Origin of the sequence: Caulobacter hibisci (assembly GCF_016135805.1) — a bacterium.
GTDB lineage: Bacteria > Pseudomonadota > Alphaproteobacteria > Caulobacterales > Caulobacteraceae > Caulobacter > Caulobacter hibisci.
In genome coordinates this window covers 54258-109663 of record NZ_JADWOX010000013.1, presented here as the reverse complement: position 1 = coordinate 109663, position 55406 = coordinate 54258, and the positions used below count along the sequence as shown (strand labels likewise).

The 55406-nt window shown below is 68.8% G+C and carries 54 protein-coding genes and 1 tRNA gene (2 of these 55 cut by a window edge); 22 read left to right on the top strand and 33 right to left on the bottom strand.

The annotated features are described in order from the left end of the window. Window positions 1–29, top strand: partial view of a response regulator transcription factor gene (locus tag I4Q42_RS17680; protein WP_198577411.1) — the 3' portion only. It extends 685 nt beyond the left edge of the window; only the last 29 of its 714 coding nucleotides appear in the window; the start codon falls outside the window, past its left edge; it ends in the stop codon at window positions 27–29. 270 nt (window positions 30–299) lie between these two features. Here I4Q42_RS17680 and I4Q42_RS26170 read toward each other — a convergent pair whose 3' ends face one another. Continuing rightward, a complete protein-coding gene (locus tag I4Q42_RS26170; RefSeq protein ID WP_232793250.1) occupies window positions 300–464 on the bottom strand; it encodes a hypothetical protein in 165 nt (54 codons plus the stop codon). Between the two features lie 28 nt (window positions 465–492). Here I4Q42_RS26170 and I4Q42_RS17675 point away from each other — a divergent pair, with 28 nt between their 5' ends. From I4Q42_RS17675 to I4Q42_RS17665, 3 genes are all read left to right on the top strand, one after another. Then, window positions 493–1617: a sensor histidine kinase gene (locus I4Q42_RS17675; RefSeq protein WP_332873105.1), complete on the top strand. Its 1125-nt coding sequence runs from the start codon at window positions 493–495 to the stop codon at window positions 1615–1617. A gap of 99 nt (window positions 1618–1716) precedes the next feature. Beyond that, on the top strand, window positions 1717–1917 hold the full coding sequence (locus I4Q42_RS17670; protein WP_198577410.1) for a hypothetical protein: 201 nt from the start codon (window positions 1717–1719) through the stop codon (window positions 1915–1917). Window positions 1918–1989: 72 nt separating this feature from the next. Continuing rightward, window positions 1990–3498, top strand: a complete 1509-nt coding sequence (locus tag I4Q42_RS17665) for a dipeptidyl-peptidase 3 family protein (RefSeq protein ID WP_198577409.1) — start codon at window positions 1990–1992, stop codon at window positions 3496–3498. A gap of 922 nt (window positions 3499–4420) precedes the next feature. On the opposite strand, the gene I4Q42_RS17660 is transcribed toward I4Q42_RS17665, so the two are convergent. From I4Q42_RS17660 to gpmA, 3 genes are all read right to left on the bottom strand, one after another. Beyond that, window positions 4421–5683: a pentapeptide repeat-containing protein gene (locus I4Q42_RS17660; RefSeq protein WP_198577408.1), complete on the bottom strand. Its 1263-nt coding sequence runs from the start codon at window positions 5681–5683 to the stop codon at window positions 4421–4423. Window positions 5684–5784: 101 nt separating this feature from the next. After that, window positions 5785–7044, bottom strand: coding sequence for a pentapeptide repeat-containing protein (locus tag I4Q42_RS17655; protein WP_198577407.1), 1260 nt, complete (start codon window positions 7042–7044; stop codon window positions 5785–5787). A 154-nt stretch (window positions 7045–7198) separates the two neighbouring features. Beyond that, window positions 7199–7912 (bottom strand): 2,3-diphosphoglycerate-dependent phosphoglycerate mutase, encoded by a 714-nt coding sequence (gpmA, locus tag I4Q42_RS17650; RefSeq protein ID WP_198577406.1) that lies wholly within the window; start codon window positions 7910–7912, stop codon window positions 7199–7201. 125 nt (window positions 7913–8037) lie between these two features. Here gpmA and I4Q42_RS17645 point away from each other — a divergent pair, with 125 nt between their 5' ends. Together I4Q42_RS17645 and I4Q42_RS17640 are read left to right on the top strand one after the other, a co-directional pair. Continuing rightward, entirely contained in the window at window positions 8038–8280 is a 243-nt protein-coding gene (locus I4Q42_RS17645; RefSeq protein WP_198577405.1) for a hypothetical protein, read from the top strand. A 123-nt stretch (window positions 8281–8403) separates the two neighbouring features. Next, window positions 8404–9900, top strand: coding sequence for a phosphomannomutase/phosphoglucomutase (locus tag I4Q42_RS17640; RefSeq protein WP_198577404.1), 1497 nt, complete (start codon window positions 8404–8406; stop codon window positions 9898–9900). Window positions 9901–9963: 63 nt separating this feature from the next. Here the strand turns inward: I4Q42_RS17640 and I4Q42_RS17635 are convergent, their stop codons facing one another. From I4Q42_RS17635 to I4Q42_RS17620, 4 genes are all read right to left on the bottom strand, one after another. After that, entirely contained in the window at window positions 9964–10347 is a 384-nt protein-coding gene (locus I4Q42_RS17635; protein WP_198577403.1) for a response regulator, read from the bottom strand. 103 nt (window positions 10348–10450) lie between these two features. Continuing rightward, complete coding sequence (gene upp / locus I4Q42_RS17630) at window positions 10451–11080, bottom strand: uracil phosphoribosyltransferase (protein WP_198577402.1); 630 nt, start codon at window positions 11078–11080, stop codon at window positions 10451–10453. Between the two features lie 380 nt (window positions 11081–11460). Further along, window positions 11461–12060: an NAD(P)H:quinone oxidoreductase gene (gene wrbA, locus I4Q42_RS17625; protein ID WP_198577401.1), complete on the bottom strand. Its 600-nt coding sequence runs from the start codon at window positions 12058–12060 to the stop codon at window positions 11461–11463. A 75-nt stretch (window positions 12061–12135) separates the two neighbouring features. Next, window positions 12136–12834, bottom strand: coding sequence for a pirin family protein (locus tag I4Q42_RS17620; RefSeq protein ID WP_198577400.1), 699 nt, complete (start codon window positions 12832–12834; stop codon window positions 12136–12138). Between the two features lie 125 nt (window positions 12835–12959). Between I4Q42_RS17620 and I4Q42_RS17615 the strand changes: the two genes are divergently transcribed. Both I4Q42_RS17615 and I4Q42_RS17610 read left to right on the top strand, forming a co-directional pair. Continuing rightward, window positions 12960–13868, top strand: a complete 909-nt coding sequence (locus I4Q42_RS17615; RefSeq protein ID WP_198577399.1) for a LysR family transcriptional regulator — start codon at window positions 12960–12962, stop codon at window positions 13866–13868. An 81-nt stretch (window positions 13869–13949) separates the two neighbouring features. Continuing rightward, window positions 13950–14034 (top strand) — tRNA-Leu (locus tag I4Q42_RS17610). A gap of 7 nt (window positions 14035–14041) precedes the next feature. On the opposite strand, the gene I4Q42_RS17605 is transcribed toward I4Q42_RS17610, so the two are convergent. Both I4Q42_RS17605 and I4Q42_RS26440 read right to left on the bottom strand, forming a co-directional pair. After that, window positions 14042–14404 carry a hypothetical protein gene (locus I4Q42_RS17605; protein WP_198577398.1) on the bottom strand — a complete coding sequence of 121 codons (363 nt, stop codon included), beginning with the start codon at window positions 14402–14404 and terminating at the stop codon, window positions 14042–14044. A 166-nt stretch (window positions 14405–14570) separates the two neighbouring features. Next, the gene (locus I4Q42_RS26440) at window positions 14571–14693 is read right to left on the bottom strand and encodes a hypothetical protein (protein WP_269816521.1); all 123 of its coding nucleotides are present in this window, start codon (window positions 14691–14693) and stop codon (window positions 14571–14573) included. Between the two features lie 210 nt (window positions 14694–14903). Here I4Q42_RS26440 and I4Q42_RS17600 point away from each other — a divergent pair, with 210 nt between their 5' ends. Continuing rightward, complete coding sequence (locus I4Q42_RS17600) at window positions 14904–15428, top strand: hypothetical protein (protein WP_198577397.1); 525 nt, start codon at window positions 14904–14906, stop codon at window positions 15426–15428. 16 nt (window positions 15429–15444) lie between these two features. Here I4Q42_RS17600 and I4Q42_RS17595 read toward each other — a convergent pair whose 3' ends face one another. The 3 genes from I4Q42_RS17595 to I4Q42_RS17585 form a co-directional block, all read right to left on the bottom strand. Further along, the gene (locus I4Q42_RS17595) at window positions 15445–17403 is read right to left on the bottom strand and encodes a putative bifunctional diguanylate cyclase/phosphodiesterase (RefSeq protein ID WP_198577396.1); all 1959 of its coding nucleotides are present in this window, start codon (window positions 17401–17403) and stop codon (window positions 15445–15447) included. Between the two features lie 120 nt (window positions 17404–17523). Beyond that, the gene (locus I4Q42_RS17590; protein ID WP_198577395.1) at window positions 17524–18924 is read right to left on the bottom strand and encodes a DUF6880 family protein; all 1401 of its coding nucleotides are present in this window, start codon (window positions 18922–18924) and stop codon (window positions 17524–17526) included. A 4-nt stretch (window positions 18925–18928) separates the two neighbouring features. After that, window positions 18929–19864 (bottom strand): DUF808 domain-containing protein, encoded by a 936-nt coding sequence (locus I4Q42_RS17585; protein ID WP_198577394.1) that lies wholly within the window; start codon window positions 19862–19864, stop codon window positions 18929–18931. 138 nt (window positions 19865–20002) lie between these two features. Here I4Q42_RS17585 and I4Q42_RS17580 point away from each other — a divergent pair, with 138 nt between their 5' ends. Then, the gene (locus I4Q42_RS17580) at window positions 20003–20950 is read left to right on the top strand and encodes a cation diffusion facilitator family transporter (protein WP_198577393.1); all 948 of its coding nucleotides are present in this window, start codon (window positions 20003–20005) and stop codon (window positions 20948–20950) included. A 400-nt stretch (window positions 20951–21350) separates the two neighbouring features. Continuing rightward, window positions 21351–23258 (top strand): DUF3857 domain-containing protein, encoded by a 1908-nt coding sequence (locus I4Q42_RS17575; protein ID WP_198577392.1) that lies wholly within the window; start codon window positions 21351–21353, stop codon window positions 23256–23258. 34 nt (window positions 23259–23292) lie between these two features. On the opposite strand, the gene I4Q42_RS17570 is transcribed toward I4Q42_RS17575, so the two are convergent. Both I4Q42_RS17570 and I4Q42_RS17565 read right to left on the bottom strand, forming a co-directional pair. Continuing rightward, on the bottom strand, window positions 23293–23520 hold the full coding sequence (locus tag I4Q42_RS17570) for a hypothetical protein (RefSeq protein WP_198577391.1): 228 nt from the start codon (window positions 23518–23520) through the stop codon (window positions 23293–23295). A 61-nt stretch (window positions 23521–23581) separates the two neighbouring features. Next, on the bottom strand, window positions 23582–23875 hold the full coding sequence (locus I4Q42_RS17565; RefSeq protein ID WP_198577390.1) for a hypothetical protein: 294 nt from the start codon (window positions 23873–23875) through the stop codon (window positions 23582–23584). 118 nt (window positions 23876–23993) lie between these two features. Between I4Q42_RS17565 and I4Q42_RS17560 the strand changes: the two genes are divergently transcribed. The 7 genes from I4Q42_RS17560 to I4Q42_RS17530 all read left to right on the top strand — a co-directional run bounded on the left by I4Q42_RS17560 (window position 23994) and on the right by I4Q42_RS17530 (window position 34186). Further along, entirely contained in the window at window positions 23994–25214 is a 1221-nt protein-coding gene (locus I4Q42_RS17560; protein WP_198577389.1) for a putative DNA modification/repair radical SAM protein, read from the top strand. Continuing rightward, on the top strand, window positions 25214–26647 hold the full coding sequence (locus I4Q42_RS17555) for a UdgX family uracil-DNA binding protein (protein WP_198577388.1): 1434 nt from the start codon (window positions 25214–25216) through the stop codon (window positions 26645–26647). The genes I4Q42_RS17560 and I4Q42_RS17555 overlap by 1 nt, the downstream gene beginning before the upstream one ends. Before the next feature lie 210 nt (window positions 26648–26857). Further along, window positions 26858–27451, top strand: coding sequence for an RNA polymerase sigma factor (locus I4Q42_RS17550; RefSeq protein ID WP_198577387.1), 594 nt, complete (start codon window positions 26858–26860; stop codon window positions 27449–27451). After that, window positions 27448–28407, top strand: a complete 960-nt coding sequence (locus tag I4Q42_RS17545) for a FecR family protein (protein WP_332873104.1) — start codon at window positions 27448–27450, stop codon at window positions 28405–28407. Before I4Q42_RS17550 ends, I4Q42_RS17545 begins: the two co-directional genes overlap by 4 nt. 298 nt (window positions 28408–28705) lie before the next feature. Further along, window positions 28706–31984: a TonB-dependent receptor gene (locus I4Q42_RS17540; protein ID WP_198577385.1), complete on the top strand. Its 3279-nt coding sequence runs from the start codon at window positions 28706–28708 to the stop codon at window positions 31982–31984. A 166-nt stretch (window positions 31985–32150) separates the two neighbouring features. Next, on the top strand, window positions 32151–33131 hold the full coding sequence (locus I4Q42_RS17535) for a sensor histidine kinase (protein WP_198577384.1): 981 nt from the start codon (window positions 32151–32153) through the stop codon (window positions 33129–33131). Window positions 33132–33145: 14 nt separating this feature from the next. After that, a complete protein-coding gene (locus tag I4Q42_RS17530) occupies window positions 33146–34186 on the top strand; it encodes a P1 family peptidase (RefSeq protein ID WP_198577383.1) in 1041 nt (346 codons plus the stop codon). Here I4Q42_RS17530 and I4Q42_RS17525 read toward each other — a convergent pair. The 11 genes from I4Q42_RS17525 to I4Q42_RS17475 all read right to left on the bottom strand — a co-directional run bounded on the left by I4Q42_RS17525 (window position 34132) and on the right by I4Q42_RS17475 (window position 44132). Continuing rightward, entirely contained in the window at window positions 34132–34665 is a 534-nt protein-coding gene (locus I4Q42_RS17525; protein WP_198577382.1) for a MarR family winged helix-turn-helix transcriptional regulator, read from the bottom strand. The genes I4Q42_RS17530 and I4Q42_RS17525 overlap by 55 nt on opposite strands. A 213-nt stretch (window positions 34666–34878) precedes the next feature. After that, complete coding sequence (locus I4Q42_RS17520; RefSeq protein ID WP_198577381.1) at window positions 34879–35766, bottom strand: hypothetical protein; 888 nt, start codon at window positions 35764–35766, stop codon at window positions 34879–34881. A gap of 81 nt (window positions 35767–35847) precedes the next feature. Then, window positions 35848–36087 (bottom strand): hypothetical protein, encoded by a 240-nt coding sequence (locus I4Q42_RS17515; RefSeq protein ID WP_198577453.1) that lies wholly within the window; start codon window positions 36085–36087, stop codon window positions 35848–35850. A 30-nt stretch (window positions 36088–36117) separates the two neighbouring features. Further along, complete coding sequence (locus tag I4Q42_RS17510; protein ID WP_198577380.1) at window positions 36118–36369, bottom strand: DUF3297 family protein; 252 nt, start codon at window positions 36367–36369, stop codon at window positions 36118–36120. A gap of 109 nt (window positions 36370–36478) precedes the next feature. Continuing rightward, window positions 36479–37393, bottom strand: a complete 915-nt coding sequence (locus I4Q42_RS17505) for an iron-containing redox enzyme family protein (protein ID WP_232793249.1) — start codon at window positions 37391–37393, stop codon at window positions 36479–36481. Between the two features lie 111 nt (window positions 37394–37504). Continuing rightward, on the bottom strand, window positions 37505–37777 hold the full coding sequence (locus tag I4Q42_RS17500) for a hypothetical protein (protein WP_198577378.1): 273 nt from the start codon (window positions 37775–37777) through the stop codon (window positions 37505–37507). A 110-nt stretch (window positions 37778–37887) separates the two neighbouring features. Then, window positions 37888–39279 (bottom strand): serine hydrolase domain-containing protein, encoded by a 1392-nt coding sequence (locus tag I4Q42_RS17495; protein ID WP_198577377.1) that lies wholly within the window; start codon window positions 39277–39279, stop codon window positions 37888–37890. Between the two features lie 73 nt (window positions 39280–39352). Next, complete coding sequence (gene parC / locus I4Q42_RS17490) at window positions 39353–41632, bottom strand: DNA topoisomerase IV subunit A (protein ID WP_198577376.1); 2280 nt, start codon at window positions 41630–41632, stop codon at window positions 39353–39355. Between the two features lie 77 nt (window positions 41633–41709). After that, entirely contained in the window at window positions 41710–41922 is a 213-nt protein-coding gene (locus I4Q42_RS17485) for a hypothetical protein (protein ID WP_198577375.1), read from the bottom strand. Window positions 41923–42009: 87 nt separating this feature from the next. Then, a complete protein-coding gene (locus I4Q42_RS26510; RefSeq protein WP_198577374.1) occupies window positions 42010–43464 on the bottom strand; it encodes an ATP-binding protein in 1455 nt (484 codons plus the stop codon). Continuing rightward, a complete protein-coding gene (locus I4Q42_RS17475; RefSeq protein WP_198577373.1) occupies window positions 43461–44132 on the bottom strand; it encodes a response regulator in 672 nt (223 codons plus the stop codon). The genes I4Q42_RS26510 and I4Q42_RS17475 overlap by 4 nt, the downstream gene beginning before the upstream one ends. Before the next feature lie 124 nt (window positions 44133–44256). On the opposite strand from I4Q42_RS17475, the gene I4Q42_RS17470 reads away from it, so the two are divergent. Both I4Q42_RS17470 and I4Q42_RS17465 read left to right on the top strand, forming a co-directional pair. Next, complete coding sequence (locus I4Q42_RS17470) at window positions 44257–47175, top strand: TonB-dependent receptor (protein WP_198577372.1); 2919 nt, start codon at window positions 44257–44259, stop codon at window positions 47173–47175. 131 nt (window positions 47176–47306) lie between these two features. Further along, on the top strand, window positions 47307–48080 hold the full coding sequence (locus I4Q42_RS17465; protein ID WP_198577371.1) for a siderophore-interacting protein: 774 nt from the start codon (window positions 47307–47309) through the stop codon (window positions 48078–48080). Window positions 48081–48083: 3 nt separating this feature from the next. Here the strand turns inward: I4Q42_RS17465 and recO are convergent, their stop codons facing one another. Next, entirely contained in the window at window positions 48084–48815 is a 732-nt protein-coding gene (gene recO / locus I4Q42_RS17460; RefSeq protein ID WP_198577370.1) for a DNA repair protein RecO, read from the bottom strand. Window positions 48816–48995: 180 nt separating this feature from the next. Between recO and I4Q42_RS17455 the strand changes: the two genes are divergently transcribed. After that, a complete protein-coding gene (locus tag I4Q42_RS17455) occupies window positions 48996–49952 on the top strand; it encodes a hypothetical protein (protein ID WP_198577369.1) in 957 nt (318 codons plus the stop codon). 18 nt (window positions 49953–49970) lie between these two features. On the opposite strand, the gene I4Q42_RS17450 is transcribed toward I4Q42_RS17455, so the two are convergent. From I4Q42_RS17450 to lepB, 4 genes are all read right to left on the bottom strand, one after another. Continuing rightward, window positions 49971–50825 carry an arylamine N-acetyltransferase family protein gene (locus tag I4Q42_RS17450; protein ID WP_198577368.1) on the bottom strand — a complete coding sequence of 285 codons (855 nt, stop codon included), beginning with the start codon at window positions 50823–50825 and terminating at the stop codon, window positions 49971–49973. Continuing rightward, window positions 50818–51768 (bottom strand): GTPase Era, encoded by a 951-nt coding sequence (gene era / locus I4Q42_RS17445; protein ID WP_198577367.1) that lies wholly within the window; start codon window positions 51766–51768, stop codon window positions 50818–50820. Before era ends, I4Q42_RS17450 begins: the two co-directional genes overlap by 8 nt. Window positions 51769–51917: 149 nt before the next feature. Then, the gene (gene rnc, locus I4Q42_RS17440; protein ID WP_198577452.1) at window positions 51918–52616 is read right to left on the bottom strand and encodes a ribonuclease III; all 699 of its coding nucleotides are present in this window, start codon (window positions 52614–52616) and stop codon (window positions 51918–51920) included. A 13-nt stretch (window positions 52617–52629) separates the two neighbouring features. Then, the gene (gene lepB / locus I4Q42_RS17435; protein ID WP_198577366.1) at window positions 52630–53484 is read right to left on the bottom strand and encodes a signal peptidase I; all 855 of its coding nucleotides are present in this window, start codon (window positions 53482–53484) and stop codon (window positions 52630–52632) included. Window positions 53485–53691: 207 nt separating this feature from the next. On the opposite strand from lepB, the gene I4Q42_RS17430 reads away from it, so the two are divergent. Next, window positions 53692–54999: a S41 family peptidase gene (locus tag I4Q42_RS17430; protein WP_198577365.1), complete on the top strand. Its 1308-nt coding sequence runs from the start codon at window positions 53692–53694 to the stop codon at window positions 54997–54999. Here I4Q42_RS17430 and I4Q42_RS17425 read toward each other — a convergent pair. Together I4Q42_RS17425 and acpS are read right to left on the bottom strand one after the other, a co-directional pair. After that, window positions 54996–55136 (bottom strand): hypothetical protein, encoded by a 141-nt coding sequence (locus tag I4Q42_RS17425; protein ID WP_198577364.1) that lies wholly within the window; start codon window positions 55134–55136, stop codon window positions 54996–54998. The genes I4Q42_RS17430 and I4Q42_RS17425 overlap by 4 nt on opposite strands. A gap of 166 nt (window positions 55137–55302) precedes the next feature. After that, window positions 55303–55406 carry the final stretch of a holo-ACP synthase gene (gene acpS / locus I4Q42_RS17420; protein ID WP_198577363.1) on the bottom strand. 298 nt of this gene lie beyond the right edge of the window, so the window shows 104 of its 402 coding nt (coding positions 299–402); its start codon lies off the right edge, out of view; the stop codon is at window positions 55303–55305.

The window sequence follows — 55406 nt, the reverse complement described above, 5'->3', positions numbered from 1 at the left end:
CCTGCCAGGGCCAGGACGCCGAGGCGTGATCGGGGCGCTCTCGGCCTTCAAGGAGGCGATCAAGCGACGCTGGCCCGCCCTGCGCCTGCGCTCGATCCTGCTGGCGGTGCTGCTGTTCGCCGCCGCCATGCCGGCGATCGGCGGGGTCTTCCTGCGCAGCTACGAGAACACCCTGGTGCGCCAGACCGAGGCGGAGCTGACCGCCCAGGGCGCGGCCTGGCGGCGACGGCGGCGGCCCTGTGGCCCGGCGCACCTCCGGTCTCGGCCCTGCCCGAACCCGATCCGGACGATCCAGACTACTACCGTCCCGAAAGGCACAGCATCGACCTGTCGGCCGCCGCGATCCTGCCCGAGCGCCCGACGCCGCCGGCTTCCAAGCTGCCGGCCGAGCCGGACGCCGCCGCGGCGGCCGCGCGGCTCGACCCGATCTTCGCCGACACCACCCGCAGCACCCTGGCTTCCATCGTCCTGACCGACGTCCACGGACGAGTGGTGCGGGGCCTGGGGACCGGCGGCGACCTTTCGGCCCTGCCAGAGGTGCGCACGGCCCTGGCAGGCGGCTCCCGGACCGTGCTGCGCCACATCGGCAAGTACCGCCAGCGCTCCTCGTGGGAGTGGGTCAGCCGCGCGTCCTCCGTCCGCCTGCACCATGCCCGGCCCGTCGTGGTCGAGGGCCGGACCGTCGGTGTGCTGCTGCTGTCGCGTTCGCCGCGCGGCCTGTTCAAGGGCCTCTACGAGGATCGCGGCAAGCTGCTGCTGGGCGCTGGGGTCATCATCGCCGTGCTGTTTGGCCTGGCGGGCCTGATCTCGCGCGGGGTCACCCGGCCGATCGAGCAGCTCAGCGCCGCCACCCGCGCCATGGCCCAGGGCCGCGGCGAGCCGCTGGGCACGCCGCGCACGGCCGCCATCGAGATCCAGGCGCTGTACGACGACTTCCGGGCCATGGCCGGGGCCATCGACAAGCGCTCGCGCTATCTGCGCGACTTCGCCGCCGCCCTCAGCCACGAGTTCAAGACGCCCCTGGCCGGGGTGCGTGGCGCCATCGAGCTGTTGCAGGACCACTATCCGACCATGAGCCAGGCGGAGCGCGAGCGCTTCCTGGCCAATATCGCCGCCGACAGCGCCCGGCTGTCGGCCCTGGTCGGGCGGCTGCTGGAGCTGGCCCGCGCCGACATGGCCACGCCCGAGGCCGGGGTCGCCGCCGCGCCCGCCGCCGCCGCCCGGACCGTGGCCGCCGCCCTCTCTGGTCCGGACCTCGCCGTCGTTCTCGACCTCCCGGCCGACCTGCCGCCGGTCGCCGCCCCGCTGGCGGTGATCGAGACGGTGCTGACCGTGCTGGTCGACAACAGCCGCCAGGCCGGCGCCAAGCGGGTGGTGATCGAGGCCCGCCACGAGCAGGGCGAGGTCGTGCTGGAAGTCTCCGACGACGGGCCGGGCGTGGCCGAGGCCGATGCCGCCCGCCTGTTCGAGCCCTTCTTCACGACCCGCCGAAGCCAGGGCGGAACCGGCCTTGGCCTGTCGATCGCGCGATCGCTGGCCCGAGCCCATGGCGGCGAAACCGCCTATGTGGCGAGGGGAACGGGGGCGCGGTTCGTGCTGTGGCTGCCGACGGCCTGAGCGCCGATATCGAGCGTCTGCACGAAATCTCCACGGCCGGTTCATCACCGCGCCTTGGGCCGCGTCCAGGCTGAGATCTCTTCCCGACAGGAGATCGCCATGCTGACCGCCGCCCCGCCCGCTTCTGACTGCCAGGTCGAGCTCGACATCGCCGCCGGCCGCTGCACCTGGACCGTCACCCGCCCCGACGGCATGCGGCTGACGGGCACGGCCAGCGACCCGGCCTTCGCCCAGACCCAGACCGCCCTGGCCGCGGTGATGCTGGACGCCTTCGCCTCGGTGAGACGGCGACGGTTTTAGCAGCCGGATCGCCTCGTCTTGGCCATTAGGCGGGTGTAAGCGTGGCCTTCGCTCGTTTCGCAAAGGCTCTTCATGCGCGCGCTTCTCCCCTTCGCCCTGATCCTCGGCGTCTCGGCCGCCGCCCTCTCCACCGCTCCAGCCCTGGCCGCGCCGGAGAGCTACGCGACCATCCACATGAAGACCGACACCGCCTTCCTCAGCCCCGAGGAGCGCAAGGTGGTGAACCTCTTGATCCAGGCCGCCGACCAGATGACGGCCATCTACGACAAGCAGGCGGTCGCCCAGGGCGGCGCCGACGGCCCCGGCCACGGCTTCTATCCGCCGGGCCTGACCAAGGACGCGTTCGAGGCCTATCTCGCCGCCCATCCCGACCAGAAGGCCGCCCTGATGGACGCCTATACGGTGGTCCGCCGCGACGGCGACAAGCTGGTCGCCGTGCCCTATTCGGTCGCCTACAAGCCCGAGCTGACCAAGGCCGCCGCCCTGCTGGACGAGGCCGCCAAGGTCACCACCAACGCCAGCCTCAAGCGTTTCCTGACCCTGCGGGCCCAGTCGTTCCGCTCGAACGACTACTTCCAGTCCGAGATGGCCTGGATGGACCTGGAGGGCACGCCGATCGAGGTGGCCATCGGTCCGTACGAGACCTACACCGACGAGATGATCGGCCAGAAGGCGGCGTTCGAGGCCTTCGTCACCCTGAAGAACCCGACCGAGAGCCAGGCCCTGGACAAGTACAAGGGCTATCTGCGCGACATGGAGGCCAATCTCCCGGTCGCCGACACCTACAAGAACTTCAAGCGCGGCGGGGCCTCGCCGATCGCCGTGGCCGAGCAGATCCGCGGCGGCGGCGACAATCTGCACGGCCCGCAGACCGTGGCCTTCAACCTGCCCAACGACGAGCGCGTGCGCGAGGCCAAGGGCGCCAAGAAGGTGATCCTGTCCAACGTGCTGGCCGCCAAGTACGAGGGCATACTGTCGCCGATCGCCAGCCGCGTGCTGGTCGCCGACCAGGCCGCCCTGGTCAGCCAGAAGTACATGACGCTGGAGACCCTGTTCCACGAGCTGTCACACAGCCTCGGCCCGGGCTCGATCGTCGTCGGCGGCCGCGCCACCACCGTCTCGGCCGAGCTGAAGGACATCGGCGGCACAGCCGAAGAGGCCAAGGCCGACGTCATGGGGGCCTGGAACATCCTCTTCATGATGCAGAAGAACGAGATCCCGGCCGCCGAACGCTCGCAGCTGTTCGCCACCTACACCGCCGGCATCTTCCGCGCCGCCCGCTGGGGCGACGAGGAGGCCCACGGCCGGGGCGCGGCCCTGCAGTACGGCTACCTCAAGGCCAAGGGCGCCTTCGTCTACGATCCGGCCGCCAAGCGCTACCGCATCGACGACGCCAGGATGGCCGCCGGCATCCGCGACCTGGTGGCCGACATCGTCAAGCTGCAGGGCGACGGCGACTATGCCGGCATGGTCGCCTTCTTCGACCGCTACGCCCACCTCGACGACGACGCCCGCGGCGTGATCGCCACGCTGAAGGACATCCCCGTCGATATCTCGCCGGTCTATCCGGACAAGGTGTGAGCCGGCCGCTCAACGACAAAGGAACCTCCCCCCGTGGGGGAGGTGATCGCGAAGCGATCGGTGGGGGGAGTTGGTGGGAGATTTGCCAACGCCTCGGAAGCTGAAAACGGCCCCCCACCGGCCTTCGGCCGCCTCCCCCACGGGGGGAGGTTCCTTGTCGCTGAACACGCGCTTTCGCGCTCACGCGGTGAACCGCTGAGGGGATGTGGAGAGGGCGCGGGGCGTCCGGGCTACGCCCGGATGTGTGAGTTTTGAATACCGTTTCGACGAAGCTCTGACGCCCCGCGCGATCGTTGAACCTCAGGCCGGGACGCGCGGGCCTCTTCCGCCCTGTGCCCCTTCCCCATGCAATGCGCCCCGTTTCTTGGCGGCCAGGCGTGCATGCGGCGCGGACCCTCGGACGGGCGGGAGCCTATTGGGCAAGCTCCCGATGGATGGGTTTACGTCCCCCATCCTCATTTAAGCTTTCAGGCCCTGCTCACGCAGCTCCGTCAGCCCCGCTCGATCGCATCGCCGTCGCACGCTTCGGGCCGGATCCTTGCGCCCTCTCCCTGCAACGGGACAGCTGTGATTATGCGAGCGGTCTGGACGCGTCTGATAAGTTCGGGTGAGAAAGTCTTAGGGCGTTGAATTCGTTCGAATCCGTTCGCGTAGCGACGGGGATCGACGCCTGCCAATCCCCGTCCGACCAACCCAAAGTTCGCCTTCCTGGGCCTTGTGCCCAGGATCCATCGTTCCGCTGCTCAGACCTTGGCAGAACGGTCGAGGTCTGAGCGGTCGCCGGCTCGCCACGAGGGCGAGGGAGGCGGAGTTTGTTGGCTTGAGGCGGTAGGGTCAGTGCCGGCACGCCGGTTGGCGGCGTAACCCCTCACCCTCCCAGGCTATCGCCTGGGCCCCTCCCTCTCCCTCTGGGAGAGGGGGCTTAGGCCGGTGCGAAATCCACGCCTTGCACCTGGGTCAGGTCGCAGTCGCGGAAGCTGGCCTTGGCCAGGCGGGCGCCGGTGAAGTCGGCGCCGCGCAGGTCGGCGCCGTCGAAGACGGCTTCGGAGAGGACGGCGGTCTGGACCATGGCGTAGCGCAGGCGGGCGGCCGCCAGGTTGGCCACGGTCTTGCGCTCGGGGCCCAGCGGCAGGGGCGACAGGAAGGCCTGGCGCAGGTCGGCCTTGGTCAGGTTGGCGCCGGTCAACTTGGCGCCGCGCAGGTCGGCCCCGCGCAGATTCGCTGCGCGCAGGTCGGCGTTCTGGAGGTTGGCGCCCTGCAGCTGGGCGCCCGACAGGTCCATGCCGACCAGGCACGCGCCCTTGGCAGTCATGGCGGTGAGGCGCAGGCCCTTCAGCCGATCGCCGAGCGGACGCAGGTCCTCGCCGTCGAGACGGGCCGCCTGCCCTTCCTTGCCGCCGGTCTGGCACCATTGCTGGTTGGCCAGGCAGCGGGCGTAGAGCTCGCGCGCCTTGTTCACCGCGTCGGGCGTCGAGGCGATCAGGGCGCCGCTCATGTGCGCGCCGGTGACCCGGGCGGTCGAGGTGTCGACCCCGGCCATCACCGAGCCCTGCAGGTTGGCGCCCTCGAGATTGGCGCCCTTGATGTCGGCGTTGTCGAGGATGGCCCCCGACAGGTTGGCTTCCTTCAGGTTGGCGCCCGACAGCTTGGCCCCGCGCAGGGAACAGTCGGAGAAGTCGGCCTTGAAGGCCGAGACGCCGGTGAACTGCGAGCCGTCCAGGGTGGCGCCCGAGAAGTTGACCTCGTCGACCTCGCCGCTGCGGGTCTCGTGCTTGAGGGTGTCCAGCCCCTTGCGGGGGTGCGGGATGGCGATCTGGCCTTCGCGGAAGTCGGCCTGGGTGAGGTCGGCCTGAGACAGGTTGGCGCCGCGCAAGCAGGCGCCGCGCAGGTCGGCGCGTTGCAGGCTGGCCTGGCGCAGGTCGGCCTTGCGCAGGTCGCAGCCGAACAGGCTGGCGCGGTCGAGCTTGGTGCGCACCATGCGGCAGCCGTCGAGGATCGAGGCCGACAGGTCGGCGTCGGTCAGGTTGCGGAACGACAGGTCCAGGCCCGACAGGTTCATGAACCGCAGCGAGGCGCGCTTGCCGCCCTGCTTGCCGGTGACGAACTTCTCGTGGGCCGTGACGAGCATGTCGAGCTCGGCCTGGCTGAGCTTGCGGCGTCCCGCCATGCTCTGTGCAGCGTTCATTGCGGGACCCCCTCCCGTCGGTGCTTTAGTCGCTTGTATTTCATCGGATAACAGCAATCGACGAGCGAACGGTTAAGGTCGCGTCGTTTCGTCACATTTGTTCAGATGACGTCGTCCAGCCCCCGCGCGCCCAGACGGATCGCGCCGGTGATGTCGACATCCTTGAGGTTGGCGTTGGTGAAGTTGGCGCGCGACAGGTCCGAACCGGCCAGGCAGGCGCCGCGCAGGTCGGCCCGGGCCAGGTCGGCATTGGTCAGCAGCACGCCGGTCAGGTCGGCCGGCAGCAGCCGGTCCTTGCCGATCAGCAGCGGGCCCAACTGGGCGTCGCGCAGGTCGGAACCGGAAAGCTTGGCCCCCTTCAGGCGGGCTCCGCGCAGGTCGGCCCGGCGCAGGTTGCAGGCCCGAAGGTCCGCCCCTTCCAGCTGGGCGCCCTGCATCTGCACGCCCTCCATGTCGAGGCCGTAGAACACCGCCCCCTTGGCCGAGAGGGCCGTCAGGTTGAAGCCGCGGATGCTTTTCAGATTGCGCAGGTCGGCCTTGTCGAAGGCCGAGGGCTTGCCCTCCGCCCCGCCGGTCTCGCACCAGCGGGCATGGTCGGAGATCATCTGCTCGTAAGGCATGTCGGACACGTCGACGCCCGAGGCCTTGTCGGTCAGGGCGCCTTCCATACTGGCCCCGGTGACGTTCCAGGACAGGGTCTTGACCCCGACCAGCACGGTGTTGCGCAGATCCGCGCCGGTCAGGTTGGCGCCCGACAGGTCGGCGCCGGCCATGTTGGCGCCGTTGAAATTGGCCTGCTTTAGGTTGGCGCGCACCAGCTTGGCGTCCTTCAGGATCGCGTCGCTGAAGTCGGCCTTGGTGGCTACGATGCCCGACAGCCGCGAGCGTTCGAGGTTGGCGCCCGACAGGTTGGCGCCGGCGGCATAGGCCTCGCGCTGCACGGGCTCGATGATGCGGTAGCCTTCCTTGCGGTCGGCGGCGGCGATCTGGCCCTCGCGCAGGTCGGCCTCGAACATGTCGGCGCCGGTCAGGTTGGCGCCGCGCAGGCTGGAGCCGCGCAGGTCCGAGCGACGCAGCGAGGCGTCGGTCAGGTCGGCACCCTGCATGTCGGCCCCGTAGAGATTGGCGTTGTCGAGCTTGCAACGGCGCAGGTCGGTCCCGACCAGCAGCGCGCCGGTGAAGTCGGCGTCGCACAGATTGCGGCCCGCCAGCACCAGTCCGGAAATGTCGCAGAAGGCGAACACCGCGCGCGCTCCGCCCAGCCGAGCCGACCACAGGCGGTCATGCTTGGCGCAGATCACGTCGACTTCTTGTTGCGTCAGGCGCCGGTGTTCCTGGCCCGCCGCTGCCGGGGTGTTCATGCAAGCTCGCGTTTCCGTACCCGAAGGTACGCCAACTTGATGCGCCCGGCAGCATTAACGTCGTGTTTCCAGGCACTTCCTGCGCGCAGGAAGCCTGGAAACAACCCAGAGCCCCCTTCGCCGGCGGACGAAGGGATCCCCGCAGGGTCTTGAATCAGCCGATCGTCGGCAGCTTTTCGGCGCGGGCCTCGTCGAGGTAACGGGCGCCCACGGGCTTGAGGTCGGCGTCGAGATCGATGGCCAGCGGGTTGCCGGTGGGGATCTCGACCTTGACGATCTGGTCGTCGGGCACGGCGAACAGGTGCTTGACGATGGCCCGCAGCGAATTGCCGTGGGCGGCCACCAGGATGTTCTCGCCGGCCTTCAGCTTGGGGGCGATGGCGTCTTCCCAATAGGGCAGCACGCGCACCAGGGTGGTGGCCAGGCTCTCGGTCGAGGGCAGGCTCGCGCCCTTGTAGCGACGATCGGACGCGAAGTCGTACTCGCCGCCCGGGGCCAGTTCCGGCGGCGGAACATCGTAGGAGCGCCGCCAGATGGTGACCTGCTCCTCGCCGTGCTTTTCGGCGGTCTCGGCCTTGTTCAGGCCGGTCAGGCCGCCGTAGTGGCGCTCGTTCAGGCGCCAGTCCTTGGTCACCGGCACGAAGCTTTGCGACGCCGCGTCCAGGGCCAGGTTGCAGGTGCGGATGGCGCGGGTCTGGACCGAGGTGAAGGCCTCGTCGATGTCGAGGCCGGCGGCCTTGATCAGTTCGCCGCCCTTGCGGGCCTGGGCCTCGCCCTCGGCGGTCAGGTCAACGTCGACCCAGCCGGTGAAGCGGTTCTCGAGGTTCCACTGGCTCTGGCCGTGGCGAAGCAGGACGAGGACGGGCATCGGAACTCCCTTGATTGTTCCAGGGCGGGCTAAGGCCGCGCGGGGCCCGCGTCAAGACAAGGTCAGGCGACGCCATGTCAAGCAACGCCCCTGTCCCGCCACGAACGACGTGCTATAGCCGGGCCATGCCCGATCGCATCTTCATGCCCATCTGCGCGTTCATCGCCCTGGCGATGATCGCCTTCTCCCTCGTCTGGCCGCAGGGTTTCGGCGAACGCTCGCCCGGCCCCTTCGGCTCGACGCCCATTCAACAGACCCCGGAAATGAAGACCTTGATCGAGAAGGAAAAGGCGTCCGCCCGCCTCAGCGAAGAGCGCCGCCAGCGCGAGGCCGCCGCCGCTGCCCTTAGCGGCGAAGGCGGGCAGTAAGCATATTTACCGGCCTTGAACTCGTTCAATCGTCACATTGATCGATCAACGTCATACGAAGAGGGTGGTGTGCAACCACTCCGACAGCTAAACGCACCTCACCGCTCATTGAAGCGAGCCCCTATGTTCTCAACTCCCCGTGCTGATCTGGTTCCTAATACGGCCGCTTACGAAAACGAACCGCTGGTCAAGGCGACGGGCTTCCGCGAATACGATGCACGCTGGCTGTTCGGCCCCGAGATCAACTTGCTGGGCATCCAGGCGCTTGGCCTGGGCCTGGGCACCTACATCCACGAGCTGGGCGAGTCGAAGATCGTGGTCGGCCACGACTTCCGCTCCTACTCGTCGTCGATCAAGAACGCCCTGATCCTGGGCCTGCTGAGCGCCGGCTGCGAAGTGCACGACATCGGCCTGGCCCTGTCGCCCACCGCCTATTTCGCCCAGTTCGACCTCGACATCCCGTGCGTGGCCATGGTCACCGCCAGCCACAACGAGAACGGCTGGACCGGCGTGAAGATGGGCGCCCAGAAGCCCCTGACCTTCGGTCCCGACGAGATGGGCAAGCTCAAGGACATCGTCCTGGGCGCCAAGTTCGTCGAGCGTGACGGCGGAAAGCTGATCCGCGTCGAAGGCCAGGCCGAGCGCTACATCGCCAATGTCGCCACCCGCGCCCAGATCACCCGTCCGCTGAAGGTGCTGGCCGCCTGCGGCAACGGCACCGCCGGCGCCTTCGCCGTCGAGGCCCTGCAGCGCATGGGCGTCAGCGACGTGATCGGCATGGACACCGACCTCGACTACACCTTCCCCAAGTACAATCCGAACCCGGAAGACCTGGAGATGCTGCACGAGATGGCCAAGGCCGTCCGTGAGCACGGCGCGGACCTGGCCTTCGGCTTCGACGGTGACGGCGACCGCTGCGGCGTGGTCGACGACGAGGGCGAGGAGATCTTCGCCGACAAGATCGGCCTGATGCTGGCTCGAGACCTGGCCCCGCTGCACCCGGGCGCGACCTTCGTCGTCGACGTCAAGTCGACCGGCCTCTACGCCACCGACCCGATCCTCAAGGAACACGGCTGCAAGGTCATCTACTGGAAGACCGGCCACAGCTACATCAAGCGCAAGAGCGCCGAGACGGGCGCCCTGGCCGGCTTCGAGAAGAGCGGCCACTTCTTCATGAATGCCCCGCTGGGCTACGGCTACGACTGCGGCCTGACCGCCGCGGCCGCCGTGCTGGCCATGCTCGATCGCAACCCGGACAAGAAGCTGAGCGACCTGCGCAAGGCCCTGCCGATCGCCTTCACCTCGCTGACCATGAGCCCGCACTGCGACGACGAGAAGAAGTACGGCGTCGTCGCCGAGGTGGTGAAGGAATACGAAGACCTGTTCGCCGCCGGCGGCTCGATCCTGGGTCGGAAGATCACCGAGGTGATCACCGTCAACGGCGTGCGCGTGCACCTGGAAGACGGCTCGTGGGTGCTGGTCCGCGCCTCGTCGAACAAGCCCGAAGTGGTGGTCGTGGTCGAGAGCACCCAGTCGGAAGACGATATGAAGGCCCTGTTCCGCGAGGAAGTGAAGCCGCGCCTGGGCGCCCGCGTGGGCAAGTACAACCAAGAGATCTGATCGGGCTCAGCCCCCTGACGAACGAAAGGCCGGGGAGCGATCCCCGGCCTTTTTGTTTTGGTGTCAGACCTTGGCCTGAAGGACCTCGCCGATCCTCTCCAACAAGGCCTTGCCCGTAAAGGGCTTCATCACGTAGCCGGCCGCGCCCAGCTGCAGGGCCTGGACGATGCGGTCGAGCCGCCCCTCCCCCGTCAGCATCAGAACCGGGATCTCGCTCCCGCCCGGGGCGGCCTGCAAGGCGCGCAGGGCGTCGAGGCCGGACAGGCCCGGCATGCGCACGTCGAGCAGGATCAGGGCCGGCGGCGCGGCGGCCACCGCGCCCAGCAGGTCCTCGACGGTGGGAAAGGTCCTCACGGCGTAGCCGCCCCGGCCGAGCTGGATCTCGACCAGCTCGCGCGTCAGGGCGTCGTCGTCGGCGACGTAGATCAGCGGCGGCGTGACCAGCATGGCGTTCCGAAAGGTTAACGCTGCTGCTTACTGCGCCGGTGGAGTCGCGCAAGTGCTCATGCGCACAAACGGCCCCCCTTTGGGGTCACCGCGCGCCGCCTGATCACTTGGTTCCGAAGGTGCGGTCGCCAGCGTCGCCCAGGCCCGGCACGATGTAGCCGTGGTCGTTGAGCGCCTCGTCGACCGCCGCCGTCCAGATCTGCACGTCCGGATGGGCCGCGCGGAGGGTCTCCACGCCCGGGACCGAGGCCAGCAGGCAGACGAACCGCAGGTCGCGCACGCCGCGCTTCTTCAGCAGGTCGATCGCCGCCACCGCCGTGTGGCCGGTGGCCAGCATCGGGTCGACGACGATGACCAGGCGGTCGGCGATGTCTTCGGGGGTCTTGAAGTAGTACTCGACCGCCTTGAGGGTCTCGGGATCGCGATAGAGGCCGATGTGGGCGACGCGGGCCGATGGCACGAGATCGAGCATGCCCTCGGCCATCCCCAGGCCGGCGCGCAGGATCGGGGCGAAGACCAGCTTCTTGCCGGCGATGACCTTGGCTTTCGTCGGCGCGACCGGCGTCTCGATCTCGACCTCGTCCATGGTCAGCTCGCGGGTGACCTCGTAGCAGATCAGGGTCGCGGTCTCGCGCATCAGGGCGCGGAAGGTCTTGGTCGAGGTTTCCTTGTCCCGCATCAGGGTCAGCTTGTGCTGCACCAGCGGGTGGTCGACGATCGTGACGCCTTGCATCGGGCGAGGTCCTTGGGACTGAAAAGAAGCTTCAGCCGCTCAAGTGCCGCCTTCCGGCTCGCCCCTCAAGGACTAATCAGCCGGCCAGGCCGACGATCGTCCGGAAGGCCCATACGGTGCAGCCGATGCAGACGAGCAGCGTCATGAAATCGGCCATGCCCGACCTCCGCTTCGCTGCTTTCGCCTTCTTCGCCACGCCCGCCTCGCTTGTCCCCTGCGTGCGAGCATACTCGCGCATCAACCTCAACGCGACGCTTAGAAACGGGGTTAAGCCGCCGTTTTCCAAAAGAAAAGCCGCGCCGCGCTTCTCTTGGGGGGAGAGAAGAAGCGCGACGCGGCGGGATCGGCCGGGTCTTGGGGGAGGAACCCGGCCGGGGTCGTTAGCCGTGCAGCTTGATGGCCGCGGCGGCGATCAGCTCGCCCTGGTGGCGGGCGCCGTCCAGGTCGATCTGGGTCGGCTGGCGGCTGCCGTCGCCGCCGGCGACCGTGGTGGCGCCGTAGGGCGCGCCGCCGACGATCTCGTCGTTGCTCATCTGGCCCTGGTGGCTATAGGGCAGGCCGATGATCGTCATGCCGAAGTGCAGCAGGTTGGTGATGATCGAGAACAGGGTGGTTTCCTGGCCGCCGTGCTGGGTGGCGGTCGAGACGAAGGCGCCGCCGACCTTGCCGTTCAGCGCGCCGCGGGCCCACAGGCCGCCGGCCTGGTCGAGGAACGCGGCCATCTGCGAGCTCAAGCGGCCGAAACGCGTGCCGGTGCCGACGATGATGGCGTCGTAATCGGCCAGTTCGGCGACGGTGGCGATCGGGGCTTCCTGGTCGAGCTTGAAGTGAGCGCCCTTGGCGATCTCTTCCGGCACGGTTTCGGGAACGCGCTTGATGTCGACGGTCGCGCCCGTGCTGCGAGCGCCTTCGGCGACGGCCTTGGCCATCGTCTCGATGTGGCCGTACGACGAGTAGTAAAGGACCAGAACCTTGGCCATGGGAGTCTCCTAGAGAAAGCTCAGTCTGAGGTTGGGGAGGAAAAGACGCGGCGACTGCCGCCGCGTCTTGAAGGTTTAGGCGGCGTCCACCAGCACGAGTTCGGCGTCTTCCAGAGCCTTGACCCGGATGGTGTTCTCGTTGGCGATCGCCGCGCCGTCGCGGGTGTCGAGCGCCACGCCGTTGACTTCGACCTTGCCGGTCGAGGGCACGAGGTAGGCATGACGGCCGTCGCCCAGCGTATATTCGGTCTCTTCACCGGCCTTCAGCGTCGCGCCCAGGACCCGGGCGTCGGTGCGGATCGGCAGGGCGTCGGCGTCGCCTTCGAAGCCGCTGGCCAGGGCCACGAACTTGCCGGAGCGGTCGCCCTTGGGGAACGGCTTGGCGCCCCAGGCGGGCGGTTCGCCGCCGCGGTCCGGAATGATCCAGATCTGGAAGATCTTGGTCACGCCCGGCTCGAGGTTATATTCCGAGTGGCGGATGCCGGTGCCGGCGCTCATCACCTGCACGTCGCCCGCTTCGGTGCGGCCCTTGTTGCCCAGGCTGTCCTGGTGGGTGATCGCCCCCTCGCGAACATAGGTGATGATCTCCATGTCGTTGTGCGGGTGCGGCGGGAAGCCCGTGCCGGCGGCGATGGTGTCGTCGTTCCAGACCCGCAGGGCGCCCCAGTTGACGCGCTTGGGATCATGGTAGCCGGCGAACGAGAAGTGGTGCTTGGCGTCGAGCCAACCGTGATTGGCGCCGCCCAGGCTGTCGAACTTGCGAACTTCGATCATGTCGATCTCCCGGTGTGTCTGGGTGGAGAAGCCGTGGCGGCGTCTCCGTTGACGAGGAAGATGGAGACAGATCGCTCGATCCGAAATAGAAATGGTCGAAAGAAACCATTTCCAAAAACGACATGATGAAACTTCCCGACTTCGAGGCCTGGGCCGTGTTCGCCAAGGTGGCCGAGACCGGCTCGTTCGCGCGGGCCGCCAAGGACCTGGGGCTGTCCAACGCCACGGTGTCCAAGGCCGTGTCTCGTCTGGAGCAGCGGCTGGGCGCGACGCTGTTCCACCGCACCTCGCGGCGGCTGTCGCTGACCGACAGCGGCCAGAGTTCGCTGGAGGCCGCCAGCCGTCTGCTGGCCGACGGCGAGACCCTGGAGCTGGAGGCCTCGGCCCAGTCCGCGGTCCCGCGCGGCCTGGTGCGCCTGGCCGCGCCGATGTCGTTCGGGATCGGCTACCTCGGCCCTGCCCTCTCCGACTTCTTCGCGCTGTATCCCGAGGTGTCGGTCGAGCTGTCGCTGTCGGACCAGCTGGTCGACATCGTCGAAGACGGCTTCGACCTGGCCCTGCGGATCTCGGCCCTGGAGGATTCCAGCCTGCTGGCCCGGCGGTTGTGCCCGGTGCGGGTGATGCTGGTCGGCTCGCCGGACTATTTCGACCGCCATGGCCGGCCCCAGCATCCGAAGGACCTGACCGGCCACCGCGCCCTGTTCTACACCGGCGGCCGCTCGCGCGACGCCTGGCGGTTCGAGCACGCCCAGCACGGCCAATACGCCATCAGCGTGCCCGCGCCGCTGCGGGCCAACAACGCCGACGTCTTCCGCGCCCTGTTGCTGGCCGGTCAGGCCGTGGCCATGCAGCCGGACTTCATGGTCTGGAACGACGTCGCCGAGGGCCGGCTGGAACAGGTGCTGGCCGACTGGACCCCGCCGCCGATCGCCATGCACCTCGTCACCCCGCCCAGCGCCATCCGGCCTGCACGGGTGCGGGTGCTGATGGAGTTCCTGGCCGAACGGCTGGCGAAGGCGCCTTGGCTGGCATGAGGTGAAACGCCTCTGGAACTTCCCCGCGACCGCTGCTAGGAAAGCCGTCCTTCGCTTCGGGCCATCGGCTCGGAGCCGAGCGCGGGCGTGGTGAAACTGGTAGACGCGCCGGACTCAAAATCCGGTTCCGAAAGGAGTGTCGGTTCGACCCCGACCGCCCGCACCATCCGACCTCAGGTCGAATCCTTCTTCAGCCAGATCCTGACCTGCCAGTCGGCGGCGTCGTCCTCGACGAAGTCGGTCGCCCAGGCCAGGATGTCGGGATGGGTGATCCAGAACCCGTAGGGCGGCGCGTGGCCGGTGTTGCCGAAGCTCAGGTCATGATCCCGGTCCTCGGGAACATCGGCGTTGGGCATGGCCCATTGCTCTTCCGGCGGCGGCTCCATGGCGTCGACGAAATGCAGCGCCGCCCGCACCAGGCCGCTCGCCGAGGGATCCGTCACCACCTCGCGCGTCGCCGGGTGGCGTCGCAGGAACTCGACGCCGGCGTCATTGGTCAGGACGATGGGCTTCAGGGCGGCAAGCGGGGTTGTCATGGCGGCAAACTAGTCGAGGCCGTCAGCGGGCGCCAAGCCTGCCCATGGGCGATATCGCGCGGCGCCGCGACCGCCACAAGCGCCAGCGGCGCGGGAATAGACCGGCGCGAGATCAGGCCGCCGGCGTCAGGCGGCTTTGTCTATCGATCCATGAAAGCTTGAAAGACTAGTCGAGATCTTCCTCGGCCGTGGCCGGGACTTCCCGCCAATTCCTGGCCAGAATCACGCCGCCCCACACCACCGCGCCGACCGCCAACGCAATCAGCGCCGGCCATTGGACCAGTTCCATTGTTTCTCTCCCCTTATTTTTAACGATGCAATCACAGCTTCGCGCACAGCGCTACTTGTTTGATCGTATGGGGAGAAATTCGAGGACCGGCGTTACGAGAGCCTATGACGGCCGCGCGGCAAATTGGGGCAGTTGAGTTCCCATGATCGACATGCTGACACAGGCTTCACGCCGTGCTCAAGTTTCATTGTTCTGCGTTCGAGAAACCAAATGCCGCCTACCCCGAAGATCAAGTTCTGCGGCTTCTATTCACGCTGCGCCTTCGCTCATGGACAGGCCGAGATCAGATTTCACCCGCTAGAATTCACGCAAGACCCGGACGCCAGACCGGTATGGTCGCTTGTCTTCGAAGACGTCGATTTCGATGCCTCCGCCCTTGAAGGGTTCTCGGACTCGGAGGAGGGAATCGAAGTCGAGATTTACGACCGCCACGCCATCTTCCATGACGCCTGGAGCGATACGCGACAGACGCTCAGCGCGAAGAGGCTGGCCGCGATTGAAGTCGCCTACGACGCCGCCGAACTGCACGAACGTATGCGACAACTCAAGGATGAGATCGCGCATCTGCACGACGACCTCCGCAACGCGCTAACCAAGGACATTCAAGGACGGGCCCTTTTGCGCGAACTGCTGCGCCGTGCGGAAATAAAGGCGGCGGCTTCAGACCATCTTCGCGAACGGCAGAGTGCAGCGATCGAGGTGCTAAAGCGCCTCACCACACATTTCGGCGACTAGATCGATCGGCTAGCCCCTACCCCGCCGACCGCAGTTCCACCGCGTCCGCCTCGCCCCGCTCGGCCGCCAGATAGCCGGCCACCGCCTCGCCCGGCATCGGCCGCGCGAACAGGAAGCCCTGCACCACCCGGCACCCCAGCGGGCGCAGCAGCACCAGCTGCTCGGGCTCCTCGACGCCTTCGACCACGCAGTCGAGGCCGAGATTGCGGCAGAGGTCGAGGATGGTCTTGACGATGGCCCGGCGCTTGTCGGCCGCCCCCAGGCCGCGCATGAAGCTGCCGTCGATCTTCAGCTTGTCGATCGGCAGGCGGTGCACGTAGCTGAGGCTGGAATAGCCGGCCCCGAAGTCGTCGAGCGCGATGCGCACGCCCAGGGCCTTCAGCGCCGCCAGCGAGCGGGCTGCCTGGTCGAAGTCGCGCATGACGGCGGTCTCGGTGACCTCCAGGTCGATGCGGCCCGGATCGACGCCGCTCAACTCGATGATCTCGATGATGCGGGCGATCTGCTCGGGCGAGGCGATGTCGCGGACCGACAGGTTGAACGACAGCCGCTGGTCTTCGGGCCAGGTTTTGGCGGCGTCCAGCGCCCAGGACAGCAGCACCGGCGACATGCGGGCGATCAGACCCGAGCGCTCGGCCACCGGCACGAAGTCGCCCGGCGAGACGACGCCCAGAGTCGGGCTGGTCCAGCGGGCCAGGGCCTCGAAACCGACGGTGCGCTCGCTGCGGATATCGACCAGGGGCTGGAAGGCCAGGCGGAACTCGGTGTCCATGTCGGCGTGGCGCAGGGCCTGCTCGATCAGGCCGGCGGTCTTGATCGCCGTCTCGTGGTCGGCCGAGAACACCACCGCCGCGCCGCGGATGTTCTGCTTGGCGTGATAGAGGGCGTAGTCGGCGCGCTCGTAGAGCAAGTTCGGCGCGGTCGCGGCCTGCGGATAGACGGCGAAGCCGACCGAGCCGGAGACCTGGGCCGTGACGCCCGGGAAGCAGTAGGGCTCGCGCAGGGCCGCGCAGAGGTCCGCGCCCAGGCGCTGGAGCGCTTCGGGGGCGAGGTCGGCCTCGATGATCAGGCCGTATTCGTCGCCGCCCAAGCGGGCCACGAACAGCGGCTGGCCATGGTTGCGGCCCAGGCGCTCGCCGGCCTCGACCAGCACGCGGTCGCCGACCGCGTGACCATAGGCGTCGTTGACCGGCTTGAAGCCGTCCAGATCGATCACCCCGACGGCGAAGCGGCGGCCCTCGGCGGCGGCCTGGTCGGTCACCCTTTGCAGGCGCGAGAAGAACTGGCGGCGGTTGGGCAGGCCGGTCAGGCCGTCCAGGTTGGCCATCCGCAGATAGTCGTCGCTGAGGCTCTGGATCTCGGCCTGGCGCTCCTCCAGCCCACGCTGCGATTCCACCAGGTTGGAGAAGTCGCGGTAGGAGATCAGCAGGATCACCAGCATGGCGATCGCCACCAGGGCCATGTTGAAACCGATCGCCGTCAGCACCGGATTGCCGCTGGCCAGCAAGAAGACGGCGATGGGCCCGACGACGATGGCGGTCAGCAGGAAGGCGGCGGCCCGCATGTGCATCAGGCAGAACACGCAGCCGATGGCCGTGATGGCCATGTAGAAGACCACGTGCGCCTTGGTGAAGGCGTCGCCATACGGAAACAGGCTGAACGCCCAGAGCGTGAAGCCCAGGCCCAGGACGCCGGCGAACACCAGGGTCTGGCGCAGCATCCGCTTGGCGCCGGCCTGGTCGATGGTCGTGCCGCGCGCCCGCCACCAGGTAACCAGCCGCACCAGGCTGATCACGCCCAGCAGGCCGGGGAAACCGAGGGTCAGCAGCGGTGGCGAGTTGTCCAGGTGTGTCGCCGACAGGGCGATCGTGTTGACCAGCACCAGCGCGTACATCATCGGCACCTGCCGCGAGAAGGCGCGCACCTGCGCCTTCAGCAGTTCGGGTGTCGGCGGGACGGGTCGGAACCAGGGCAATGGAGCATCGCGGCGGCTTGCGGGACAGCCGTCACTCCTGCGCCTTGGACGTTTAATGGCTGATTATGCTGGGGTTTGAACGCTCGCCGCCCAGGCGTGGCGCAATGTCGCAGGCTGGCGCTAAAGCCGCCGATAGCCCGCCACGCGCCTGGCCCAGGTCACGTGGTCGTCGATCGCCGCGTCGTCCGGCAGGCCGGGGACCAGCGACTCCGCCTCCAGCAGCCAGCGGGCGGCGTCGGCATAGCGGTCGGCGCGGCCGTAGCGCACCACGTCGTCGACCATGGCCCGCAGCAGCACGGTGGCGGCCAGCGGATAGCGGTGCTCCAGCAGCCGCGCGGCCGGCTCCAGCACCACCTCGCGGTCGCCGCGCAGCGCCGGGCCGCGCTCCATGACCAGCTTTGCCGCGCCGGCCGCCGAGGGCCAGGCGGTCAGGAAGGCCAGGGCCTTGTGCGGGTCGGGATAGGTCTGGGCGTAGTCGAGGGCCTGGTCCTCGGCCTCGACGTCCTCGAAGTCGGGCAGGCCCTTGAGGAAGGCCCGCAGCATCTCGACCGACAGGGTGGCCTTGAAGCTGGCCCAGCGCACGGCCTGGGCCTCCAGCGGCTCACCGGCCGCTTCCAGGGCGGCGATGCGGGCCTCGTCCCAGGCGAGCGCGCCGGGATCGGCCCGGTCGGCGGGACCCGGCGTGGACTGGTCCAGAGCCGCCAGGGCCTCGGCGGTGCGGCCGACGGCCAGGTAGCGGCGGGCGATCTGGGCGCCGATCGGCGGCAGCACCTGCTGGCTGGCGGTGAACAGGGCCGCGAAGCCCTCGACGTCGCCTTCCAGGTCGGCCAGCACCTGGGCGGCGGCGCGCAGGCGCGGATCGGGCCGACGCTGGACGGCCAGGCGCTCGCGCACTTGGCCGCGCAGCACGGCCACGGCGTCGCCGGCCAGGGCGGGCGCGGCCGCGCGCAGCAGATCGACCGACAGCTTGGTCGAGGCGTCGGTGACGAACGCCAGCAGGGCGTCGGCCAGCGAGCGGCTGTCCAGCGTCAGGGCCTTGGGCGACAGGCGGGCCACATCGGCCACGGCCTGGTCGAACACGGCCAGCAGTTCGCCCTTGGGATCCTTGATCCGGCCTTCCAGGTCTTCGGACACCCGCACCAGCCGCACCAGTACCGGCACGGCGAGGTTGGGATCGAGCTCGCCCAGACGCCCGGCCGCCGAGGCGCGGTGGGCGTCGAGGTCGCGGACGAACTCCTTGAACTTGCGCCAGTTGATGCGGGCGCGGCTGTCGGCGATGGCGTCGATGCGCTTGTCGATCTCGGCGGCCAGGTCGGCGGCCCCGACCTCGCCCAGCAGGGCCAGCTTCAGGCGGCGCTTGATGGCCGGATGGCCCTCGGCGACCTCCATCAGCAGTTCCGACAGCGCCTCCGGCCCCAGATAGGCCAGGTTGGCCGCATTAACCGACCGGCGCGGCGCGGCCTTCTTGACGGCCTTGGCCTTTACCTTGGCCTGGGGGGGCTGGGGCTCCGCCTCGGCCACGCGTCTAATGCGCCTTCTTGCGCGGAATGAAGTGCAGCACGGCGGCGATCGCCCCGCCGACCACCATGCCGACCACAGCCGAGCCCAGGGCCATGGCCAGCCAGCCGGTGACCGCGCCGACGCCCGGAACCTGGCCGGCCCAGTGCGAGAAGCCCTCGACCCAGGCCGGGATCGGCGTGAAGTGGAACTCGTGCAGGCCGTGGACGATGATGCCGCCGCCGACCCACAGCATGGCCGCGGTGCCGATATAGGCCAGGCTGTCCATCACCACCGGCATGCCCTTGACCAGGCCGCGACCAAAGCCGCGCGTCGCCGCGGTCTTGCCCTTGGCCATGTGCAGGCCGATGTCGTCCATCTTCACGATCAGACCGACCACGCCGTAAACCAGCACGGTGATGACCACCCCGACCACCGCCAGGGCGGCGGCCTGGATCGGCAAGGGACGGTCGGCGACGTCGGCCAGGGCGATGGCCATGATCTCGCCCGACAGGATCAGGTCGGTGCGGATGGCGCCGGCGATCTTCTGCTTTTCCAGTTCGGGGCCGCTGAGGGCCAGGTCCTCGGTCTCGACCGCCTCGTCGTGATGGACGAAGATCTCGATGATCTTCTCGGCCGCCTCGAAGGCCAGGTACGAGCCGCCCAGCATCAGGATCGGCGTCACCGCCCACGGCGCGAAGGCGCTGAGCAGCAGGGCGCCGGGCAGCAGGAACAGCAGCTTGTTGCGCAGCGAGCCGACGGCGATCTTGGCCACGATCGGCAGCTCGCGGTCGGGCGTGAAGCCCATGGCGTAGCCGGGGGTCACGGCGGTGTCGTCGACCACCACGCCGACGGCCTTGGTCCCCGCCTTGCCGGCGGCGGCCCCGATGTCGTCGACCGAGGCGGCGGCGATCTTGGCGATGCCGGCGACGTCATCCAGGAGCGCGACGAGACCCGAGGGCATGGAGAGACCTTGCGTGGATTCGGCCGCCCCGCGCGGCCGTGGAAGAGCGCCCTGCGTAAGGGCTCGCCGCGCGCGGGTAAAGGGTGAGGGCCGCGATCGCCGGAGGAACGCCCGTGGCCGAGCCCGCGTTGCGCCGCCATGGCCTCGACCGCGAACAGAAACAGCGCCCACATCGTCGTCTACGCGGCCCTGGCGGGCAACCTGGCCATCGCCGCCACCAAGTTCGTGGCCTTCGCCCTGACCGGCTCGTCGGCCATGCTGACCGAGGCCATCCACTCCAGCGTCGACACCGGCAACCAGGGCCTGCTGCTGCTGGGCTTGGCCCGCGCCCGCAAGAAGCCCAGCGTCACCCATCCGTTCGGCTACGGCATGGAGGTCTATTTCTGGTCGTTCGTGGTGGCGCTGATGATCTTCGCCCTGGGCGGGGCCTTCTCGATCTACGAGGGGATCCTGAAGATCCGCGCGCCCGAGGCCATCGACCGGCCGTGGATCAACTTCGTGGTCCTGGGCCTGGCGGCGCTGTTCGAGGGCGGCTCGTTCCTGGTGGCGCTGAAGGAATTCAAGACCCTGCGCGGCGACGCGCCGTTCTTCACCGCCATCCGCCGCAGCAAGGACCCGTCGATCTTCGCGGTGCTGCTGGAGGACGGCGCGGCCCTGGCGGGCCTGGCCATCGCCGCCCTGGGCGTGGCCGGCGCCATGCTGGGCCTGGCCTGGGCCGACGGCGCGGCCTCGGTCGCGATCGGCGTCCTGCTGGTGGTGGTCGCCGCCTTCCTGGCCAACGAGACCCGCAGCCTGCTGACCGGCGAGGCCGCCTCCCCCCGCATCGTCGCCGAGGTCCGCAAGGCTCTTGAGAGCGACCCGCGCATCGACAGCGTCGCCGAGGTGCTGAGCATGCACCTGGGGCCTCAAGAGATCTTGCTGGGCGTCACCCTCGACTTCCAGGACCACCTGACCGCCGCCGACATCGAAGCCGCCAGCGACCACTTCGCCGAGCTGATCCAGGGCGTGGACCGCCGGATCACCCGGGTGTTCGTGCGGTCCGGGCGGGCGCGGGAGGCCTATGCGCGGCTGTCGGAAGGCGGGTGAGTTCGTCTTTACGCTTACCGTCATTGCCGCCGTTGTGGTGGAAATCTCCAACGACATGAACACTTCCGACATCGGACAGGCAAAGTGACGTCCTGCTGAACGACAGGTGCGAAATGCCCGCGCCAAGCCTGACCTGAGAAGGTGCGCGAAGGTTAGGGAACGAACACTTGGCCCTTCTCCCTCACGGAAGATGAAGTCAGCGAAATCTATGGATGACAGGGCGAAAGCAAGCGCCTTGAAAGCTTGGCTTTTCTGCCGCATGAGTTCGGCAGGGGGTACTCATGGTTTTGAAAGTTTCGTTGCTGGTTTCGGCCTGCGTGTTCGCCGCCACGTCGGCCTTCGCACAGCCACAAGAGGTCCGGCGGGCCCTGCCCCTGCCTGGGCGGTCGCATCCTCGCCCATGCCCGTGCCGGAGAACGCCACCGGGTCGGTGTTCTTCCGTCGCCAGGACGCGGAAGTTCATCTGAGCGCTCAAGGCGAGGCGCAGTATATCGGCTATCGCATCAAGATTCTCCAATCCAGCGCCCTGCAGCTTGGCAATATCTCAATTGCCTGGGATCCGTCGGCCGGCACTCCGATTGTCCATGGCATCAAGGTCTTTCGAGACGAGCAAGTCACCGACGTTCTGAAGGGCGCCACCTTCGAAATCCTGCGCCGCGAGGACCAACTCGAACAGGCCAAGCTGGACGGAAGGCTGACGGCGGTCCTCCGCGTTCCTGACCTTCGGGTTGGCGACGAACTCGAGGTCGAACTGACGACGTTCCAGCACAGCCCGGCCCTAGGGACCAACGAATCCGGCCTGCTCCTGCTTGGACCCAGCCCGTCGCCCGGACGATATCGCCTCGGATTGAGCTGGGACGAAGGGCACAAGCCCGACTTGAAGATGACCGCGGACATGACCGCGGCCATGCAAAGCACCGAGCGGGCGATCCATTTCCAGTTCGATAATCCTCGGGTGCAGACCGCGCCGAATGATGCGCCGCTCCGCTACCAGTGGCAGCGCGCCGTAGAATACAGCGATTTCCACGACTGGCCGGCTCTCTCCCGCCATTTTGCGCCGCTGTATGCGAAAGCATCGACCCTCGAACCCGAATCCTCTCTCAAGCTCGAAGCCGCCCGTCTTCGCTCCGCCAATACGAGCCAGCTTGATCGCGCCAGTGCGGCGCTGAAATTGGTTCAGCAGAACGTGCGGTACGTCTATGTGGGCCTCAACGGCGGCAATCTGGTTCCCGCCTCCGCCGATGAAACTTGGCGGCGCCGCTATGGCGACTGCAAGGGGAAGACCACGCTCCTGCTGGCGCTTTTGCGCGAGCTGGGCATCGACGCCGAAGCTGTTCTCGTGAACTCCGCCGGGGTCGACGACGGCTTCGATCAGCGCCTGCCCATCCCCCAGTTGTTCGACCACGTGCTGGTGCGTGCGCGTATCGACGGCAAGGCCTACTGGCTGGACGGCACCCTGCCGCCGGTGGCTTCGCCCAGCTCGGAACCCGTCTTCCCGGTCAGATGGGTCCTGCCCGTGACCGCGCAGGGCGGCGACCTGGAGCGAATGGAATGGCGTCCGGCCGCGGCGCCCGATGAGATCAGTCTGTTCGAGATCGATGCACGCGCGGGTTTCGACAAGCCGGCGCGGATCGTCTCCACCGAAATCGTCCGCGGCGTGCCCGCCCTGGAACAGCAGGTGCAGTTTTCCGCGGTGAGCGAAGGACAGCTACTCGAGTTCTTCCGTCAGCGCGCCCTTGGCGGCACTTGGCAAACCATCGACGACGTCAAGTGGCGCTATGATCAAAAGGCGGGCGCCAGCATCCTGACGATCAGCGGCACGTCGGCCGTGGATTGGGAGGATGACGGCTCCGGCCAGAGGTCCCTGGCGCTTCCCGGAGGCGGGTTCAACCCTCCAGAGCGACGGGTTAGAATGGATCACAAGGACGTGCCGTTCTACACCAAGCCGGAATACGTCTGCCACGTCACCACGGTGCGACTGCCGAGCTCCACCCGGCCGGCCCAATGGTCTTCCGAGACGAGCTACGATACGCGCATCTTCGGTCGCAACTATCATCGGGCCTGGGAACTGCGTGAGGGCGCAATTCGCATGATCCGCGGATCACGCATCGAGCAGCCGGAGATCGATTCCGCCACCGCTCAACGCGACAACGACAGGATCCCCGCGTTCGACAACAGCATGGGCTGGATCTACTACCGCCCCTCGGCGAGCAAGAACGTTGTCGGTAGTGGAGCGAGGGTCCCAGCGCCCTACGACTTCGACTGGACCGCCAGCGACGTGCCCTGTGTGTCTCCTCCGAAGACCTGAGTCGCCGAGGCTGTACAATCATCATAGTTCACGGCTAGGAGAGCGGCGGTTCGTCGTTCTCCGGCGATCTTTTCACGGGTTCGGCTGCTTCGATGGCATGCTTGGCCGGTTGGTCGAGCATGCCGCCAAACCCGAGCAGGACCGAGGCGAGCATCAAGCCGCCCTTTGTCTTGGAGCCGAACCGTCTGGCGACCCAGGCGATCAATGGCGCCAGCACCAGCAGCGTGATGAAGGCGACGAGGTATTGGATCCAGACGGCCATGACTCTTAGGTAGGGCGTCGTTCGGCGACGTCAAATGGCGCCGCGGGCCGCTGCCCGCCCCCTACCCGCCCCGTCCCAATCTCCGACGATTGGCCCGCACCTTCGCCCGGTAGTGCTTCACCACCGCCGCCGTCGCGGCTTCCGGGGCCTGGGGCAGGCCGCCGGTCCAGAACTTCAGGCCGATGTCGGCGGCGGCGGCCATCTTCTCGGTGGTCATCCGCACAGCCTCGGTCTGGGCCTTGGCCCCGCCGCCGGCCAGGACCATGGTCCGCAGGCCGATGACGGCCGAGGCCTCCATCCCCAGCGCCCAGGCGTCGAGCATCGTCGAGGACCAGTCGTCTTTGCGGCGCGCCATGAAAGGCTCCTTTTGCTGAAAGGGGATCGCGTGGCGAAGGCGGTTGTTCCGTCTCCTCGCACAGGACGCGCGACATCACGCCGCTGGACGGAACATATGGAGAACGATACGGTAAGCGATGGCCGTTCTCGATCTTCGCCGCAAGCTTTCCATCCTCGCCGACGCCGCCAAGTACGACGCCTCCTGCGCCTCATCGGGGGGCGAGAAACGCGACTCCGTCGGCGGCAAGGGCGTCGGCTCCACCGAAGGCATGGGCATCTGCCACGCCTATGCGCCCGACGGGCGCTGCATCAGCCTGCTGAAGATCCTGCTGACCAACTTCTGCATCTACGATTGCGCCTACTGCATCAATCGGGTGTCGTCGAACACGCCCCGGGCGCGGTTCACGGTCAAGGAAGTCGTCGACCTGACCCTGAACTTCTACAAGCGCAACTATATCGAGGGGCTGTTCCTGTCGTCGGGCGTGATCCGCAACGGCGACTACACGATGGAAGAGATGGTCCGCATCGCCAAGTCGCTGCGGCTCGACCACGACTTTCGCGGCTACATCCACCTCAAGCTCATTCCCGAGGCCTCGCCGGAGCTGGCGGCGCAGGCGGGGCTCTATGCCGACCGGGTGTCGATCAATATAGAACTGCCGCAAGACGACAGCCTCAAGGCCCTGGCCCCCGAGAAGGACGTCGGCGACATCAAGCGGGCCATGGGCCGCATGCGCCTGGCTATCGAGGACAAGGCCGAGCCGGCCCGCAAGGCGCCGCGCCGAACCTTCGCCCGCAGCCAGTCGACCCAGCTGATCGTCGGCGCCGATGCGGCCAAGGACGGCGACATCCTGGCCCGCAGCGCCTCGCTTTACGGCGCCTATCGCCTCAGCCGCGTCTACTATTCGGCCTTCAGCCCGATCCCGGATTCCAGCCACCGCCTGCCGTCCAGCCGCCCGCCCCTGCTGCGCGAGCATCGTCTATACCAGGCCGACTGGCTGATGCGGTTCTACGGCTTCGAGCAGCCGGAGATCATCGGCGCGGGCGAGGACCTGGATCTTTCCGTCGATCCCAAGACCGGATGGGCTTTGCGCCATCGCGACAAGTTTCCCATCGACATCAACCTCGCCGACCGCGAAACCCTGCTGCGCGTTCCGGGCCTGGGCGCCAAGGCCGTCGACCGCATCCTGCTGGCCCGGCGGCAGACGCGGCTGACGCTGGACGACCTCAAGCGCGTCGGGGCCGTGGTCAAGCGGGCCAAGGCCTTCGTCGTCGCCGAGGGCTGGACGCCGGGCATGGCCACCGACGGCGAACACCTGAAGGCCCGCCTGGTCGAGCCGGCGCAGCTGAGCCTGTTCTGATGCGGGTGGTGCGGCTGGCGTCCGAGATCGACTTCGACGGCTGGCGGATCGCGGCGCGCCGGCTACGGGCCAAAGGCGTCACGCCCGAGACCGTGATCTGGAAGGTCGAGCGCGACCTGTTCGAAGCCCCGGCGCCCGCCACGCCTTCCGCCCCGGCCGGCGCCTTCACCGTGCCGCCGGCCTTCGTCGACCTGGCGCGGTCGGTGATCCTGCATCGCGCGCCCGACCGGCTGCCCCTGCTCTACCGCCTGCTGTGGCGGCTGGAGCGCGAGCCGAGGCTGATCGACAACCCGGCCGATCCCGACGTCGCCAAGGCCCGCGACATGCAGAAGGCGGTGTCCCGGGCGATCCACAAGATGCACGCCTTCGTCCGCTTCCGGCTTGTGGAGACCGATCCGGAGACCTACGCCGCCTGGTTCGAGCCGGCCCATCGCGTGACCGAAGCCGCCGCCCCGTTCTTCGCCCGCCGCTTCACCACCATGACCTGGACGATCCTGACACCCGACGCCTGCGTGGCGTGGGACGGCGAAACCTTGAAGGTGTCGGACGGCGCCGATCCGGCCGAGGCGCCGTCCGAAGACGCCCAGGAGGAGCTCTGGCGCACCTATTACGCCTCGATCTTCAACCCGGCGCGGCTGAACGAGAAGATGATGCGCCAGGAGATGCCCAAGCGCTATTGGCGCAACCTCCCCGAGGCGCGGCTCATTCCGCAGCTGATCGAAACCGCCCAGGCGCGCGCCGCCGCCATGGTCGCCGCCACGCCCTCCCCCGCTCCGGACCGCGTGCTGAAGGCCGCGATGCGCCAGGCCCGCGACGGGTCGTACAACAGCGACGTGCCGACCAGCCTCGAGGCCGTCGCCGCCGGGGTGCAGCTGTGCCGGCGCTGCGACCTGTGGCGCGACGCCACCCAGGGCGTGCCGGGCCAGGGCGCCGCCAACGCTCGGCTGATGTTCGTCGGCGAGCAGCCCGGCGACCAGGAGGACCTGGCTGGCCTGCCCTTCATCGGCCCCGCCGGCCAGGTGTTCGACGAGGCCCTCAGCGAGGCCGGCGTGCCGCGCGACCGAACTTACGTCACCAACGCCGTGAAGCACTTCAAGCACGAGCCGCGCGGCAAGCGGCGGATCCACAAGACGCCGGGCGGCGGCGAGGTGCAGGCCTGTCGCTGGTGGCTGGACCATGAGCGTCGGCTGGTGCGGCCCCGCGTCATCGTCGCGCTCGGGGCCACAGCGGCCAATGCGGTGATGGGCAAGGCCACGCCGATCGGCGTCAATCGCGGCAAGGCTCTGCAGCTGCCCGACCAGACGCGGGCGGTGCTGACTTACCACCCGTCCTTCCTGCTGCGCCTGCCCGATCCGGACGCTCGAGCACGGGCCCGCGCCGAGTTCATCGAAGATCTGCGCCTTGCGGGCGAGCTGGCCGGACTGCTCGACTGAAGGCGGCGCTGGCGCTCGCCTGACGGACAGGCCGCGCAAGAAATCTGCTGAATCTTTCGGCGTCGCCTTCCGCTACGCAAGTCCTTGCCCCGCCTCGCAATGTTACCAACGGAAACGTGGCGCATAAGCCCTCCCCGCCGCCGGGGCGCGTGTTCGCCTCTTGCCACGACGGCGTCGCCGGGGTTGGTTCCCGGCCGGGGAACGAGGGCGATGACACCAGAAGACGAACAGCGCCGAGCCTGGTTCCGACGGGAAATCCTGCCCCTGGAACCGCGGCTCCTGGCCTATGCCCGCAAGTTCTGCCGCGACGGCGAGAGCGATCCGGAAGACCTGGTCCACGACGCCTTCGCCCGGGTGATCGCCTGCAAGACCTGGCGCGAGATCGCCAATCCGGCCGCCTTCGCCTCCCGCACCGTGCGCAACATCGCCTTCGATACCTTGCGTCGTCGCAAGGTCCTGACCATCACCGCCGTCGCCGATTTCGAGCAGGTCGGCGGCATGGACGAGACCCCTGGTCCCGAGGCCACGCTGGTCGCCCGCGACGAGCTGCGCCAGCTGCGCGAGGCGATCACCGAGCTGCCGACGCAATGTCGGCGGGTGTTCACCCTCAGGAAAGTCTATAGCCTGTCGCCGGGCGAGATAGCGGTTCGCATGGGCCTGTCCGTCTCGACTGTCGAGAAGCACCTGATCAAGGGGCTTCGCTACTGTTCCGAAAGACTGGGCCGCCCGGGCGCGATCCAGTCCGTGCGTATCGACGAAGGGCGTTCATGGGTCGGGAAGCGGGATCGCGACGCGAAGCAGTGAGAGCGGCCGCCGCCCATTGGGTGGTGCGGCTGTCCGATCCTGCCTGCGCGCCCGGCGAACGGGCCGCCTTCGAGGCCTGGCGCGCCGAAAGCTTCGAAAACGAAGCCGCCTTCGAGCGCGAGCACGCCGCCTGGGAGCGGACCGACCGCCTGCGCGTCTTCAAGCCGGCCCTCTCGAAGCCCGACGCCGACCTGTTCGCGCCGGAAGAGCCCCGCCGCACCTTCGACCGCCGCTCGCCCTGGACGATGATGGCCGCTGCGGCCGCGATCATCGGCGTCATCGGCACGGGCGTGCTCAGCGCCACCGCCTCGACCGCCTATGCCACCGACATCGGCGAGCGCCGTGTCGTGGTGCTGGCCGACAACAGCCGCATCGAGCTCAACACCGACAGCAAGGTCGTGGTCCGTTACCGGAACGGCGTGCGCGAGGTGAAGCTGGTCAAGGGCGAGGCCCTGTTCGAGGCCGCCCCCGACGCCCGCCCCTTCGTGGTCAAGGCCCGCGACGCCCGCATCGAGACCGGCTCCGGCGAGCTGTCGGTCCGCCTGGGCGCCGAGAACGCCGCCGTCACCGTGCGGCGCGGCGCGGCCCAGATCGAGCCCGACGGCCAGGGTCCGGCCAAGGAAGTGCGGATCGCCGCCGGCACGGCCATGGTCTACGGCCCGCACGGCGGCCACGCCCAGCCGCTGTCGGACGCCGAGATCGACCGCGCCCTGGCCTGGCGCCAGGGGGCCATCGCCCTGAACGGCCAGTCGCTGAGCCAGGCCGTAGCCGAGTTCAACCGCTACAACCGCCAGAAGGTCCGCATCGCCGACCCGTCCATTGCCGACCTACGCCTGGCCGGTTACTTCCAGAGCACCGAACCCCAGGCCTTCGTCGCCGCCGTCACCAGCGCCTTCCCGGTGCGGGCCAGCGCGGGCGAGGACGGGGTGATCCGGCTGGCGCGGAAAGTCGGATAATCCCTCTCCCCTTGCGGGAGAGGGTGGCCTCGCGAAGCGAGGTCGGGTGAGGGGTCGCACGGAACGTCAGCTTCCCAAGCTGACTGTCGGGTGCGACGGCCTCGTTCTGAGAGACCCCTCATCCGACGGCTTCGCCGCCACCTTCTCCCGCAAGGGGAGAAGGACCAGGCTTCCCCGTAACATCTCCGCCACAAAATTTCACCGGGCAGTGGAGGTTTCCCCACCCTCCCCCGTCGAAGGCGGTAAGAACGTCGCGTCGAGGGGGCGCGGCGGACAAAGGGGTCTCACGAACTTGTCCATGCGTAAGAACCAGAGCCGGCGGACCGTCCGCGGCTTGCTGCTGGCCTCGGCCGCTGTCCTGACCATCGCCGGCCCGGTGGCCGCGCAAGGGTCGCGCCACACCTTCAACATCCCGTCGCAGGACGCCGTCTCGGCGCTGCAGACCTACGCCAAGCAGACCGGCAAGCAGGTGCTGTTCCCGTACGAGGCCGCCACCGGCCGCAAGACCCCGGCGGTGACCGGCGAGCTGTCGGACGCCGAGGCGCTGACGCGCCTGGCGCAGGCCGCCGGCCTGGTCGTCGCGTCGGACGACGGCAAGACCATCACCCTGCGCGCGGCCGAGGCTCCCCGCCCCCAGTCGGACGCCGCGGCGACTAGCGCGGCTCCCGAAGAAGTCGCCGAAGTCGAAGCCATCGTCGTTGTCGGCAGCCAGATCGAAGGCGCCAAGACCACCGAAGCCCTGCCCGTCACCGTCCTCAGCGAAAGCGACATCGTCGCCACCGGCGCCGTCTCGGGCGACGAGCTGTTCCGCTCGATCCCGCAGGCCGGCGACGTGCAGTTCCAGGAAGCCCGCACCACCGGCAACCTCAACGACGCCCGCGGCGACGTCTCGTCGATCAACCTGCGCAACCTGGGCACCGGCAACACGCTGATGCTGCTGAACGGTCGCCGCCTGGTCCTGCACCCGGGCACCCAGACCGAGAATTTCGTTCCGGTGCAGACGGCCAACACCAACGCCCTGCCCGTCTCGGGCGTCAAGCGGGTGGAAGTGCTGCGCGACGGCGCGGCGGCCATCTACGGCACCGACGCCGTGGCCGGCGTGGTCAACACCGTGCTCGACACCAAATTCCAGGGCCTGAAGATCGAAAGCCAGGTCGGCGGCTCGGAAGGCACCGGCTATCGCGAGGGCTCGGTCAACATCAAGGCCGGCACGCGCCTGGACGACGGCACGCGCCTGACCTTCTTCGGCAACTACACCGCCCACAGCCGGATGATGGCCACCGAGCGCGACTACGCCGCCAGCGAGGATCACCGCAGCCAGATCGAGGACGAGCTGTTCGCCGGCTCGACCAGCTTCGACAACCGCTCGACCTCCAGCCCCTGGGGTTCGTTCACCCTGATCCCGTCCTCGACGGTGGCCCGCCAGAACGGCACGGCCCTGACCTCGTCGGGCGTGTTCCACATCGAGCCGGCAGCCAACACCGCCGCCGGCTGCAGCAGCGCCACGCTCAGCGGCGACATCTGCATCAAGTCAGGCACCATCACCGGCACCAACGACCGCGTGCTGCGCTACGACGAGAACGCCCAGCGCACCCTGAAGGGCGGCCTGGAACGCACCAACCTGTTCTCGACCGCCGAGAAGGATCTCGACAACGGCCTGACCCTGTTTGGCGAGGCGGGCTACTACCACGCCCTGTTCACCGGCCAGCGCGAGCAGTCGGCGCCGCTGTCGTCAGCCCCGATCAGCATCGCCGCCAACGCCTATTGGAACCCCTTCGGCCCCACCCTGCTGGCCGACGGCAGCGCCAACCCCAACCGCCTGTCGGGCCTGACCGGCGTGTCGACCTCGGGCGTGGCGATGAACATCACCACCTATCGTCCGGTCGATGCGGGTCCGCGCACCTACACCGTCACCGACAACAACTTCCGCCTGCTCGGCGGCGTGAAGGGCAAGTGGAACGGCTGGAAGTGGGAATCGGCGCTGCTGTATTCCGAGGCCAACACCAAGGACACCACCCACAACGCCATCAGCAACTCGCTCTTCCAGGCGGCCATCAACCGCACGGACTCCAGCGCCTACAACCCGTTCAACGGCGGCTCGCTGACCAACTATTCGGGTGACGACGCCACGCCCAACAGCCAGCCGACGATCAACTCGTTCCTGATCAACGTCTATCGGATCAGCAAGACCTCGCTGACCCTGGCCGACTTCAAGGTCAACAAGGCCGACCTGTTCAGCCTGCCCGGCGGCGACGTCGGCGTGGCCCTGGGCGCCGAATGGCGTCGCGAGACCTTCAGCGACGACCGCGACAACCGCCTGGACGGCACGACGACCTACACCAACTCGGTGACCGGCGTGACCTACGGCAGCGACGTCATGGGCGCCTCGGCCGCGCCGGACGTTTCGGCCCACCGCCAGATCTCGTCGCTGTTCGGCGAACTGGCCGTGCCGATCATCTCGTCGGACATGAACATCCCGTTCGTCGAGGAAGTGACCCTGCAGCTCGCCGCCCGCGACGAGTACTATTCCGACTTCGGCAACGTGCTGAAGCCCAAGGGCGCCCTGCTGTGGAAGGTCGGCCAAGGCCTGTCGTTCCGCACCTCGGTGTCGCAGAGCTTCCGCGCGCCGAACCTGCCGCAGTTCTACAGCGAAGGCGCGACCGTCTCGAACAGCCGCACCGACTACGCCGCCTGCCGGATCAACAACGTCACCTGCTCCAGCGCCAGCACGCTGGAAGTGCGAATCGGCAACAAGGACCTGAAGCCGGAAGAAGCCGACAACGCCTCGATCGGCTTCGTCTACCAGCCGCGCTTCATCCCGCTCGAGTTCGGCAAGGTCACCCTGACCACCGACTTCTGGTCGATCCGGGAAAAGAACGTCATCGGCATCCTGGGCGGCTACAACCAGATCGCCTACGACTACCTGCTGCGCCTGCAAGGCAGCTCGAACCCCAACGTGGTGCGTGAAGCCGCGACCGGCACGAACACGGTCGGCACGATCTCGTACATCAACGACACCTACCTGAACCTGCAGCCGCGGGTGCTGCAGGGCGTCGACTTCAGCCTCGACTACGACCTGGACGACACCCCCTGGGGCGACTTCGGCGTCACGGTCAACGTGGCCAAGCTGACCAAGTACGATCAGGCCGCCAGCCCGATCGAGCAGATCCTGATGAAGGCCGTCGCCGACGGCACGCTGTCGGGCCTGTCGATCTCCAGCGCCGGCAGCCAGATCCGCATGGACGGCAACCCCGAGTTCCGCGGCAGCGTCAGCATGACCTGGCGCAAGGACGGCTGGGGCGCGGGCGCCTTCGTCAACTACGTCGGTTCGGTCTACGACACCGGCGTGACCCAGGTGAGCGGCCGCTACTACGAGGTCGACGACTGGACCACGGTCAGCCTCTATGGCCAGTACGCCTTCAAGGAGGGCCGCATGGACGGCACGACCTTCCGCCTCGGCGTGCGCAACATCGCCGACAAGGACCCGCCGCTGAACTCGTCGAACTTCGGCTACTACGGCTCGCTGGCCAATTCGACCGGCCGCTACTGGTACCTGAACGCGAGCAAGCGCTTCTAAACCTCGCCGCGACCACTATTGAGGCCCGCCCGTCCAACGGGCGGGCCTTTCCGTATTCGGAACAGGCGAGATGGATTTGCCGTGACCCGAAACTGTTTTTCGGAAATACTTCCGCCTAAGGCGGCGTAGGGTGAGGCGCCCATAGAATCGGGGCTCCTGGAAGATCATGTCGCGAGCAAGCGCGCCCACAACCGCCATAGGTTACGGGCAGGCCATCGCCGCCGCGTCAGCCGCCTTCGCCCTGCGCTTCGGTCTCGACGCCTGGTTTCCGCCGGGCTTCCCCTATCTGACCTTCTTTCCCGCCATCGTGTTGACCGCCTATTTCGCGGGACGCGGCCCCGGGATCCTATGCGCCGTTCTGTCAGGCCTTTTGGCTTGGTGCTTCTTCATCCCGCCGTTCGGCGGCTTCGCCTTCGATTTCGCGACCCTGGTGGCGGTGGGCTTCTTCGTCTTCGTGGCGGGGGTCGACATCTTCTTCATCGACGGCATGCGCCAGGCCATGCGCAAGCTGGCCGTCGAGCGCGAGAGCCTGGCCGAGCTGGCCCGCAGCCGCGACCTGCTCTATCGCGAGATGCACCACCGGGCGAGCAACAACATCCAGATGGTCGGCGCCCTCCTGCGGCTGCAGTCGGCCGGCGTCGCCGACGAGGACGCCCGCCACGCCCTGACCGAGGCCGGCGTGCGCATCGAGACCATCGCCAAGATCCAGCGCCAGTTGCACGACCAGACCGGCGAGCCGACGCCCTTCCGCGTCTTCGCCGAGGCCCTGCTCAACGACGCCGGCCAGGCGGCCGGGGCCCGCCACGCGGTCCGTGTCGAAGGCGGCGAGGCGCCGCTGCATCCCGAACAGGCCACGCCCGTCACCCTGGTCATGCTGGAATGCTTCAACAACGCCCTCGAGCACGCCTTTGAGCCCGGCTCGGACGGGCGCATCGTCGTGGCCCTCGCCCAGGAGGGCGACAACCACGTGCTGACCATCCGCGACAACGGCGCCGGCCCGCCGGACGGCTTCGAGCCGGCGACCTCCAAGAGCCTGGGCCTGCGTATCGTCCACGCCATGGCCCGCCAGCTGGGCGGCGCCTTCAGCATGGCCCGGATCGACGGCTGGACCGTCTGCCGCCTGACCTACGCGCCGACGGCGGCCTAAGGCGAGCGCCTCGCATGCCCCGTCCCGGCCCGCGCAACCTGATCACCGACGTCGCCGGCCTGAGCGTCGGTCACGCCCAGGACGAAGCCGTGCGCTCGGGGGTCACCGCCCTGCTCTGCCCGCAGGCCTGGACGGCCGGGGTCGACGTGCGCGGCGGCGGCCCGGGCACGCGCGAGATCGACGTGCTGAGGCCCGAGAACACCTTCAGCAAGGCCCATGCGATCTGCCTGTCGGGCGGCTCGGTGTTCGGGCTGGGCGCGGCGGACGGCGTGGTCGCGGCCCTGTCGGCGGCCGGGCATGGCATCCGCCGGGCGCCGAACCTGCCAGCCATCCCGATCGTGCCGGGGGCCGTGCTGCACGACCTGGGCAACGGCGGCGACAAGGACTGGGGCCTGGACCCGCCCTATCGCTGGCTCGGGATCGAGGCCGCGGCCGCCGCGGGCGAGGACTTCGCCCTGGGCTCGGTCGGTGCGGGCGTCGGGGCCATGGCGGGGCTGGCCAAGGGCGGGATCGGCAGCGCCTCGCTCGATCTGGGCGAAGGCCTGGTGGTCGGGGCGCTGGCGGCGGTCAACCCGGTCGGCTCGGTGCGGATGGCTGACGGCGAGACCTTCTGGGCCTGGCCCTGGGAGATCGACGGCGAGTTCGGCGGCAGGCGGCCGGTGCCCGATGCGCCCCTCGAAGCCGAGCCCATCCCCGACGATTCCAAGCTGGCGGCGATCGGGCGGCTGACGCCGGGCGCCAACACCACCCTGGCCGTGGTCGCCGTCACGGCCGACCTGACGACCGCCGAGTGCACGCGGCTGGCGATGATGGCCCAGGACGGGCTGGCCCGCGCGATCCGGCCGGTGCACACGCCCTTCGACGGCGACGTGGTCTTCGCCCTGGCCTCGGCGGCTCAGTCGCTGGGCGAGGGTCCGGCGCGGGCGGTGGCCCTGGCTCGATTGGGCTCGGCGGCCGCCGACACCCTGGCGCGGGCCATCGCCCGCGGGGTCTTCGCGGCTCAGTCTTCCAGCAGCGGGGCGCTGGGCGCGTCCGGCGGCGCGTCGGCGCCGTAGAGCTGCACGGCGGCGGCTTCCAGGCGGCCCATCAGGCGCTTGAGGGTCGCAACCTCGCCCGGGGCCAGGCCGGCCAGCAGGGCGGCCTCGTAGGCCAGGGCCAGCGGACGAATCTCGGCGAACAGCCGACGGCCGGCGGCGGTCAGTTCCAGGGTGTGCGAGCGGCGGTCGGTGCGGTTGGTGACCCGGGCCAGCAGGCGGCGCTCGACCAGGTCCTGGGCGGCGCGGCTGACGCGGACCTTGTCCATGGCGGTGCGGGCCACGGCCTGGTGCTGGGTCAGCGGCCCCTCGATCAGGATCGACATCAGGCGCCACTGCGGAATCGACAGGCCGAAGCGGTCTTCGTAGGCGCGGGCGATCAGGCGGCTGACGGCGCTGGAGGCCGTCGCCAGGCGATACGGCACATAGTCCGAGAGCGACAGCTGCTCACTGGCGGTGTCCGGCGAACCCGGCGTCAGGGATGAGACCGTCGCGGCCATGCCTTTTCCTTTCCTCCTGCTCCGGCTCGCGGCCCGCGAAGACGGAGCCGTCTCTACGCCGAATCACGCACTGGCAACCCATCGCCAGCGCCGGTCGATGTGGCGCCGCGATGGAAATGCTCTCAATCGTCCGTCCGCGACACGGGTCGAAACCGGACATTTCGCACTTGCCGTGAGCATACGCACCTAATCGCGCCCAACCAAGCGGCGCCGTCAATGACCGTGGGCGTCGCCGTGATCGTGACCGTGCGCCCCGCCGCCCTTGGCCGGCGGCTCGGTGCGGGTCAGCTGTTTCTGACACCGTTCCAGAAGCCGCAGATTGTCGGGACTGTTCCAGACGTCGGCGAACTCGACCACGATCAGCCGCAGGCGGCGCATGTGCTCGTTCCACTCCAGCGGCGGCTCGGGCTTTTCCTCTTCGTGGTCTTCGGCCTTGTCGTGCTTGTCGTCATGGGCGTCGGCCGCGCCGCAGGTGCAGCGGCTCGGCGCGGGGGCCAAAGCCGGCGCGCAGGCCGCGTTGACGATCACCGTCTGCTTGCTGTGGATCTTCACCTGCGGCGAGGCCAGGGCCAGGCCGCCAACGGTGACCGGCACGCAGCAGATCACGCACTGGCAGGGCCCGGGGGCGCGGCAGGAGGTCTCGGCCGGCTTGTGAGCATGGCCATGCCCGTGGTCGTCCTTCGAGGCCTCGTGGCTGCAGGTGCAGACCTTGGGCTTGGCCTTGGGTTTCGGCTCGGGCTTGACCTCGGGCTTGGGAAACTCGCCCACGCAGGCCTTCTCCAGCGCCCTCAGGGCCTTGCCGCTGGCGCCGAAGGCGATCAGCGCCCCGACCCGGGCGTCGACCTCGGCCGCCAGTTCCTCGGCCCGGCGCAGCAGCTCGCCGGTCGGCGCGCTGGTGGCGGCCACGCAGCGGGCCAGGATGGCCTTGTGGATGGTCTTGGGCACGTCGCGCCAGTCGTCGTCGCGCTTGCGCCGGCCCAGGAAGCGGCCGGCGCAGAAGGCCAGGGCCGCCACCGCCAAGGCGATCAGGACGATGCCCGCCAGCAGGGTCGGGTCGAAGATCGGCACCGACGCCTCGACCGGAAACTCGGATTGATACACCCAGCCCTCCCGCGATCAGCACTCGACGAGCAGCGTTATGGTTAACGCAAGCCGACGACGGTTGCACGGCGAAGGTTGGGTTCAGCGGCGGGAAATCACGCCTCGGGCCCGGGCGCCCTGGTCATAACGGCTCGCGCCGCCATAGACGGCGACTTCACAGAGGATGTCGCCGCCTTCCTGGGCGGCCCAGAGGTAGTTTCGCTCGACCTCGACGTCGCGACCGGCCGGCGAAACGCCCTCGAAGGTGTCTCCCCAGGGAATCACCTTCGACAGGTCGCGCCAGGTCAGGGTCATGGCGCGCGACAGCTCGTCGTCGGCCATGGCCTGCAGGTCGGGATCGCTCATCGCGTCCTACTCGGACGGCGCTTCATCGCGGAAGTACGGCACGACCTCGCCTTGCAGCTTGATGGTCATGGCGTTGCCCTTGCGATCGACGGTCTTGCCGGCGGTCACCCGCACCCAGCCTTCGCTGACGCAGTATTCGTCGACATTGTTCTTCTCGACGCCCTTGAAGCGCACGCCCACGCCCCGCTCCATGGCGGCGGCGTCGTAGAAGGGGCTGTCGGGGTTGGCGGACAGGCGGTCGGGGGGCGTATCGCTCATCGGATCGGCTTTCGAAGTCTTGGAGGCGAGCCCGCGCCCGCCGAAGCGGGCGTGATACCGGCGAACGGCCCGAAGTCCAAGCCCCTCGGGCGTTTACCCGGGCCCGCACCTATTCGGCGGCGTAGACCACCGGATGCACGTGGGCCCACAGATGGGCGCGATAGGTCTCGAAGCACTGCTCGCCGCAGATCAGCCGCATCACCGCGCCCTCGGCGATGAACCGGGCGCAGTTGGGGTCGTTCGCCACCAGCGGATGCAGGGCCTCGGCGTTCCAGGCCCTGGAGTGCTCGATGTCGAGCTGGGCGTGCAGGGCGAAATACTTGCGGGCCTCGGGCGAGACGCCGACCCGCTTGAGGCCCGCATCGACGCACGACACCCGGGTCGGCGCCGTCAGTTCGACCACTCCCAGCGCGCCGATCGACTGGTAGACGTAGCGCCGGGTGGTGGCGAAAGCGGTCATGACATTGGCCAGGCACAGCGACTGCCACAGGGTGGAGTCGATGGTCGGGGTCAGACCCAAAGTCTCAGTGGTGCGGGTCAGCATCGGGCCGTGCATGCCGCCGGCCTTGCCGCGGCCCATCTCGTCCCAGTAGTTGCGGGCCAGTTCGAGCTTGGCGCGGTCGAGCACCTTGACCTGGGTCATGGCGACGAGATCGTCGAAGCCCGCCTCGCCGGCCGCCTCCTGGGTCAGGAACCACTTGAGGTCCTCGAGGCTGGCCTGGCCTTCCAGCCAGTCGAACAGCGGATCCCATTGGCCGGGGCCGTGATCCTTGAGGCCCTCGAACCAGGCGATGAAGCTGTCGGGATCGGTGGGGACATCGGCGACAAGGGGCGCGACATGGGCGCGGAAGGCTTCGATCAAGGCGCCTTCGATGCGCTGCATCCGCAGGCTCTCGTCCAGGTCCTCGCGCCAATTCGGCGACGGCGTGGCGACCGCCAGGCGCTGGTGGTTCCAGTGGGCGAGACCGCGATGCAGGGCCTCGGCGTCGGGAAATCGGGGACTGAAGGCGCCAAGGCGCGCCAAGCGTTCTCCGCCAAACACGATACGAACTCCAGGACTGTGGGGGGGACATGTCGTCGAAGGTGGGGAAGCCGTCGCCGGCCTCCCCTGCTCCGGCGTCTAGTGTTCGGGCGGCTAGCGCTCGGCGCCGCCTTCGTCGGTGCGGCCGGGCTCGATGGCGCCGGTGTCGACGCCGCCGGCGAGGCCGTCGTTCAGCTGGTCGCCATCGGCCCGTTCGCCGTCACGGCGATCGGCCTGGCGGTTCTGCTGGTCCGGCTGGGCCTGCTGCGGGTTCTGTTGCTGCTGCTGGGGCGTGCGCTCGCCCTGCTGGTTCTGCTGCTCGACCTGCGGGCGCGAAGCGTCGTTGGGTTGCTGCTGCAGGCCTTGATTGTTGGGGGTCTCGCCCATGATCGTGTCTTCCCTGATGCTTGGCCGGCGCGGATGCGTCGGCGGGAGACAAACGACCTATAGGGCTACGCGTTCCTCGGTCGGAAAGCCGACAAATGACATAAAATCAACTACTTGCGAGCGGAACGCGTCGAAGTCTCGCGCATTGGCGCGGCGGTGTTGGCGGCCTGGCGAACCAGCGGCTTTTCGAGGGCGTGATAGACCCACTTGCGGGTCTCGGCGTCGAGGCCGGGGCCAACCCCGCCAAGGCGCTGGATCATGCCGATGAAGAACAGGTCGTTGGCCGGGTCGATCCAGAACCAGGTGCCGGCGCTGCCGCCCCAGCTGATAGTGCCGGGCCCGACCGGCGCGCCCGAAGCGGCCGGATCCACCGCCACGGCCACGTCGATGCCGTAGCCCATGCCCAGGGCGAACGGGAAAGCCTTCTGCTGGCCGGGCTTGAGCACGCCGGAGGTGCCGTCGGTGGTGACCTGGAAGCTCGGCGGCAGGTGGTTCAGCCGCATCAGCGCCACCGTCTCCGGCTCAAGGATGCGCACCCCGTCCAGGTCGCCGCCGTTGAGGATCATCTGGGCGAAACGGGCGAAGTCACCGGCGGTAGACAGCAGGCCCCCTCCCCCCGACGGCGCCGGCGGGGGCTTGGTGACGTCGCGCCAGCCGCCCTCGACGGCGGGGATCAACTTGCCGGCGGCATCGGCGTCGTAGATCGCGGCCAGCCGGGCGGTCTTGTCGGCCGGAACCCAGAAGGCGGTGTCGCGCATCTTCAGCGGCTTGAAGATCCGCTGCTGCATGAACACCGGCAGGGCCTGGCCCGACAACCGCTCGATGATCAGCCCCTGGATGTCGGCCGCGACGCTGTAGCGCCACAGCTTGCCGGGCTCGGAATACATCGGCAGGTCGGCGATCTTGCGGACCATCGAGAACAGCGAGTCCGACTGCAGCACCCCGGCCCGGTAATAGGCCTGGTCGGCGGCGCTGCCGGGATCGTCGGCGATGCCGTAGGCGAAGCCGGCCGTGTGGGTCATCAACTCGCGCATGGTCGGCGGGCGGCTGATCGGCGACAGGATCGGCCGGCCGCTGGCGTCGACGCCACTGGCGATCCGCAGGCTCTCGAACTCGGGCACGTACTTGGTGATCGGGTCGTCGAGCTTCCAGCGGCCCTCGTCATAGAGGATCAGCATGGCCACGCCGGTGACCGGCTTGGTTTCCGAGCGGATGCGGAAGATGGCGTCGGCCGGCATCGGCTGGACGTCTTCCAGGGCGCGCTTGCCGAAGGTCTGCTGGCTGACGACCTTGCCGTGGCGGGCCAGCAGGGTCACGCCGCCGGCGATCTGGCCCTGGTCGACCAGGCGCTGCATGGTCTCGTCGAGGCGCTTGAGCTTCTCGGACGAGAAGCCGACGGCCTCGGGCTTGGCGCGCGGCAAGGCGCTCGCCACCCCGGGATGGGCGGCGGTCAGGCCCAGGAACCCGGCCAGGGCCCCGACGGACTTGCGCCACAAGCTCATAAGTCGACGTATCTCACAGGTGGTTGGCGAGAGCATGGCGTCCGATCAGCGCGCCCGCCCTCGCCATATCACATCACTTGGGTCGGAACCGCTTGGAGGTCGGGAAGCCCTTGGGCGCCAGCTTGCCGGCGCCGGCCCGGCGGCCGACGAAGGTCTGCCAGTCGGCCCAGTCGCGCCGGCGCAGGGCCGAGTCGATCCAGAAGCCGCCCGTCTCGGCGTTGAACGACAGGCCGTCGCGCAGGCCGCCCTCGCGATAGGCCTGCAGCTTGACGCCCTTGCCGCGCGGCATTTCCGGCAGCTCCTCCAGCGGGAAGATCAGGATCTTGCCGTTGTCGCCCACGACCGCGAACTGGTCGCCGACGGCCTCCAGGCAGAAGGCCGCGCCCGAGGCGTCGACCGTCAGCACCTGCTTGCCCGCCTTGCGGTTGGCCAGGGCCTCCTCCTCCGGCAGCAGGAAGCCGTAGCCCTGCTTGGAGGCCAGGATGCGCTTGCGACCGGCCTTGAACGGGAAGACGTCGATGATCTTCACCTTGTCGTCGAGCTCGATCATCATCCGCACCGGCTCGCCATGGCCGCGCGCGGAAGGCAGGTTGGCGCAGCCCAGCGTGAAGAACCGGCCGTCCGAGGTGAACAGCAGCAGCTTGTCGGTGGTCTCGGCCGGGACCAGGAAGCCGAGCTTGTCGCCTTCCTTGAACTTCAGCTCCGACGGGTCCTCGATCCTGCCCTTGGCGGCGCGGATCCAGCCGCGCTCGGACAGGATGATGGTGATCGGTTCACGGACGATCATCGCCTCGATGGCGGCGTCGGCGTCGACCACCGGGGCCACGTCGAACACCGAGCGGCCGGTCACGCCGGTCGGGCGCGGCTTGTCCAGCGGATGCTTGATCTTCAGCAGGGTGGCGCGCACCTGGCGCAGGCCCGTGCCGACCAGGTCCCACTGCTTCTTGTCGCTGGCCAGCATGGCCAGGATGCCGTCGCGCTCTTCCACCAGTTCGGCGTGCTCGCGGCGGATCTCCATCTCTTCCAGCTTGGCCAGCTGGCGCAGGCGGGTGTTGAGGATGGCGTCGGCCTGGACGTCCGAGAGCCCGAAGGTCTCGATCAGCTTTTCCTTCGGCTTTTCCTCGTAGCGGACGATGCGGATCACCTCGTCGAGATTGAGGTAGGCGATCAGCAGGCCGTCGAGGATGTGAAGGCGGGCTTCGATCTTGGCCAGGCGGTGGCGAGCCCGGCGGGTCAGCACCTCGCGACGGTGGGCCAGGAAGGCCATCAGCGCCTGCTTGATGCCCATGACGCCCGGCGTGCCGCGCGCGTCCAGCACGTTGATATTGACCGAGAACCGGCTTTCCAGCGCCGAGAGCTTGAACAGGCTCTCCATCAGCACTTCGGGCTCGACGTTTTTGGACTTCGGCTCGAGGACGAGACGGATGTCCTCGGCGCTCTCGTCGCGGACGTCGCCCAGCAGGGCCGCCTTCTTGCTCTCGATCAGGTCGGCGAGCTGCTCGACCAGATCGGACTTCTTCACCTGATACGGAATCTCGGTGACGACGATCTGGTAGGTGCCGCGGCCGGTCTCTTCCTTCTCCCACTTGGCGCGGGTGCGGACGCCGCCGCGGCCGGTCTCGTAGGTTTCCAGAAGGCTGGCGGCCGGCTCGACGATGACGCCGCCGGTCGGGAAGTCCGGACCCGGCACGCGTTCGAGGATGTCGGCGGTCGTGGCTTCGGGATTGCTCAGCAGCAGCAGGCAGGCGTCGATCAGCTCGGCCGGATTGTGCGGCGGGATCGAGGTGGCCATGCCGACGGCGATGCCGGCCGAGCCGTTGGCCAGCAGGTTGGGGAAGCCCGACGGCAGAACCACCGGCTCCTCGTCCTGGCCGTCATAGGTGGGCCGGAAATCGACCGCGTCCTCGTCGATGCCGTCGAGCAGCAGCGTCGCGGCCGCCGTCATCTTGCATTCGGTGTAACGCATGGCCGCGGCGTTATCGCCGTCGATATTGCCGAAGTTGCCCTGCCCCTCGACCAGCGGGATGCGCTGGGAGAAGTCCTGGGCCAGGCGCACCAGGGCGTCGTAGATCGACTGGTCGCCGTGCGGGTGGAAGTTACCCATCACCTCGCCGACCACCTTGGCGCACTTGCGCGCGGCGGACTCGGGGTTCAAGCGCATGTTGCTCATGGCGTAGAGCACGCGCCGGTGCACCGGCTTCATGCCGTCGCGCACGTCGGGCAGAGCCCGCGAGCCGATGGTCGACAGAGCATAGGCCAAGTAGCGCTTGGACAGCGCCTCGGTCAGCGGCTCTTCGAGGATGCGGTCGCCGTCGCCGGGACCGCCGGGGGGAGGAGTGACGGGCTTGTTCATCAATCAGATTCGTTTCGGCCCGGCAGCCTAGCAGATGTCGGCCGCTCGATTCGAGGCGCGTGGGGGCTTTTTGCGGTCTATCCCGCCGCCGGCGCCCCAAGAACGGCTCCGGCCCGCTCGATCAGGTCGATCACCGCCTCGTCACGCCACACCTCGACGGCCTGGGCGCTGGCGTGGTCGCGCAGCAGCGACAGGGCGTGGCGGCGATAGGCGTCGTCACCCAGATCCTGGATATCGACGGCCGTGGCGACCTGGTTCGCGGCCAGACAGACGAAGGTGTAGGTTTTCATCGATAGCTTGCCCTCACCGTGACCGTAGCAGATCGGCAAGGCTTGTTCGTCGCCTGGCCGACGCATCACGGCTTTGGGAAGTCGGCGTCAGGCCTCGACCGGATCGCCGCTGCGGGCGGGTAGGACCAGGGTGGCGCGCAGGCCGCCGATCGGGGCTCGCCCCAGGGTCAGGGCGCCGTCGTGCAGCTCGGCCAGCTCCAGGGCGATCGGCAGGCCAAAGCCATGCCCCTGCCCGCGCTCGTCCAGGCGGCTGCCCGGCACCAGGGCGGCGGCGGCGGCCTCGTCGGTCAGGCCCGGGCCGTCGTCGTCGATCAGCAGCACGGCCCGCGCGCCTTCGCGCCGGGCCGTGACCCGCACGGTGCGCTCGGCGAACTTCCAGGCGTTGTCGAGCAGATTGCCGGTCATCTCGTCGAAGTCCTGCGGGTCGCAGGCCACGAAGAGGTCGTCGGGAACGTCGAGCTCGGCCCGCACGCCAGCGGCGGCATGGATGCGCGACAGGGCCGCGACCAGGTCGTCCAGCCGCGACTTGACCGGCAGGGCCGGACGGCCGGGCGCCCCGGGCGAGGCCGCCCGGGCCCGGCCCAGGTGGTGGCCGATCGCGCCGTCGATCTGGGCGATCAGGCTGGCCAGGCTGCCGTCGGGATCGCGTCCCGGCTCGGCCAGCCGCACGGCCAGCGTCGCCAGCGGCGTCTTCAGGCCATGGGCCAGGTTGGAGACGTGGCTGCGGGCCTTGGCCAGGGCGGCCTCGTTGTGGTCGAGCAAGGCGTTCAGCTCGGCGACGACCGGCTCCAGCTCCTTGGGCTGCTGGCCCTCGATGCGGCGCTGGTCGCCAGCCCGGACGGCCGCCAGCGACGCGCCGAGCTTGCGCAGAGGCCGCAGGCCCAGCTCCAGCTGGCCGACCATCGCCGCCAGCAGGCCCACGCCCAGCACCGACAGCGACAGCAGCAGCGGCCGCAGCCCCTCGTCGCGCATGCGGTCGCGGATATAGCGCGGCGCGCCGGCGGTGATCACCACCGGACCGCGGCTGGAGTTCACCGTCAGGGTGCGGAAATAGAAGCTCTCGTTCCAGCCGCTGCGCGAGCGCCAGCGGCGCGACTCCTTCAGCGGACCGGTCGGCGGCTTGTCGGGATGAGCCTCGCGCGGGCGCTCGCCCTGGGGGCGGTCGCGATCGGGGCGCGGGCCGTCCTTGGGGCCTTCGCTCTTGGGCCAGGGCGACGGCCCGCCGCTCTGGCGCGGATCCACCGAGGCCACGGTCTGGGAGCGGACCACGCCGGCCGGTCCCTTGACCACCCAGGCCCAGCCGGCCCCGCGCCGCACGAACGGCCCGACCGATTGCAGGCGTTCCTGATCCAGCGAACCGTCCGGCTTCACCGCCCGGGCCAGGACCGAGATCTGCGATTCCAGGCTGGCGTCGACGCTGCGGCGGACGAACTGGTCCAGGGTCGGCTGGATGGTCAGGGCCGCCAGCACCACCGCCACGACGGTGAACAGCACGCCGCTGATCAGCAGCCGGGCGCGGATGGAGGTCAGGGCCGCGATCACGACGCCGCGCCCCCGGCCGTCAGGCGATAGCCGCGTCCGCGCACGGTCTCGATCATCTCGTGTCCGATCTTGCGCCGAAGCCGCCCGACGATGACCTCCAGCGAGTTGGAGTCGCCGCCGGCGTCGCCCTCATAGGCCTGCTCGAGAATGTCCATCCGCTCGACCACCACCTCCTTGCGCAGGATCAGGCACGACAGCACCCGCCACTCGAAGCTGGTCAGCTTCAGCGGCATGCCGTCGAACTCGAACCCGCCCAGCTGGGCGTCGAAGGTCAGCCGGCCGCAGACGATCTTGGGTCCATGATGGCCAGCCGAGCGGCGCACCAGGGCGCGCAGGCGCATGACCAGCTCCTCCACCCGGAACGGCTTGGTCAGGTAGTCGTCGGCGCCGGCCTTGAAGCCCTCGACCTTCTCGGTCCAGCCGTAGCGGGCGGTGAGGATCAGCACCGGCAGCGGCCGGTTCTGTTCGCGCCAGCCGCGCAGCACCGACAGGCCGTCCTGCTTGGGCAGGCCCAGGTCGAGCACGGCGGCGGCGTAGGTTTCGGTCGCGCCCAGGTGCGCGCCGGTCTCGCCGTCGGCGGCGATATCGACCGCGAACTGCTCGTCGCGCAGGGCCTGGGCGATGCTTTCGGCCAACGGCGCGTCGTCTTCGACCAACAGGATGCGCATCCCCCATCCTTAGCCGATGAACCCAAACCGAACCTGAACCAGTTCGTTCAGGCTGTGTCGGGGTTCGATGCGTTAGAGAGGCTCTGATCGAGGGATTCGGCTTACCATCGTGGGGATTTAGGAAATGACGAGGAAGATGGCCCTGCTGGGCCTTCTGGGCTGCATCACGCCGTCGATGCTGTACGCGCAGGAAGCCGCCAAGCCCGCCACCCAGACGCGTCAGACGACCACGGCGACCACGACCGCCCGCGCCGCTCAGGAGACCGAGGACGTCGAGGTCGAAGGCATCGTCGTCACCGGCCAGCGCCAGTACGGCGCGGTGCTGGGCGACATCCAGCCGGAAGAGACCTTCAGCGCCGCCGACGTCCGCTCCCTCGGCGTCAGCTCGGTGACCGAACTGCTGTCGGAACTGTCGGCCCAGACCACCAGCGCCAGCGGCGGCTCGCCCGTCGTGCTGCTGAACGGCCGCCGCATCTCCGGCATGGGCGAGATCCGCGACATCCCCACCGAGGCCATCCAGCGCGTCGAGATCCTGCCCGAGGAAGTGGCCCTGAAGTACGGCTATTCGGCCGACCAGAAGGTGGTCAACGTCGTGCTGCGCCAGCGCTTCCGCGCCCGCACCGGCGAGATCACCCTGGCGGCGCCCACCGAGGGCGGCCAGACCACCGAGCAGATCGACTCCAGCACCCTGCGCCTCAACCGCCAGGGCCGCCTGAACAGCGCCTTCAAGTACGTCCACAGCGACAAGCTGCTGGAAAGCGACCGCGACATCGATCCGTCCGCCACCGACACGCTCTATGGCGGCGACGTCTCCGACTACCGCACCCTGAAGCCGCGCACCGACAGCCTGTCCTACAACACCGTCTACAACCGCGTGCTCGACAACGGCGTCTCGGCGACGGTCAACGGCAGCCTGTCCTACGACCAGAGCCAGTCGCTGCAGGGCCTGTCCAAGGCCCGGCTGACCATCCCGGCGGCCAGCCCGTTCTCGACCTCGACCACGGGCGAGGCCACCACGCTCAACCGCTACCTGACCGACCTGGGCGCCATGGAGCAGTGGAGCCGTTCGTGGAACGCCCATGGCGGCTTCACGCTGGACGGCTCGATGAAGTCGTGGCGCTGGAACCTGACGGGCAACTACGACCACGACGAAAGCCGCACCTCGTCGGATCGCGACGCCAGCGTCCGCGACTTGCAGGATCGGCTGACCGCCCTCGATCCGACCTTCGATCCCTATGACGACTTCCTGCCGACGGGCAGCTTCCAGCGCAACACGGCCCACTCGATCAACGACACCGTCAACACCCAGCTGGTGATGAACGGCGCCCTGGCCCGCCTGCCGGCCGGCGACCTCTCGACCACGGTGAAGCTGGGGGCGGAAGGCGCCTGGGTCGATTCCTGGTCGCGCCGCAGCGGTACCCTGACCAATGCCGACCTGTCGCGCGGCACGGCCAACGCCCAGGTCAGCTTCGACCTGCCGATCACCAGCCGCCGCAACAACTACATGGCCAAGGTCGGCGACCTGTCGGCCAACCTGAACCTGGCGGTCAACCAGCTGTCGGACTTCGGGACCCTGACCACGGTCGGCGGCGGCCTGAACTGGTCGCCGATCAAGCCGGTCAGCTTCATCGTCTCGGGCACCCGCCAGGAGAACGCGCCCAGCATGTCGCAGCTGGGCGGGGCCCAGGTCACGACCACCGGCGTGCAGGTGTTCGACTATGTCCGGGGCGAGAGCGTCGAGATCACCCGCATCAGCGGCGGCAATCCCGACCTGAAGTCCGAAGAGCGCAACATCCTCAAGTTCGGCGTCACGGTGAAGCCGCCGCAGATCGAGGGCCTGTCGGTCAACGCCAACTACACCCGCACGCGGATCGACAATCCGATCTCGTCGTTCCCCAGCGCCACGGCCGCGATCGAGGCCGCCTTCGAGGACCGCTTCACCCGCGCCGCGCCGACGGACGAGGACGGCGACGGCGTGGTCGAGCCTGTCGGCCGCCTGATCAGCATCGACGCCCGGCCGATCAACTACGCCAAGCGCGAGAGCGAGCAGATCCGCTGGGGCTTCAACTTCTCGCGCCAGATCGGCAAGACCCCGCCGCGTCCCACCCCGACGCCCGAAGAGATGCAGCGCTGGCGCGAACGCCAGGGCCAGGACGGCCAGGGCGAACGCCGGCAGGGCCAGGGTCAGGGTCAGGGTCAGGGCCAGGGTCAGGGCCAGGGTCAGGGCCAGGGTCAGGGCCAGGCGCAGGGCCAGACCGCTCAAGGTCAGGGCCAGACCCAGACTGCGGACGGCGCCGCGCAGCCTCCCGGCATGGACCTGCTGCAAGGCCTCCAGCGCCAGGGCGGCGAACAGCGTAGCGGTAGCGGCGACAACGCCCAGCCGCCGTCGGACCCGACGCGGACCGGCGGCGACCAGGCCACGGGCGGCAATCAGAGCGGCGGCCAGGGCGGCTTCGGCGGAGGACCGGGCGGCGGCTTCGGCGGTCCCGGCGGTCCCGGCGGCGGTTTCGGCGGGCCGGGTGGTCCGGGCGGCCCCGGCGGCGGCCTGGGCGCGGCGCGTCTGCAGATGGCGCTGTTCCACACCGTGCGCCTGCGCGAGCGGGTCTATATCTACGACGGCGCGACGCCGCTCGACCTGCTGGACGGCGACGCCCTGGGCAGCAGCGGCGGCACGCCCCGCAACGAGGTCGAGGCCCAGCTCGGCTTCACCAAGATGGGCCTGGGCGCGCGCCTGACCGCCAACTGGAAGGAAGCCACCGAAGTCGACGGCGGCACGACCGGCAGCTCGACCGGCACGCTGCGGTTCTCCGATCTGACGACGGTGAACCTGCGCCTGTTCGCCAATCTGGGCGCGCGGCGCGAGCTGGTCGCCAAGTATCCCGTGCTGCGCGGCACGCGGGTGACCTTCGGGGTCAACAACCTGTTCGACGAGAAGCAGACCGTGCGCGACGCCACGGGCGAAATCCCGAGCACCTACCAGCAGGACTATCTGGACCCCACGGGCCGCAATATCCGGCTCAGCGTCCGCAAGGTGTTCTTCTGAGTTTGAAAGCGGCGGGGTCCTTGGGATCCCGCCGTTTTTATTTCGCCGCCGGACATGCTCGGGTCGACAGAGGGGTCTAGGGTCGGCGGGTCCGGGCCGACACCAGATCCTTCGCAAGGGATATCCCGCCGATGACCACCCTCTCCCCCGAAGCCGCCGAAGCGACCGACCGCTGGGCCCTGCGCCGCGTGCGCCACGAGATCCGCCGCCGCGTGCTGACGGTCGCCGCCGTCGAGCGGCTGTCGCCGGGCATGCTGCGCCTCGCCTTCGCCTCGCCCGATCTGCACGACTTCGTCAGCGCCGGCTTCGACGACCACATCAAGCTGTTTTTCCCTGTCGAGGGCGGCGAGCCGGTGATGCGCGACTACACGCCTCGCAGTTTCGACACCGCCGCGGCGACCCTGGTCATCGACTTCGCCGTCCACGAGGCCGGGCCGGCCACGGCCTGGGCCTTGTCGGCCAAGGTCGGCGACACGCTGAACATCGGCGGCCCGCGCGGTTCGGTGCTTCTGCCCGAAGCGCTGCCCTGGCTGGTGCTGATCGGCGACGAGACCGCCCTGCCCGCCATCGGCCGCCGGCTGGAAGAAGCCGGCGCCGACGAGACGATCACGACCCTGGGCCTGGTCGACGCCGCCGACGACGCCCTGGCCGTCGAGACCAAGGCCGCCTGGACGCCGCACTGGCTGGTCCGCGACGGCGGCGACGACGCCGAGACGCTGATCGCGGCGCTCGACGCCGTGCTGCCGGCCGACAAGGAAGGCTTCGTCTGGCTCGCCGCCGAGGCCCGGGTGGCCAAGGCCCTGCGGGCGCACCTGGTCGAGGTGCGGGGCCTGTCGCCCAAGCAGATCAAGGCCGCCGGCTACTGGGTGCGCGGCGCCGAGGGCGTCCACGAGCGGATCGAGTAGAGCCTACAGCCGCTCCGCCTCGCCCAGCCGGTCCAGCAGCCACATCCGAGCCGGCGGCAGGGGGCGATTCAACGGGCCGAACACGAACTGCTCCAGGAAGTGACCGGTGATGTCGAGGCCCGCCTTGACGTCGCCGTCGTCCAGCCCGCCCTGCGCCGACAGCAGGAACCGCGGCAGGGGCATCAGCTTGTCATGATAGGGCGCGCCGGCCTTGCGGCTGACCGCCCGCCCCGTGCGCGGGCTGACATAGACCAGATCATCGACATCGCCGGTGGCGGCGCATTTCGACAGGTCCAGGCCAAAGCCCAGGTCCTGCAACAGGCCCGCCTCGTAGCGCACATAGACGGCCGGCCAGATGTCGGGAATCTCCAGCACCCGGATCAGGGTCTCCAGGGCCAGGAAGGCGCCCGGATGGGGCTCGCGCTCGGGCAAGGCGCCGGCAGCGACGGACGCCGCCGATTGCAGCCCAGCCAGGGCAAGGCGGTCGTCGAACAGCGACGAAGGCCCCTCGCCCATCGGCTCCAGCTGGGCAGAGCCCATCTGGTCGGGACCGCGGGCGCGATAGCGGACGATCACCCGCGCGCCCGCCTGCAGGAACGGCTTCATCCGCCGCGAGGCCGCCCCGGCCACGTGGGCGACGAACTTGCCGCGGTCCTGGGTCAGCAACTCGACGATCGCCCCGGTCTCGCCATGGGCGCGGGCCGACAACACGAAGGCGTCGTCCTCCCACTCCATCAGGCGGCTCCCAGGCGGTGCGGGCGGGTCGGAACGGCGCGGCGATCGAGGATCATTCCCGTCCATACGACGCCCCGCGCGCGACGGCAAAACCCGCGACGCGTCACGAGCGAGCCGAACCCCATTGCACCCTTCATGGTGGAAACGCTAAGCAAGGTCCGTAACGCCGGGGGGCCGTCCATGAGTGAAGAGTCGCTGATCGCGTCGCACGTCTACAGCCGCAAGCTGGACAAGCCCAAGAACGTCTGGCCGGCGCTGATCGTCACCACCCTGATCGGCGTGGCGATCATCACCGCCTACAGCCTGGGCCAGATGGACAGCACGAACCGGGCCTTCGATCCGTCCGAGCTGCTCAATTCCCGCTTCCTGTTTTCGCTGGTGCCGTGCGGCGTGCTGGCCCTGACCCTGTGGGCCATCCTCTATTTCGGCTATGTGCGCTGGCGCGACGCCTCGATGGGCCCGATGTGCTTCAACGTCCTGGGCATCGGCATCTTCGGCGCCTCGGTGCTGGCGCCGCTGTCGGTGCAAGGGATCTGGTACGTCGAGCGGCAGATCGCCCTGCACGAGGCCCGCCAGGCCTGGGCGACCGTGCCTGCCCTGAAGACCGAACTGACGGCGATCGCTGCCCGCGACCGGGCCGGCGACGCCGCCGACCTCGCCGTCCTGAAACCCCAGTTCGAGGCGACCGACGACGTGCTGGAGATCTCGCCGATCACCATCGCCTCGCAGGCCGATGTCCAGAAGGCCAGCGCCCTGCTGGTCAAGACCCTGGCGGCGATGGACGAGGCCGAGGCCCGCAACGCCGAGCGCACGGCCCAGACCAGGGCCGCGATCGATGGCGCGATACAGCGGGCGGCTCCGCCGGCCCTGGTGCGCGAACACATCTACGCCCGCCTCGCCGCCGACGAGCAGCGCGCCGCGGCCTATGAGTCGACCCTGTCGGCGCTGGGCGTCTTCACCGGGGCGCGGGGCTTGTGGAAGTCGGACGGCGAAAACCTGATGTTCGCCCGCCAGTCCGACGTCGACGCCATCGAGGCCCACCTGCGCGAGGCCAAGATCCGCCGCTACGACCTCTTCCACCAGCCGGCCGAACGCCTGCCCGCCCAGAGCTGGGCCAAGCCGCAGCCCGGGGTCTGAGCCGGGGGTCCGAGACCCTTAGGCCGGCGTTCCCCAGCCCACGACCTTCTCCAGCACCGGGCGCCAGTCGGGCTGCACCGCCAGGCCGATGACGTCGCGCAGGGTCGCTTCCAGTTCGTCGACCGAAAGATCGCGCTGCTCGACCAGGGCGCCGGTGGCGTCGCGGTGGGTCAGGCGATTGTTCTTCAGGGCATAGCGGGCGATCGGCGTCGTGCGCCCCACCGTCATGCTCCAGGTGAAGTGCGAGCTGGGGTGGGTGTAGGTGAAGAAGTTGGCCGGCTCGTAGTCGACGTCGTCCCACGGCCCCAGCGCCACCTGGTAGAGCGGCGCCCAGTTGCCCGACAGGTCGGCCAGCACCAGGCGCTCGCCGCCCATTTCCGGCGCGGCCGGTTCGATGCGGAACCCGCCGTTGGGCGTGGCCTGCACCTCGTCGGAGAACAGGTCCAGCGGCGCGGTCAGCACGCAGCCGCCGAAACCGGCGTCGGCCAGCCAGTCGCGGCCGTCGATGGTGACCTTCAGGATCATGTGCGAGCGGGCGCGGGTCGGCGCTTCCGGCGGCTTCATCCACCAGACGCGGGCCATCAGCGACTGGACCGTAAAGCCCAGCGCCTTGAGCACCCGCTTCAGCAGGCCGTTCTGCTCGAAGCAGTAGCCGCCGCGGCCGGCGGTGATCAGCTTGGCGTCGATGTCGGCCGGGACGAGGCTGATCCCCCGCCCCAGCAGCACGTCGAGGTTCTCGAACGGGATGGCGTCCGGATGTTTCTGGCAGATCGCCCGCAGGGTCTCGAGGCTCGGCTCGCGCGGGCCGGCATAGCCGATCCGCGCGAAATAGGCGTCGAGGTCCACCGTCGGAGCGACCTGTGCGTCAAACATCGAAGTCGAGGCCCATGGCGCTGAACAGGCCGCGTTCCTCGGCCCAGTTTTCCTTGACCTTCACGTGCAGGAACAGGTGGATCTTGCGATCCAGGATCTCCTGAAGCTCCTCGCGCGAGGCCTGGCCGATCCACTTCAGCACCTGGCCGCCCTTGCCCAGCACGATGGCCCGCTGGCCGTCGCGCTCGACATAGATGGTCTGCTCGATGCGGGCGCTGCCGTCGGCCCGCTCCTCGAACGACGTGGTCTCGACGGTGGCCGCGTAGGGCAGCTCTTCGTGGACGCGCAGGTAGATCTTTTCGCGGGTGATCTCGGCGGCCAGCAGGCGGGCCGGCAGGTCGGCGGTCTGGTCTTCCGGATAGAGCCACGGCCCTTCCGGCATGGCCTCGACCAGCTTGGCCAGCAGGTCGTCGACGCCCGCGCCGGTCTGGGCGCTGATCATGAAGACGTCGGTGTAGACGCCGGCGTCGAAGAAGTCCTTGGCGATGGCCAGCAGGGTGTCGCGCTTGATGCCGTCGATCTTGTTGAGCGCCAGGATCACCTTGCGGCCGCTCTCCTTGAGGGCCTCGATGATGGTCTGAACGTCCTGCACGGCGCGGTGCTCGGCCGGGGTGGCGTTGCGGGCGCGGTCGGCCAGTTCGGCCTGCACGTCGACGAGGTGGACGGTGACCTCGGACTCTTCCGAGCCGGCCCAGGCCGCACGAACCATGGCGCGGTCGAGGCGACGGCGCGGGCTGAAGATCCCGGGGGTGTCGACGAGGATGATCTGGGCGTTGCCGGACAGGGCGACGCCGCGCACGGGGAAGCGCGTCGTCTGCACCTTCTGGGTGACGATCGAGACCTTGGCCCCGACCATGCGGTTGACCAGGGTGGACTTGCCGGCGTTCGGCGCGCCGATGATGGCGGCGAACCCGGCGCGGGCGGTGGTGGTGTTTTCAGTCATTGGGCGTGCGTGTAGCACAGAGCACTGAAAAAGCCCTCCCCCTTGATGGGGGAGGGTTGGGTGGGGGTGGCTACGATGTTAGCGGCTGAACCGCCGCTTCACCCCCATCCCCGGCCCTTCCCCCATCGAGGGGGAAGGGAGAAGAAGGTTCAATCGGCGCCCACCTGCTCCAGCAGGGCCTTGGCGGCGGCCTTCTCGGCCTCTTGCCGAGACTTGCCCTTGGCGATGGCCGGGTCGACGTCCTTCACGGTCACCTCGACGGTGAACACCGGGGCGTGGTCGGGGCCGGTGCGATCGAGCACGCGGTAGGTCGGCAGGGGCTTGCCCTTGCCCTGCGCCCATTCCTGCAGCGCCGTCTTCGGATCGCGCGGACGCCCCTCCCCGGCCCGGTCGAACTCTTCGGACCACAGGTCGAGGAACACCCGGCGGGCCAGGTCGAGGCCGCCGTCGTGATAGAGGGCGGCCATCAGGGCCTCGCAGGCGCCGGCCAGGATCGATTCCGTCTCGCGACCGCCGATCTTGCTGGACGAGGCCGACAGGCGCAGGGCCGGACCCAGCTCCGCGCCCTTGGCCACGCGGGCGCAGGTCTCGCGGCTGACCAGGGCGTTGAGGCGGGGCGCGAGTTCGCCCTCCTTGGCCTTGGGGAAGCGCTCGGCCAGGGCCTCGGCGGCCAGGAGCCCGAGCACCCGGTCACCGATGAACTCCAGCACCTCGTTGTCGCGAACCTTGGCCTTGGCGCCGTCGCCGACGCTGGCGTGGGTCAGCGCCCGCTCGAGCAGTTCGCGGTCCTCGAACCGATGGCCGACCCGGCGCTCAAGGTCGCCGACGGCGACGACCCGTCTGTCCATCACGGCCATGATACTACTTCAGCACGCGGAAGAAGCGGCTCGGACGCGCGTCCATGAACCAGGTCCAGGGCTTGAAGAGGTGCGCATCGGCGTTCCACGACAGCAGGATGATCTGGGCCTTGCCGACCAGGTTCTCGGCCGGGACGAAGCCCACGCCGATCGAGTCGCCCGTGTACTGGTCGTTCTCGTAGTTCCACTTGCAGGCGCTCGGATCCGTCTTGAACGGCGAGATGCCCGGGTTGAAGCGGCTGTCGGCCGAGTTGTCGCGGTTGTCGCCCATGAAGAAGTAGCAGTTCTCGGGCACCACATAGACGCCGGTGTTGTCGCCCTGGGTGTCCGGACCAGCGTCGGCCTGGGTCAGGTAGGTGCGGCCTTCCGGCGTGGTTTCCTGGATGCGCTTCATCGGCTGGGTGAAGCCGTAGCCGCTGTCGACCAGCACGTCGGCCTGTTCCTTGCGCTCTACGGCCTTGCCGTTGATGTAGAGCGCGCCGCCGCGGACCTGGATCTGGTCGCCGGGCAGACCCACAAGACGCTTGATGTAGTCGATGTGGCCGTCGCGCGGCAGCTTGAAGACGATGATGTCGCCGCGCTTGGGCTTGCCGCCCAGGATGCGGCCCTTGAACAGTGGCGGGCTGAACGGGATCGAGTGCTTCGAATAGCCGTACGAGAACTTCGAAACGATGATGTAGTCGCCCTGATAGAGGTTGGGCTCCATCGAGGCCGACGGGATCGTGAACGGCTGGAACAGCAGCACCCGCAGCACCAGGGCGATGCCCAGGGCGTAGGCCACGGTCTTGATGATCTCGATGAATTCGTTGACGGCGCCGCCCTTTTCTTCGGGGGGCGTGGTCTCGACGGCTTCGGTCATGCGCGCGCGGCTCTTCAGCGAATGGGGGTCGGGCGAGCCCGACAGGTCTTGCTAGACGCGGTTGTCGCCGCGAGCAAGCATCGCCGCGATAGTGGCGCTTCATGGCGGCGATTGGGCGAAGCCGGCGGGCCTTGCCTTAAAGATAATTCATTGGCCCAGGCCTTCGCCGAATGATGTTCTCCGGCCAAGTTCGCCAGGGGATCCGTCATGCGCCCGTTCAGCTCGCTTCTCGTCCTGGCCGCCGCGCTGAGCGCCGCCTCGATCGCGCAGGCCGCCGAGGTCGCGCCGCGACCAGTGGTCGAGGGCGTCGCCAAGGCGATCGCCGACAACTACTACGACGCCGCCAAGGGCGCCGCGGTCGCCGGCCAGCTGCGGGCCGAGGCCGCCAAGGGCGCCTACGACCGCCTGACCGATCCACGCGACCTGGCCACGGCGCTGGGTGACCGGCTGCGACCGCTGGACCACCACTTCAACGTCTCGTGGTCGCCGCCTTCGACCGACGCCTCGCCGCCCGGTCCCGCGCCTGCCGCCGCGCCTGCGCAGGCCGCCGATCCCTTCAGACGCGGCAATTACGGCGTGCGCCGGGTCGAGATCCTGGGCGGCAATCTGGGCTATATCGACCTGCGGATGTTCGCCGAATTCGAGTTCGGGCAGGCCAACCAACCTGCCCGCAAGGCCATCGAGGCCGCGCTGCAGATGGTGGCCAACACCGACGCGGTCATCATCGACCTGCGCGACAACGGCGGCGGCTCGCCGGCCATGGTCGGCTATCTGACCAGCGCCTTCACGCCCAAGGGCGCCGACATCTACAACACCTTCCACTACCGCGAGGGGACCCAGAGCGAGGCCCCCAAGGACTGGTATCCCGCCCCGCGCCTGGACGTGCCGCTCTACGTCCTGACCAGTGGGCGCACCGGCTCAGCGGCCGAGGCCCTGGCCTACACCCTGAAGAACGCCAGGCGCGCGGTGATCGTCGGCGAGGCCAGCGGCGGCGCGGCCAATCCGGGCGGCCCGGTGCCGGTGGCCGGCGGCTTCAAGATCTTCGTCTCCAACGGCTCGCCCGTCAGCCCGATCACCAAGACCAACTGGGAAGGCGACGGGGTGCAGCCCGACGTGGCGGTCGCGTCCGCCAAGGCGCTGGACACGGCCCGAGCCCTCGCGCTGGAAACCGTGCTGAAAACCGCATCGGGCCCGTCCGCCCAGGACACGCGCTGGGCGCTGGAGGCGATCCGCGCCGAGGCCGCGCCTCCGACGGCCAAGCCTCTGGGCGACTATGTGGGGAGCTATGGCGCGATCGAGATCGTCCAGGTCGATGGCCGCATCGCCATGAAGCGCGGGCGGCGTCCGATCAACGTGCTGCTGCCGCTGGGCGGGGAGAGCTTCACCGTGCAGGGCGAACCCAGCCGCCGGGTGGTGTTCGAGCGCGACGCCAAGGGCGCGGTAACGGCCTTCGAGGCGGTCACCTCCGACGGTGGCGGCTCGCGTTTCCGGCGCGAGGCCGCGCCGGCGAGCTAGACCGGAAGGGTCGCCAGCACCGCCACCACGACCAGCGCCAGGAAGCCCCAGCCGATCGCCAGCCAGGCGAAGGGCCGTTGCTGCCAGGGCGCCAGCTTGCGCGGCCGTGGCAAGTGCTCGTCGGTCCAGATGGTCATGACGTCTCCCCCGTCTCGAAACGGCGCATCGGCCGTGTTCGGAGGGACAGACTGCAAGCCGCGCGCCGTTAGGAGCTTCTGCCTGACTGCGTCAGACAAAAGCTCCTGTTGTTGCCTCGACGCATTTTCTTCACGCGAACCGGAAGCCACTTCGCTCGAAAATGCTTTAGGTCGCCGGCAGGGCCTCGATGATCACGAAGGCCTGGGCGTAGGGATGGTCGTCGGTCAGCGACAGGTGGATCACCGGGACCATGCCCTCGGGGATCAACT

Bases quoted from the DNA above. Each gene is read 5' to 3' on its own strand.
- I4Q42_RS17455 (WP_198577369.1), top strand. From the start codon at position 48,996: ATGAGTGAAGAGTCGCTGATCGCGTCGCACGTCTACAGCCGCAAGCTG.
- I4Q42_RS17640 (WP_198577404.1), top strand. From the start codon at position 8,404: ATGTTCTCAACTCCCCGTGCTGATCTGGTTCCTAATACGGCCGCTTAC.
- I4Q42_RS17495 (WP_198577377.1), bottom strand. From the start codon at position 39,279: ATGAGCTTGTGGCGCAAGTCCGTCGGGGCCCTGGCCGGGTTCCTGGGC.
- I4Q42_RS17555 (WP_198577388.1), top strand. From the start codon at position 25,214: ATGCGGGTGGTGCGGCTGGCGTCCGAGATCGACTTCGACGGCTGGCGG.
- I4Q42_RS17560 (WP_198577389.1), top strand. From the start codon at position 23,994: ATGGCCGTTCTCGATCTTCGCCGCAAGCTTTCCATCCTCGCCGACGCC.
- I4Q42_RS17430 (WP_198577365.1), top strand. From the start codon at position 53,692: ATGCGCCCGTTCAGCTCGCTTCTCGTCCTGGCCGCCGCGCTGAGCGCC.
- recO (WP_198577370.1), bottom strand. From the start codon at position 48,815: ATGGAGTGGGAGGACGACGCCTTCGTGTTGTCGGCCCGCGCCCATGGC.
- I4Q42_RS17655 (WP_198577407.1), bottom strand. From the start codon at position 7,044: ATGAACACCCCGGCAGCGGCGGGCCAGGAACACCGGCGCCTGACGCAA.
- I4Q42_RS17500 (WP_198577378.1), bottom strand. From the start codon at position 37,777: ATGGGCGAGACCCCCAACAATCAAGGCCTGCAGCAGCAACCCAACGAC.
- rnc (WP_198577452.1), bottom strand. From the start codon at position 52,616: ATGGACAGACGGGTCGTCGCCGTCGGCGACCTTGAGCGCCGGGTCGGC.
- I4Q42_RS17600 (WP_198577397.1), top strand. From the start codon at position 14,904: ATGCCGCCTACCCCGAAGATCAAGTTCTGCGGCTTCTATTCACGCTGC.
- I4Q42_RS17670 (WP_198577410.1), top strand. From the start codon at position 1,717: ATGCTGACCGCCGCCCCGCCCGCTTCTGACTGCCAGGTCGAGCTCGAC.
- I4Q42_RS17525 (WP_198577382.1), bottom strand. From the start codon at position 34,665: ATGGCCGCGACGGTCTCATCCCTGACGCCGGGTTCGCCGGACACCGCC.
- I4Q42_RS17540 (WP_198577385.1), top strand. From the start codon at position 28,706: ATGCGTAAGAACCAGAGCCGGCGGACCGTCCGCGGCTTGCTGCTGGCC.
- wrbA (WP_198577401.1), bottom strand. From the start codon at position 12,060: ATGGCCAAGGTTCTGGTCCTTTACTACTCGTCGTACGGCCACATCGAG.
- I4Q42_RS17565 (WP_198577390.1), bottom strand. From the start codon at position 23,875: ATGGCGCGCCGCAAAGACGACTGGTCCTCGACGATGCTCGACGCCTGG.
- I4Q42_RS17605 (WP_198577398.1), bottom strand. From the start codon at position 14,404: ATGACAACCCCGCTTGCCGCCCTGAAGCCCATCGTCCTGACCAATGAC.
- I4Q42_RS17510 (WP_198577380.1), bottom strand. From the start codon at position 36,369: ATGAGCGATACGCCCCCCGACCGCCTGTCCGCCAACCCCGACAGCCCC.
- I4Q42_RS17550 (WP_198577387.1), top strand. From the start codon at position 26,858: ATGACACCAGAAGACGAACAGCGCCGAGCCTGGTTCCGACGGGAAATC.
- I4Q42_RS17470 (WP_198577372.1), top strand. From the start codon at position 44,257: ATGACGAGGAAGATGGCCCTGCTGGGCCTTCTGGGCTGCATCACGCCG.
- I4Q42_RS17515 (WP_198577453.1), bottom strand. From the start codon at position 36,087: ATGGCCGACGACGAGCTGTCGCGCGCCATGACCCTGACCTGGCGCGAC.
- I4Q42_RS26170 (WP_232793250.1), bottom strand. From the start codon at position 464: ATGGAAGCCAGGGTGCTGCGGGTGGTGTCGGCGAAGATCGGGTCGAGC.
- lepB (WP_198577366.1), bottom strand. From the start codon at position 53,484: ATGACCGAAGCCGTCGAGACCACGCCCCCCGAAGAAAAGGGCGGCGCC.
- I4Q42_RS17450 (WP_198577368.1), bottom strand. From the start codon at position 50,825: ATGTTTGACGCACAGGTCGCTCCGACGGTGGACCTCGACGCCTATTTC.
- I4Q42_RS17620 (WP_198577400.1), bottom strand. From the start codon at position 12,834: ATGATCGAAGTTCGCAAGTTCGACAGCCTGGGCGGCGCCAATCACGGT.
- I4Q42_RS17485 (WP_198577375.1), bottom strand. From the start codon at position 41,922: ATGAAAACCTACACCTTCGTCTGTCTGGCCGCGAACCAGGTCGCCACG.
- I4Q42_RS17570 (WP_198577391.1), bottom strand. From the start codon at position 23,520: ATGGCCGTCTGGATCCAATACCTCGTCGCCTTCATCACGCTGCTGGTG.
- I4Q42_RS17660 (WP_198577408.1), bottom strand. From the start codon at position 5,683: ATGAACGCTGCACAGAGCATGGCGGGACGCCGCAAGCTCAGCCAGGCC.
- I4Q42_RS17580 (WP_198577393.1), top strand. From the start codon at position 20,003: ATGGCCTCGACCGCGAACAGAAACAGCGCCCACATCGTCGTCTACGCG.
- era (WP_198577367.1), bottom strand. From the start codon at position 51,768: ATGACTGAAAACACCACCACCGCCCGCGCCGGGTTCGCCGCCATCATC.
- I4Q42_RS17665 (WP_198577409.1), top strand. From the start codon at position 1,990: ATGCGCGCGCTTCTCCCCTTCGCCCTGATCCTCGGCGTCTCGGCCGCC.
- I4Q42_RS17425 (WP_198577364.1), bottom strand. From the start codon at position 55,136: ATGACCATCTGGACCGACGAGCACTTGCCACGGCCGCGCAAGCTGGCG.
- I4Q42_RS17615 (WP_198577399.1), top strand. From the start codon at position 12,960: ATGAAACTTCCCGACTTCGAGGCCTGGGCCGTGTTCGCCAAGGTGGCC.
- I4Q42_RS17535 (WP_198577384.1), top strand. From the start codon at position 32,151: ATGTCGCGAGCAAGCGCGCCCACAACCGCCATAGGTTACGGGCAGGCC.
- I4Q42_RS17635 (WP_198577403.1), bottom strand. From the start codon at position 10,347: ATGCTGGTCACGCCGCCGCTGATCTACGTCGCCGACGACGACGCCCTG.
- parC (WP_198577376.1), bottom strand. From the start codon at position 41,632: ATGAACAAGCCCGTCACTCCTCCCCCCGGCGGTCCCGGCGACGGCGAC.
- I4Q42_RS17575 (WP_198577392.1), top strand. From the start codon at position 21,351: ATGCCCGTGCCGGAGAACGCCACCGGGTCGGTGTTCTTCCGTCGCCAG.
- gpmA (WP_198577406.1), bottom strand. From the start codon at position 7,912: ATGCCCGTCCTCGTCCTGCTTCGCCACGGCCAGAGCCAGTGGAACCTC.
- upp (WP_198577402.1), bottom strand. From the start codon at position 11,080: ATGCAAGGCGTCACGATCGTCGACCACCCGCTGGTGCAGCACAAGCTG.
- I4Q42_RS17585 (WP_198577394.1), bottom strand. From the start codon at position 19,864: ATGCCCTCGGGTCTCGTCGCGCTCCTGGATGACGTCGCCGGCATCGCC.
- I4Q42_RS26440 (WP_269816521.1), bottom strand. From the start codon at position 14,693: ATGGAACTGGTCCAATGGCCGGCGCTGATTGCGTTGGCGGTCGGCGCG.
- I4Q42_RS17530 (WP_198577383.1), top strand. From the start codon at position 33,146: ATGCCCCGTCCCGGCCCGCGCAACCTGATCACCGACGTCGCCGGCCTG.
- I4Q42_RS17465 (WP_198577371.1), top strand. From the start codon at position 47,307: ATGACCACCCTCTCCCCCGAAGCCGCCGAAGCGACCGACCGCTGGGCC.
- I4Q42_RS17475 (WP_198577373.1), bottom strand. From the start codon at position 44,132: ATGCGCATCCTGTTGGTCGAAGACGACGCGCCGTTGGCCGAAAGCATC.
- I4Q42_RS17645 (WP_198577405.1), top strand. From the start codon at position 8,038: ATGCCCGATCGCATCTTCATGCCCATCTGCGCGTTCATCGCCCTGGCG.